The organism is Embleya sp. NPDC005575, assembly GCF_040605455.1.
Classification (GTDB): Bacteria; Actinomycetota; Actinomycetes; order Streptomycetales; family Streptomycetaceae; genus Embleya.
The window spans coordinates 55,204-112,331 of the sequence record NZ_JBEXCV010000006.1 but is presented as its reverse complement, the minus strand read 5'-3'; the positions used below and the strand labels follow the sequence as shown (position 1 = coordinate 112,331).

Below are 57,128 nucleotides of genomic sequence, written 5' to 3'. Positions count from 1 at the left end.
CCGCATCCACGACCTCGGGAGACACGCATGACCAGGATCATCAAGGCGAGCGCCTTCATGATCGACGTGGAGGTGGAAACCAAACGCACCGACGCGGTACAGGCATTCGTGAAGCAGGAGACCGTTTTCGTCGAGTTGACCACCGACGACGGGAACACCGGGACCGGCTACTCGTACACGATCGGCACCGGCGGAACGTCCGTACTCGCGATGCTGCGCGATCACCTCCTGCCCCTGCTCGCCGGCCGCGACGCCCGAGAGATCGAACGGGTGTGGCACGACCTGTTCGCGGCGACCCGGGCGACCACCGTCGGCGCGATCACCTCGCTCGCGCTGGCAGCGGTGGACACCGCGCTGTGGGACCTGCGCTGCCTGCGGGCCGACGAGCCGCTGTGGCGGGTGGCCGGCGGCTTTCGACCCGAGGTGCCGCTGTACGACACCGAGGGCGGTTGGCTGCACCTGAGCACCGACGAACTCGTCGCCGGGGCGCTGGCCTCACAGGCCGCCGGCTGGCAGGGAGTCAAGCTCAAGGTGGGCAAACCCAGGATCGAGCAGGACGTCGAACGCCTGGGCGCGGTACGGGCGGCCGTCGGGGACGGCCTCGACATCATGGTCGACGCCAACCAGTCGATGACCGCGGCCGAGGCCCGCCGCCGCGCCGCCGCGCTCGAGGGGCTGGGCATCGCCTGGTTCGAGGAGCCGCTGCCGGCCGACGACGTCGAGGGCCACGTCGCGCTCGCCCGCTCGACGTCGATTCCGATCGCCGTGGGCGAATCCCTGTACTCCCCGGGCCAGTTCCGCGACTTTCTCGCCCGCGGCGCGGCATCGATCGTGCAGGTCGACGTCGCCCGGGTCGGCGGGATCACCCCGTGGCTCAAGGTCGCCCACCTCGCCGAGACGTTCAACGTCGAGGTGTGCCCGCACTTCCTGATGGAACTGCACGTCAGCCTGACGGCCGCCGTACCCAACGGACGCTACGTCGAACACATCCCACAGCTGCGCGCGATCACCCACGACGAGATGCGGGTCCGCGACGGGCACGCCGTCGCGCCCGATACCGCGGGCCTGGGCATCGCGTGGAACCTCGACGCGATCGACGACAGGAGGACGACATGACCGGGCACACCCCCGCACCCGACGACGCGGACGTCGGGCGTCCGCGCACGGCGCCCGATTTTGCGCCGCGGGCCCGATGGGCCGATCGCTGGTCGGTCGGCACGGCCCAACGCATGGGTCTGGTCATCGTCGGCGCGGCCCTGGTGGTGCTCTTCGGCTCCGCCCGCGCGTCCTTCTACGACCAACAGCTGACCGTCTTCCCCCTGCTGCGCGACATCGCCGTCTTCACCGTGGTGGGACTGTCCCAACTGGCCACGATGTCGATCGGCCACATGAATCTGGCCGTCGGCCGGATGGCCGCGTTCTCCGCGATGTTCATGGGAATCGCGTACCAGCAATGGCACATGCCGCTGTACGCCGGACTGTTGGTCGGGCTCCTCGCCGGTGCCGCCATCGGAGCGCTCACCGGCTGGATCATCAGCTCCACCGGCGTCAACTCGTTCGTGGTCACGCTCGCGATGGACTTCGCCCTGCTCGGTCTGGTGTCGCTGACGTACTCGCAACTGACCACCGTGGCCGCCTTCACCGCCAAGCCCGCCGGCATGGACGAACTACGCGGCTACTCGATGGCCGACGTGTGCCTGGGCAATGTCTGCGGCTCGCCCGCGATCCCGCAGATCCTGCTGTTCACAATCGTGGCGATGCTGCTCGTCGGCTACCTGTACTCGCGCACCCGGACCGGTCGCGAACTGCTCCTGGTCGGCTCGAACAGCACCGCGGCCCGGCTCTCCGGCATCCCCGTCGCGCGTCGAGTGATCGGCGCCCACGCCCTGTCGGGGATGCTCGCGGGTCTCGCGGGCTTCATGCTCGCGGTCACCAGCGGCTCGTTCACCGCGGGCATCGGCTCGGAGTTCATGATCCCCTCCTTCCTGGGCCCGGTCCTGGGCGGCACCCTGCTCACCGGCGGCGCCGTGTCGGTCGTGGGCACCCTGCTCGGCACGTCGCTCGTGCAGGTGATCCGACAGGGCCTGACCACCTTGGGCACGGGTCTGGAGAACCTCAACATCTATCTCGGCGTGATCCTGCTCCTCGCGCTGTCCACCGACCGGATCAGGTCGGTCGTCTCGGCCCGACGGGCGGTGGCCCACCCGTGAGCGCCCCCGACACTGTCCGCACCGGCTACCGCGCGGCACTGGGACGATTCACCAGCTCCACCGAGATGACCCTGTTCGCGGTCGGCACCATCGGATTCACGATCCTGGTGGCGAGTTCGCACGGCAGCCTGCTCCGCAGCGACGCCATCCACGGCATCCTGATCTACCTCACCGTCCCGATCCTGATCGGCCTGGCCCAACTCGTGGTGCTCGCGGTCGGACAGATGAACCTGTCCGTCGGCACGCTCGGCGGTTTCCTGGCCGTCCTGACTGCGGTACTGATGGCCGATCACGGTGTGTCAGCCCCGATCGCGATTGCGATCGTCCTGGTCGCGGGGCCGGCGATCGGCGCGGTCAACGGCTTGCTCGTAGTGGCCACGCGGATCAACGGGTTCATCGTCACGCTCGCCACCATGACGATCCTGGGCGGCCTCCAATACCGGCTCGCCGGCACCCGCACGATCGATCCGGGCTCGTCGAGCCTGGCCCGGCTCGGCGACCGGTCCGTGTTCAACATTCCGGTGATCTTCCTGATCGCGCTGGTCCTCGCCGCCGCGTTGGCGTTCTTCCTGCGACGCGCGACCGCCGGCCGTCGGCTCCTGGCCGCCGGCGGCAACCCTCTGGCCGCGCGATTGTCGGGCATCTCCAACGATCGCAGCGTGATCGTGGCGCACGCGCTGTCGGGGCTGATCGTCGCGGTCGCGGCGATCCTCACCGTCGCCTCCGCACCCGGGGTCAACAAGAGCATCGGCGGGGACTGGCTCCTGCCCAGCTTCGCCGCGCCCATCATCGGCGGGGCCGCCCTCGCGGGAGGGTCGGTGTCCGTACTCGGCGCCGTGCTCGCGGCGTTCATCGTGCGACTGGTGGACGTGGCCCGCGCCCAGTATTCGCTGGACCCCAGCTGGGTCAACTTCACCGTGGGCGCCGTGGTGCTGGGCACCGTGCTCGTGGGGCGAATCCGGTCGAGCCGGCAGGACCGTACCGGGCGGGCGCCCGATCGGGATCCGACCCCGCAGCCGGAACCCCGGCCCGACGACCAGGCGAAACCGCTGCCGACCGCCGGCGCGAGGAGCACATCATGACCCACTCCGCTACACACACCGAACCCGCCGAACCGATCCTGTCGGCCGACCGTCTGGCCAAGTACTTCCCAGGCGTCCGAGCCCTCGACGGCGCGACGCTGCGCCTGCGCGCCGGGTCCGTGCACGCCCTGTTGGGCGAGAACGGCGCCGGCAAGTCCACCCTGATCAAGATCGTCACTGGCCTGTACCAGCCCGACCGCGGCCGGCTCGCGCTCGACGGCACCCCGATCGACTTCCACTCTCCCCACGACGCGGTGCGCGCGGGAATCTCGGTGGTCCACCAGGAACGCAACGTCATCCCCGAGTTCTCCGTCGCCGAGAACATCACCCTGCGGCGGATTCCCTCCCGTCGCGGACTGGTCGACCGGGACCGGATGCGCGCACAGGCCCGACGCTGCCTGGACTTGCTCGACCTCGATCTGGATCTCGACGCGCGGGTCGGCTCGCTGTCGACGGCGCAGGTCCAACTGGTCGAGATCGCCAAGGCGTTGTCCACCGACAGCAAGGTGCTGCTGTTGGACGAGCCGACCTCCGCGCTCACGCTGCGCGAGACGGACCGGCTTCTGGACATCGTGCGTCGGTTGCGCGACCAGGGCACCGCCGTCCTGCTCGTCAGCCACAAACTCGAAGAGGTGTTCGCGGTCTGTGACACGGTCACCGTGCTGCGCGACGGCGTCTCGGTCCTGGAAAGCGAGCCGATCGCCGCGTACAGCCGGAACGACATCGTCGGCGTCATGGTCGGACGCGCTCACACCGCCCGCGAGTTCGCGCCCCGCACGGTGGATCCACACGGTCCGCCCATGCTCGAACTCGACGCGCTGTCGACGGCCTCGGGGCATCGTGACATCTCGCTCGACGTGCGGCGCGGGGAGATCGTCGGCTTGTACGGCCTCGTCGGCGCGGGCCGCACCGAACTCGCCAAGGCGCTGATGGGCCTGGACCGGGTCGTCGGCGGCACCATCCGCGTCCGAGGCGAGGACGTCCGCATCCGCAACGTCGGCCAAGCGTTGAACACGCACCGCATCGGCTACGTCCCGGAGAACCGCAAGGAGGAGGGCCTCTTCCTCGACCAACCGCTCACGATGAACATCGCGGTGACCGTGTGGTCGCGGATCCGACGCGCCCTCGGGTACATCCCCGCCCACCGCGAACGCGAACTCGCCGCCGAGTACACCGAGCGGCTCGGCATCCGGGTGTCGGGCCCGAGCCAACTCGTCGGCCAACTCTCCGGCGGCAACCAACAAAAGGTCAGCCTCGCGAAGTGGCTCGCCGCACAAACCGAGATCCTGATCATCGACGAACCCACGGTCGGCATCGACGTCCGCACCAAGGCCGCCTTCCATCAACTCATCTGGCACCTGGCCGCCGACGGCCTCGCCATCCTGCTGATCACGAGCGACCTGCCCGAGATGGTCACCCTCGCCGACCGCGTGCTGGTCATGCGCGACCACCGGATCGCCGGCGAGGTGCCCAACACGCACGACTACGCCTCGGTGAGCCAGGCGGTGATCCGCCTCATCCACGGCACCGGGACTCAGAGCCTCCCGACCGCACCAGAGCCTTCGAACCCGGACCCGGCCTGCGGTTTCGAGCCCTCGAACAGCCCCTGATCGGGCACTCCGCCTGGCGGGCAGGTATCCCACGAGGCGCCCCTTCCAGGTGGCACGAACTCGCCCGCCCCGGCACACCACGCCCGACGACCGGCGACGCCGGGGCCGCCCACTGCGTGTGCCCGCAGCTTGATTTCGGGCCGAGGAGGGGCGTCCTGCGGATGCCCCTCCTCGGGCTGTGCCGGCCTGCCGCCGTCGAAGTGGGACAGGGCCGGGAACACGGACACGCGGGGCGCGGCGCTCTAGAGGCCGGGTGCCCCCCATACCGGGAACCACCGGGACAGGTCCTTTTCCACGCGCAGGTCGTCCCGTACGGCTGCCGACACTTCGAGTTCCAAGGCGCTGTCGCGTTTGTCGTGCGTGCCGGGGACCGGTGCGAAGGGATAGAAGGTGCCACGCTTGTACAGGTAGACCAACGCCAGGCTGCGGCCGTCGTCGTGGTGGAACGCCACCAGGGAGCACAACAGCTGCGGACCGAAGCCGGAGCCCTCCAAGGCAGAGTTGACCGCGTGCAGGTCGGTGACCAGTGAGCCGATGTCGTCGGGGGCGCCGCAGCCGACCAGCCACGTGTACCCGTACGCGTCGCGGGTCTGCGTGAGGTCGCCCAACAATTGCTTCACGTCGTCGCGTACCGCGTCGAACGCGCCACCCTCGACCGACGCGAAGCACACCGAGCCGCTGCCGGTGGGGGTGAACCCGGCCGCGGCTTGGAGGGTGATCGCCGCCGACGGCAGCCCGAAGAGTTGGTCCAAGTCGGGCCGGACGGGCTTGTCGCGGCCGAGGAGGATGTCGAGGAAGCCCATCAGGCCGCCCGACCCAGTTCACCGGAGATGCGGGCGAGCTGCTCCAGGCGCCGTTCCAGGGTGGGGTGCGTGGCGAAAACGTTCGCCAGGCTCTCCTTGCTCGCGATCGCCGGCGCGAAGAAGAACGCGTTGAACGGCTCGGCTTTGCGTAGATCGCGTGTGGGGATCTTTGCCATCTGACCGCTGACCTTGGTCAACGCCGAGGCGAGCGCGGAGGGCCGGCCGGTGAGGAACGCGGCCGAGCGGTCCGCCGACAGTTCCCGGTAGCGGGACAGGGTGCGGATCAACACGAAGCTGAGTGTGTACACGACCACGCTCGCCGCCGTGACCATGAGCATCAGCACCGCCGTGTTCTGGTCGTTGCCGCGCCGGCTGAAGCCGCCGAACAGGCCGAACTGGATGCCGAACCGGGTCAACAGGCCGGCCAGTACGCCCAGGAACGACGCGATCGTCATCACCACGACGTCCCTGTGCGCGACGTGCGACAACTCGTGGGCCACGACGCCTTCGAGCTCTGCGGGCTCCAGGCGCCGCATCAGGCCGGTGGTCGCGCACACCACGACGTTCTTGCTGTTGCGGCCGGTCGCGAACGCGTTGGGTACGTCGCTGTCCGCAATCGCCACCTTGGGCTTGGGCATGTCTGCCAGCGCGCACAGGCGATCGATGGCGCCGTGCAGTTCGGGAGCCTGTTCGGGGGTGACCTCACGGGCACCCATCGCGAACACGGCGATGCGGTCGCTGAACCAGAACTGGGCGATGAACACGCTGCCGACCAGGATCACCGCGAGCGGCCACATGCGGCCGAGGGCCACCACGAGCACACCGACGAACACGACGTACAACAGGCCGAGCACGAACATCGTCACGAGCATGCGGGCGACCAGGCCGCGATCGGCCACGAACCGGGTGCGGCCGTCGGTGACGGTACCTGTTCTGCGCATCGAAACCTCCTCGCGAGTGCCCGGACACGTTCGGCGCTCGCTCGGACGCAAGTGAAACCTCGAAGCGGGTGAAGGGCGCTCTTCTTCGATTCTGCCTCGCGGAACACGGAAACAACGGCGCAACGGCGTGCGATCCGGAATCCGAGGCGGGAAGCGGGATGTCATCTCGATGTAGTGGCCACGCTTAGTGGAAGCCCCATGCTCGCCGTCACCAACCGTCCCCGAGAGCACGTCCACGCCGGCGCCTGGTGCAGCCCGCGCGGACCGGTCGGACGCGGACGCACGCTTGATCGAACGGACCCGGGTCGACCTCCGGCGCGTCAGGCGTTGCGGAAGGGCGGTCCGTCGCGCATGACGGCGCAGGAGGCAAAACGGGGGAGGAGCGAGGCCGGGCGTGGGGTTCCCGGCCGCCACCGCCGGCGACCGAGTCGCCACGGCAGTTCCGAGCGCCTGGCCGGCTTCGGCCGCCGCTGCGGCTCGACACCCTCGTCAGGAGGTGAGGAGCCGCAGCAGGCTCGCTCGGTTCGGCCCGGCCGTCCCCGCCGTGTCCGCGGGTTCGGGTCGCGCGGTGTCGATCCTTGCCCGGATGTCCGGGCGCGCGAGCACGTCCCGGGGGAGTGCCAGGCAGGTTGCGCTTTCCAGAAGGGCGCGGAAGACCTCGGCGTCGCGGAAAGCCGCCGCGCCGAAGGGGCTTGGGGCGGGGGCGGCGGTTCGGTCGGGGGACATCGCTGCGGCGCGTGCGCGGTCGGCGTGGATCTGGTCGTGATGGAAGGGCGTGACGACCCGTTCGGTGGCCTCGTCCCACACGAGCGGGAAACCGGCCGGGTCGTCCGCGCATCGGCGCACCACGTCGCGCAGCAGTTGGGCCTGGACCAAGCCGACGCTCAGCCCTCGGGCGGCGGTGGGGTTGGTGCATGCCCACGCGTCGCCGACGGCCGCGAAGCCGGTGGCTACCGGGTGGCCGTTCACCACGAATCGTCGTCGGCGGTCGAGGATGCCGGCCATCACCACGATGTCGGTGACCGGTACGCCGTCCAGCCAGTGAGCCTGAGCCGGGCAGGCTCGGACCACCCGGGTGAAACAATCGGGCTCGCGCAGTGCCTTGAGCGGTGCGTCACCGGTGGTGGCGACGACGGTGACCGACCACGTGTCGTTGTCGCCGGGAATGGTCAGCAGCGCGAACGTGTCGTACGGCGTGTAGGGCGCGCTCCGTCGGACGGGCTGCCGCGGACCGGTGAAGTAGCGCGTGTAGTAGGCGAATCCGCCGTCCTGGGACTCGACGAGCGGAGCCGGCGCCCCGATGTCGGTCAGCCAGCGCGCCGAGGCGGTCCGGCGGCCGGTCGCGTCGATCACCAGGTCGGCGTGGAACTCGGTGCCGTCGGTGGTGCGTACGCCGATCACGTGGGCGATATCCGGGAGGATCGGTGCGCCGGTGAGCAGGCCGGTGATCGTGGTGCCCCGATGGACGCGTATCCCGGCGGCGACGGCGGCCGACGCGAACACCGCCTCGACGACGGGGCGTCGGCCGGTCAGGAAGCGGAAGCGGTCGTCGTCGGGCCGGGGGACGTAGTCGGCGACGCTCGGGGGCAGCGGGTGCAGCGCGTTGCCCTCGAAGCAGCCGGCTGCCACGAGCAGGTCGATCACCTCGGGCAGTTCCTCGGCGAGCACTCCGCGAAACCGGGGCAGCAGGTTGTGCGGCTGGCGAAACTGGGCCACGCCTCGCCGCTGCCACGCCGTCCACGCCTGCGCGGGATCATCCGGCGGAACGGACGGGTCGCCTTCGTACACGGTCACCTCGTGCCCGTCGCGTGCCAGCATCAGGGCCGTGGCCAGACCCACCACGCCGGCGCCACAGATGACGATCGATGCCATCGGACCCCCACCTCCGTCGATCCGACACGGTGACACGCGGATCGGCGGCGACGCGACCCATTTTGCCCGTCCCGGTCACGGCCCCGGCGGGGGCCGGGCTCGACCACCGTCGCCCTTCGGGGCAGTGCGCCCGGCATCGTTCGGGACGCTGACCCCGGGACTCGTCGGCCTCGCGCCAAGGCGTGCGCGCCGAACCGACCGATGGGTTTCCCCGGTATCCACGTGTCGAGCAGATTCACCTGAACCGCACCCGAGCCGCCGTGCCGTGCACGGCCCGCGAGCACCCGGTGAACGGGACCTGACCGGGTTGCCGCCACGGGCTGACGCGAGAGAGGACGGGATCGGTGTGAAACTGGGCACGGAAGGGGTGATCCCCGTGTCGGACACATCGCACGCGTCCTCCGGTCCCGACACCGCCGTCGACGAGAATCGGCTGGAAGAGCTGATCATCGAGGCGCAGACTGCCCTGCCGGTCGAACTGCCCGCCTTGGCGAACCGGGGCGCCTGTGCCCTTGGCCTGGACAACGCGTTGATCTACCTCGTCGACCTGCAACAACAGCTGCTCATCCCACTCGACGAGGCCTTGGAGTCGCTGCCGGTGGATCGCTCGTCGGCCGGCTGGGCGTATCGCACGGTCTCCCCGCAGGTGGCCGAGGCCGACGACGGCTTGATCCTCTGGATGCCTCTGGTCGATGGTTCGGAGCGGCTGGGCGTGCTGGCGGTGCGGACCGCCTCGCTCGACGGGGTGCGGATGCGCCGCAGCCGGATGCTGGCCCATTTGTTCGCCATGCTGATCACCTCCAAGCGCGCCTACAGCGACTGGCTCGCCGCCCGCACCCGCACTGCGACCATGCGGATGCCCGCCGAGATGCTGCGGGCCTTCCTGCCACCCCGCACCATCGGCAGCAGCAGGTGCGTATCGACCGCGGTCCTGGAACCGGCGTACGACGTCGCGGGCGACGCCTTCGACCACTCGGTGGTCAAGAACATCCTGCACACCATGATCCTCGACGCCATGGGTCACGACGTGAACGCCGGCCTGACCACGTCGGTCGCCATGGCGGCGGCGCGCAACGCCCGCCGGGGCGGTGCCGACCTGGCCGACATCGTCGGCTCTGTCGACCAGGCGCTCGCCCAGTGGCTGCCCGACTACTTCTGCACCGGCGTGCTGTGTCTGCTCGACGCCGAGACCGGGGTGCTGCGCTGGGTCAATTGCGGTCACCCCCCACCGTTGCTGATCCGTGCCGAGCGGGTGCTCGCCCGGGCGCTGGACAGCCCCCCACAGCCGCCGATCGGCCTGGCCGGTCCACTCGCCCCGGCAGCCCGGCAAGTCCACGAGGCGACCCTGGAACCGGGCGATTGCGTCCTGCTCTACACCGACGGTGTCGTGGAGGCTCGCGACGCGGACGGTGCGGAGTTCGGCCTCGACCGGTTCACCGATTTCATCATCCGCTCATACTCCGCCGGACAGCGCCCGGCCGAGGTGCTGCGGCTGCTCATCCACGCCATCCTCGATTACCAGCGCAACCAACTGCGGGACGACGTGACCATCCTGCTCTTCGAATGGAATCCGGAGCATTGGTGATCGGGACGGGCACGGCGGGGCGTCGACCGAGGTCGAGAGATCGCACGGATGCCATGGTCGCCTGTGCGGCGGGCGTCGGCCGGGTGGGCCCGGACGGATCCGAGTCCCACCCGACCCCCGGCCCCCGGGGTCAGTTCTTGAGGAACTCGATGAGGTCCTTGTTGAACTTCTCCTTGTCGCCCGGGACGAGGGCGATGCCGTGGGAGCCGCCCGGGTAGACCTTCAGGGTCGCGTCCGGGATGATCTTCGCGCTCTTGCGGCCGGTGGCGTCGATGGGCACGACCTGGTCGTCGTCGCCGTGGACGACGAGCGTGGGCACGTCGAACTTCTTCAGGTCCTCGTGGAAGTCCGTGTGGGCGAAGGCGTCGACGCACGCGACGCCGCCCTGGATGGTCTCGGCCATGGCCATGTACCAGAACGCGTCCTTGTTGCCCTGGGTTGCCTTGTTGCCGTCGCGGTTCGCGGAAAAGAACCCGACCGCGGTGTCCTTCCAGAACTGCGAACGCTCCGCGATGATCCCCTTCTTGATGTCGTCGAAGACGGACTGCGGCACACCCTCCGGGTTGTCCGGGCCCTGGAGCATGAGCGGCGTGATCGCGGAGAGCAACACGGCCGACTTGACCCGGCTCGTGCCGTGGCGCCCGATGTACCGGGCGAGTTCGCCACCGCCCATCGAGTGCGCGACGAGAGTGACGTCGCGCAGATCCAATCGGGTGATGAGATCGTTGAGGTCGTCGGCGAAGGTGTCGAAGTCGTAGCCCTCGAACACCGGAGTCGAGCGGCCGTGACCGCGTCGATCGTGGGCGATGCCGCGGAATCCGGCGTCGGCGACGGCCTTCAGTTGGTCCTGCCAGGCGTCGCCGTTGAGCGGCCAGCCGTGGATGAACACCACAGGGCGGCCGCTGCCCCAGTCTTTGTAGAAGATCTCGACACTGTCACGCGTGGTTACCGTGGGCATGCTGGAATCCTTCCGGTGGTAGCCGGCGGAGCGGGCGACGGCCCGCTCCGGCGGGCGCGTATCACGCGACGAGGGCGGACAAACATCGCGGGGACACCCACCGGGCGCACCGGTGTGCGGACGACGGGCTCGGATTCCGGCAACCCCCGACGATCCATCCCTGTTCGGTAGCGGTCCACGTCCCGTTGCCGGCCGGGCACGCGTCGGGGCCGTCACCGATGACGACGGTGACGGCCCCGAGCGATCGCAGGCGTGAGTCAGTCCTCAAGGGCGTCCTTGACGTGTTCGCCGGCCTGCTTGAGGTCGCCCTTTGCTTGGTCGGCGTGGCCTTCGGCTTCGAGGCGCTCGTTGCCGACCGCGTGTCCGGCGGTCTCCTTGACCTTGCCCTTGACCTTGTCGGCGGTGTTGCCGGCCTTCTTCGCGGCGCTCATGAGTACTCCTGCGGGATCGACGGTGACGACCCACACCTGCCCCCGCATGCCCGGACCACACGCGCTCGCGGGAGCCGGGCACGTCGGGGGCGGATCGCTCAAAGGAGTCGGCCCGAGGTCGCGGTCGACCGGACTTCCGCGACGGCACCCGGTAGGCGTTGACGTGCCGCAGCGCGGCCACGGCGGCCGCGGGCCACCCGCATCAGGGTCCTGACCTCCGGGCGCGGGTGGGGGCGTGGGAGCGCGGTGGCCGGGTCCGATCGCGCGAGTTCCGTTTGCGATCGGAGCCGGCGAAGTCCGGCTTTCCTAGCCTGGGGTCGCCTCACCGGATCGACCACAGGAGCCACTCGTGAACCCCGTGAACTCGACGCCCGTCGTCACCGACTCCCCGGCCGCCCCCGCCGCGTTCGACCGCACCGGCGAATCCCCGCTGGCCATGGCGCTGCGTCGGGTCGCCGCCGAGTCCGAGGCGGGCGGTCCGCGCATCGGCTACAACAGCTTCGTCGGCGGCGAGTAGCAGTCACCCTCGATCGACCGGCGCATGACGCCGGGCGGTCGACGGAACGGCTGATGCCCCGGCGGACCTCGGATGCCCCCGAGGTCCGCCGGACCCGGCCGGGTACCCCCCACCCGCACGGATCGCGCCGGTGCAATCCTCGGAACCACCCGGAGCAGACACTGTGGTCAACCTCGAAGCTCCCGTACGCAGACCGGCGGAATGGCCGGCCGACCTGCTGGATCCCGACAGCCCGGGCACGACGTGGCAGCCGGTGCCCTTCACCCACTTCGTGGTGAAGATGCACAGCCGCTGCAACCTCGCGTGCGACTACTGCTACCTGTACGAGATGGGCGACGAATCCTGGCGGTCGAGCGCCAAGACGATGTCGACGGCGGTGGTGGACCGTACCGCCGCCCGTATCGGCGAACACGTGCGCGCCCACGGGCAGGAGCGCGTGCAGCTGATCGTGCACGGCGGCGAGCCGCTGCTCGCGGGACCGGCACTGATCACGCGGATGGCCGAGGCCGTGCGCCGAGAGGTGCCGGCGGGCACGCACGTCTCCTTCGGCGTGCAGACCAACGGTCTGCTCCTGAACGACCGCATGCTCGACGCCCTGCACGCACTGGACTTCCGGGTCGGCGTGAGTGTCGACGGCGGCGAACTCGCCAACGACCGCCATCGGCGCTTCGCCGACGGGCGCGGGAGCCACGCGGCGGTGACCGAGGCGGTCGCCAGGCTGCGTGATCCGTCGCGGCCGGGACTGTTCGGCGGGCTGCTGTGCGTCATCGACGTGGCGAACGATCCGGTCGAGGTGTACGAGTCGCTGCTGACGCACGAGCCGCCGATGCTCGACTTCGTGCTACCGCACGGGAACTGGACGTCTCCGCCGCCACTGCGCGAGGAGGGGTCGAGCCGCACACCCTACGGCGACTGGATCGTGCGGGCCTTCGATCGCTGGTACGACGCACCGCGCCAGGAGACCCGGGTCAAGCTGTTCGAGGATCTGCTGAGTCTGGTGCTCGGCGGCCACACCCGGTCCGAACAGGTGGGGATCGGGCCCGCGACCACCGTGACGATCGACACCGACGGTGGGATCGAGCAGGTGGACACGATCAAGTCGGCGTTCGACGGCGCGGCGGCCACGGGATTGTCGGTGCTCACCGACCCGCTGGACGCGGCGCTGCGGCACCCGGCGGTGGTGGCTCGCCAGATCGGGATCGAGGGCCTGTCGCCGACGTGTCGCTCATGTTCGATCCGCGATGTCTGCGGCGGCGGATTCTTCATCCACCGCTATCGCGCGGGCAGCGGGTTCCTGAATCCCACGGTGTACTGCCCGGACATGATGCGGATCATCGCGCACGTGCGGACCAGGATCGCGAAGGATCTGGCGAGCGCGCCGGCAGGCGGGTGAGGACACGCCGTGACTCATCGGGGTGGCGCGGGACGGTCCGGATCCGTCGCGCGCCCGCCGATGGTCTGTGAGGGAGGCCGGTGATAGGCGGCCCGGTAGTGGGCGGCGAAGTGTCGGCGCTCCGGGAAGCCCCACGCGGCGGCGATCCCGGTGACGGTTCCACTCGCCCGGCCCTGAGCCACGGCCACGAGGTCGGCGTGCGCGCCGGCCAGGCGGATCCGGCGCAGATGACCCATCGGGGTGGTGTCCAAGTGGACGCGGAACTGTTCCTGAAGGGTGCGCACACTCACCCGGGCGGCCGCGGCGATGTCCGCGACCGAGATCGGCTTCCCGGCGTGTGCCTCGCAGTACGTGAGGGCACGTTGCAGCGGGCCGGTGCCCCGGACCGGCGCCGAGCGCCGGATCGCTTCGGAGAGGCGATGCGGTTGGACGGCCAACAGGCCGTGCACGAGCGCCAGTTCGAAGTGTGCTACGGCCAAGGGGGATTCGGCGAAGAACCCGCTGTCGGCCTCCTCGACGAACCGTCGGGCGACCCGCATCCAGGTGCGTGCCTCGGGGACGCGCAGGTCGAACCCGGCCCGAAAGCCGAGCGGTTCGTCGGCAGTCTCGCCGATCTGGTCGCGCACCGCCCGGGCCACCACCTGCCGGGGGACGCAGAGCATTCGGGTGTCGGTGTCGGCGTCCCAGTGGGCGACCACGACCTGTCCGGGGTTGACCACGCTCGGGGAGAACGGCTGCATGCCGCCCTCGACGTTGAGCGAGGCTCGCCCGTGGTGTTCGAGGCGAATGATGTAGAGATCGGGTGGCTCGGCGGGACAGATCATCACGTCGGTGCCGTAGCTGAGGTCGTACGCCTTCACCGCTCCCTGGTGCAGGACCCGAAAGCGAGCGTCCAGCTGTCTGCGGCCCACCACCTCCATTGCGTGTCGGGTGAAGTGGGCGTTGAGCAAAGGGTGCAGCAGCGACTGGTCACCGCCCCGGTAGAGCTCGTGTCCCCGCGCGGGAGCGGGTGCGACCGCCTCGGTTCTCGAATCGAGGTGCGCGGCATCGGGATGGGCCATCTTGCTCTCCTCCGCGGCTCGCGTGCAGTCACGCGGGATGGGGGACCCCGCGCGACACTCGGTTCGATTCTCGGGCGCGACACGGGCCTGAGGCGAGGCCGAGGACCGCGCCTGATCAGCCAATTCGCGCGGTCCGCGGAGCCGAACCGGCCCACGGCACGAACGGCGCGCCACGCCGAGCCAACTTCCCGGAGAGGAAGCAGTGTTCGAGACATCGACCTCCGACGCGTCTTGGTCCACCGACTCGACATCGAACCGCGCCGAGCCGGCCCGGGTCGCCGAACTCGCCCGAGACCTGGCCGAGTCGGGCCTGCGACCCGGCGACACGGTGATGGTGCACAGTTCCCTGCGCGCCGTGCGCGGTCGAGGCCGACCCGGGGCCTGGTCGCGGGATCTCCGGTCGGCGTTCCGGGTCGTGCTCGGCGGCGACGGAACCCTGGTGGTGCCCGCGTACACGCCGGAGAACTCGATCACCTCCCAGGCGTTCACGGACGCGACGGCCGGCCGGACGGTCGAGGAGTTGGCCGGCTATCTGCACCGGCCGTTCGACGCGAACGCGTCGGTGTCGGCAGCGGTGGGCGCGTTCGCCGAGTCGATTCGTGCCGACCGGGGGGCACTGCGCAGCGACCATCCGCTGGCCTCGGTCGTGGCACTGGGTGGCCGAGCCGAAGAGGTCACCCGAGGTCACGGGAGGACGCATTTCGGCCCGGATTCGCCGATGGGTCGGTTGTACGACACGCAGGCCAGGGTGCTCGCGATCGGCGTCGGGTGGGGCGTCGTTTCCGTGGCACACCTGGCGGAATACCGACACCGTCATCGGTCGCAGCGCCGCTACATCTGCAAGATCGCCGCCTCGCACGGGAGTTCGTGGTGCTCCTTCTCCGACGTGGCACTGAGCGACCACGACTTTCCGGAGCTGGGGCGGGACTTCGAGAAGCGGCATCCCGGGGCGATCACTCGCGGCCGGGTGGGCGCGGCGCACGCCTTCCTGGTACCGGTCCGGCCGTACGTGGATTTCGCGACCGCCTGGATGGACATCCATCGAGCACCGCCGGCGGGCGCCGGCGGGTAGCGGACCGGAGTTCGCCTCGCGCCGCCGTCACGGGCCGTGTTGGGCGATCGAGGCTCGGATCGCGTCGGCGTGCGGACCCTCCCACCACGGTACGGAGCGCACCAGCAGCGGTCTGCCGCCGCTGATCTGCACCAGCATGCGATCACGCGGCAGCGCGGCCACGTCTGCCACGTCGAGTACGACCTCGGGCCGGCTTGCCCTGGTCACCGTCGAGCCCCACCAGGCCGAGGACGCGTGCGTGACGGCGGTGGTACCCGCCTCGAACCGGCCGGAGAAGGCCGATTGGGCCCGGAGCATCGCGTCCTCCGAGCCGCCGGCCCCATAGACCCGCACCGAGCAGGCGTTCCAGATCTTCGCCATGCCGGCCTCGCCCCATACGTGCACGCCCTGTGCCCAGGACTGGAGCATCATCATCACCACCACGCCCCGGGACCCGTAGTGGGAGAGCCGATCGGGCAGGATCGGCAGCGGCGCGGTGTTGGCGGCCTCGTCCATCACCACCAGGAAGGGGACGGGCAGTCGGCCGCCCGAGCACGCCGCCGCACGATATTCGGCGGCGACCAGCATGGCCCCGGTGAGCAGCGTGGCGGCGGGATTCGCACGTTCGTCGTCCACCCTGGAAAGAATGTAGAGCGTGTCGGTGCCGAGGGCGAACTCCACGAAATCGAACTCCTCGCGCCCCTCGCCCGGAGTGATCCAGGGCAGCACCTCGGGAGCCGCCAGCCAGGACACGAGTTGCACGGCAGTTCCGTAGACGCCCGCCCGCTGGTTCGCGGGGAGACTTCGGTTCGCCGCACACGCCTCGGCGGCCAGAAGGTTGCCCGCGCCGCGCAAAATGCTCTCCGGCTCGTCGTCGTCGGGGCGCAGCAACCAACGTCGCACCGCGGTGATCGGTTGTTTGTCCAAGCTGGCGGCGAGCAGGAACATCGCCAGCAGGTTCTGCGCCGCCGGCTGGAAGTACCCGTCCGAGCGCATCTGTTGGTCGTGTTGGGTGAACGCGATCAGACCCGCGACGCCGACCGCGTCCTTCATGTTGCCGGCCACCATGCCCAGTGGATCCCAGAACCAGCTGGGAGGCTCGTGTGCGACGTCGTGTGGATCGAAGACCCACACCCGACCGCTTCGTCGACGCACCTCGCGGGTGGCGTCGACCACGTCCCGCTTGCACGATGTGACCACCAGCGCGCCCGGGGCGGAGACGACGTTGGGGATGACCCGGCAGGTGGTCTTGCCGGTGCGCGGCCCGCAGATGTCCACCTGGACGTCCTCCCACGAGCCCCACACGTCGCGCCCGCCGCGCACGCTGCGGCCGACGTACACCCCGGGCGTCGACAGGGGGTACGCGATCCGCGCCGCCGAGGCGCGCACGCTTTCGGTGCCGACCCGCCGGACGTCGGCACGACGTGTCCACAGCCGAGCGGTGGAGTCCACGTGCCGGCGCCGATCGCGGTCGCGGAGGTAGCCGAGCAAGGGCACGTCGATCGCGGCGAGCAGCAGCAGCAGGCCGATCGAGAGCACGATCACGTCCGGCGGTGGGAAGCGGGAGGTGTCCGGATCGCCGTAGGCGCGGAGCAGTTCGGCTCCGGTCGGTTGCCGGCCGGTACGGGCGGCCAGGAGTTCGGCGGCCAGGGGCGGGAGTAGGAGCACCGTGACCAGATTGCCGATGAGGAGGAGCTTGGCCAACCACATGCCGGTGATGTCGGGGCCGCGGCGGCGGATGGTGCCGGTCATCTGTCTTCCTTGTCCGGACGTGGCGAAGCCAGGTCCAGGGGGTCCGGCCGGGGCGGGCCGGAGCGGTCTCGACGACGGGCCTCGCCCCGCCACGAACCGCTTCGCGTTGCGAGCCGACGAACCCGATGCGAGGGAGGTGCGTGGGTGGACGCGTGGACGCACAGCGCAGCACGACGGTCCCGCGGAGAGCCGTGTCGACGAGGCGTTTCGCGCGAACCGGTACTTCACCGCGCTGTCCTACCCCCTTGGTCGGGGGTAGTGCACCTGCGCGCCACGCCGTCGCGAGCACGCACGGCCGTCCTCCGCCATGAACGTGGCGCTCCGAGCGTCGGTTGCCCCGCCACCCCCTGCGCGGGTCGCCTCAGTTCGTCGTCGGTGTCTGCGGTTGGTCGCCGAGGGAGATCAGCAGGGTGCGGAGGAGCCGCTCGAATTGTTTGCGCTCGGTGGGGGCCAGGCCGCGGAGGAGGCGTTCCTCGTTCGCCAAGTGGTGTTCTACGAGGTCGTCGGTGGCGCGGATGCCCGCGTCCGTCAGGGAGATGAGGACGCGGCGCCGGTGGGTGGGGTCGACCTCGCGGTCGACGAGGCCCTTGTCGACGAGCCGGTCGACGCGGTTGGTGAGCGCCGCCGAGCTGACCATCGCGGCCGCGCTGAGCTCTCCCGCGCTGACGGTGTACGGCGGGCCCGAGCGGTAGAGCGTCGCGAGGACGTCGAACTCCCACGGCTCGACGCCGTACTGCGCGAAGTGCTCTTTGAGGGCCCGTTCGAGCAGGCGGGACGCACGCGACAGGCGGCCGATCACGGCCATCGGCGAGCAGTCGAGGTCGGGCCGCACCTGCCGCCACTGCCGGATGATCGCGTCCACGCCGTCGCCCGTTGGGGTTGCCGCCATGCGTCCTCCCTTGTGGGGTCCTGCCTTGTCCGACCGGCCGTCGAACCGACTTCGCCACGAGGCTAACACTTTGACATCGAAATTTTTGACATCACGGCAGCTCGGTGTCTAATATTTCGACATCGAAATTTTCGATCCAGTGCTCGACCACAGCGCTCGGCTTCCGCGAAAGGGTGATCCCCGTGAAGGTCCTTCTCATCGGCGCCTCCGGCTACATCGGCTCCGCCGTCTCCGCGCACCTGGCTGACGCCGGTCACCAGGTGGTCGCGCTGATACGTGCCGCCGACCGCCCGGACGCCGGACACGAGCAGCGCGTCGGAGACCTGGCCGACCCCGCCTCACTCACCCGCGCGGTCACCTCCGACATCGACGCCGTCGTCAACCTCGCGCCCCCGACCGGCGACGCCGCAGTGGACGCCGCGGCGGTCACCGCGCTCACCGATCCGCTGCGTGGCAGCGGGCGCGCATTCGTGTACGCGAGCGGCGTATGGGTCCTCGGCGCCACCGGCCCGGACGCCGCCGACGAGAACGCCCCCGTCAACCCACTGCCGATCGTTGGATACCGCCCGGCAATCGAGCGCCAGGTGCTCGACACCGCCGACGCCGGCGTGCGGGCAACGGTGATCCGCCCCGGCATCGTGCACGGAAACGGCGGCGGCATACCCGCGCTGCTCGTCGAACTCGCTCGCAAGCACGGGACTCCGACGTACGTCGGCGACAAGGCCGTGCACTGGCCGATGGTGCACGTCGACGACCTGGCCGACCTGTTCGTCACCACCGTCGAGAAGGCGCCCCCCGGCAGCCTGTGGCACGGTGTCGCCGAATCCGCGGTCCCGGTACGCGACCTCGCGGCGGCGGCCGGAGCGGCCGCCGGGGTCGACGGCGAGCCGCGGTCGTGGCCCCTGGAGGACGCCCGCGCGGAACTCGGCGCACCGTTCGCCGACGCGCTCGCCCTCGACCAGACCGTGAGCGGGGATGCGGCGCGCGAAAGCCTCGGCTGGCTGCCGCGGCGCGCGGGAGCGGTCGCCGACGTACGCGAACTCTCGTACCCGCAGGTGGACACGAACGGCATCGAGGTGTTCGGTGCGGCGGACGGGCAGCAGGCCGACGTCGAGGCCATCGTGCGCTTCGTGGCGGGCGTCCAGTACGCGCAGCAGAACGAGCTCGTCGACGCGTTCATGAGCAACTTCCGCAAGCAGTACCCGGTGTGGACGACCGCGCACGGCAAGCGGCTGTCGGGCTGGGACGAGATCGACGCCTTCACGCGCCAGGTGTTGCCCGGCGCGATGAAGCAGTCGACAGCCACCTACGAGGTCGTGCGCATCCTGTTCGTCCGCCCGGATGTCGCCGCTGTCAACGTCCGCCAGCGGCCGGTCGCCCTCGACGGGCAACCCATCGCGGATCGGCCGGAAGGCCGCCCGATGTACGTCCTCGCCAAGGACAACGGCCGCTGGCGGATCGCGGCCGCGCAGAACACCCAGGTCTTCTCCGGCTGACCCGCCGGACGCCTACCCGTCACGGCCCGACTCCGATGGCGTCCCCTCGGAGTCGGGCCGGCCCATCGGGTCCGCAATGCTCGCCCACCGGTCCGGGGTCGCTCCACGCCGGGGACTCGACCTCACCATCGGCCGACACCTGCGACTGAACCTTCGGTGCTCACCGCCGACCTCGGCGACCCGGCCGAACTGCTCGCACTGCCCGAGGTACGCGCCCGGATCGACCTGTCGCAGCCGGTCGGCCTGATCCTGCTCAACGTGACGCACCACATCGTCGACGACGCGGCGGTCGCCAAGGTCGTGGACGGGTACAAGGGCGCCGTCGCCCCGGGTTCGGGGTTGCTGCTCGCCCAGTTCTGACAAGTCGGTCGAGCCGGAGTCGGCCGCGCTCGAAGAGGTCGCCCTCAAGGCGCTCGGCAGCGGCAAGTTCCGCACGATGGCCGAGATCGAGGCGTTCTTCGACGGATGGGAGATCGCCGAGCCGGGCGTCGACTACATGGCGAAGTGGCGCCCGGAGACGCCGCTCACCGGCATGTGGGCGGGCCGGTTGCCGACAAACCGGCTTCGGGAAGTGCGCGGGAATGTCTACGGGACGCGCACCCTCGACGTGCATCTGGTCCACGCCGATCTGCGGCGGCTGAAGGGGGAAGCGTCCAACTAGTCGATCGGGAATCGATAGACCGTCGACTCCCGAACCTGGAAGCCGAGACGCTCATACAGCCGGTTCGCTGCGACACGATCCGGCCGGGAAGTGAGATCCACCGTCCGGGCGCCCGCATCCCGAGCGATCCGCACGGCCTCCTGGGTGAGGAGTGCCGCGACTCCCCGGCCCCGCGCCGCACTGTCGACAACCACGTCTTCGACGCGGGCCCGCAATCCGGACGGCAGGGGCAACAGCACCAGAGTCAGGGTGCCGACGATCGCCTCGGATGTCCGGGCGACAAGCACAGTGTTGGCGTCCCACGTCACCATCCGGTCGATGGCTTCGTGGTCCAGGGGCTTGGCCGTCGCGGACAGCTGCGGCAGCAGCCGGCTGAAGGCATCGACGAGTTCCTGACCGACTTCCCGGATGAGCTCTACGCGCACGTCCATGCCGGAAGCGTAACCGTCGATCGGGGCCGTATCCGGCATACCGGCCGGGCACGGGTGCATCGACGCGTCGATCGCCAAGTGCCGCCACGCCGCAGCGCCTGATTCAACGGGCCTGGAACCGGCCGGTTGCGAGGAACTGCCGATACATGTCTACCGGGCCACCGACTCGTCTTGCGGCCGTCCCCTGTCGACGGCCGCCCTGCCGGACCCATGGGCCTGCGGGGCGGCCGTCGCACCATGACCGTCAGCTGTCCGAGCGGAACGCCCCGTGGACGCGCAGGTCGCCGTTGATCGCTACCTTGTCGTCGTTGGTGTGCACGATCCAGGCGTCTCCGGTGCGGACCGACAGGTGCCCGTTGGCGTTCACCTTCCCGATGAACAGCGACTCCCCGCTGACGCGCAGGTCGCCGTTGATCGAAACCTTGCCGTCGTTGGTGTGCACGATCCAGGCGCTTCCGTCGCGGATCGACAGGTGCCCGTTGGCGTTCACCTTCCCCTCGAACTGCGACTCCCCGTGGACGACGAGCTTGAACTGTGGGTGGTCGGTCGTCAGTTTGCCCCTGACCGTCAGGTCGCTCGCGTCGACCGCACCTCCGACTTCGAGGTTCCGCAGGGGCCGGACATCACCGTGGACGGTGAGGTCGCCGTTGGCGGTGAGGTCGCCGCCGACGGCGACATTCCGGTTGGCATTGACCTCGCCCTCGGCGTCCAGCCGGCCGTGGACGATCAGCCGCGGGGGGCCGTCCTGTGTCTCCAGCACGTTGTTCACGGTCAACCCGCCCTGGAGGGTGAGGCGTTCCTTGACCAAGGCCCGGTGGGTGACCAGGTCGTTCAGGTCCGCCTTGTCGGCTGCGACGGTTCCCCACTGACGGTTTCCGGCGCCCTGGTACACGTTCAGTCCGGCGGGCGGGAACGAGATCCATCCGTCGTCGGACGTGCGTCCCTGCACCCACTCGGTGTTGATGCCGTTCAGGTCGGCCTTGTCGGCGGCGACGGTTCCCCACGCCTGCGTTCCGTCCTTGCGTACGTTCACGCCGGATTGCGGAAACTCGATCCATCCCTTGCCGGCGTCGCGGTCGCCCACCCACCCGGTGTTCACACTGTTCGCGCCGACCTTGTCGGCCGTGACAGTCCCCAGGTCGCCTCCTCCGCCATGGCCGACCCTGATCCCGTCGTGTGGGAACTCGATCCACCCGGCATCGCCGTCGCGGCCCCGCACCCGTGTGGCGGTCACGGTCTCGACGTCCGCGGTGGCGGCCGAGACGGTGCCGGGCGTGTCGGACTGGTCGCGGATCTGCGCTCCTTGCGGGGTGAAGGTGATCCGTCCCTTGTCGGTGGTGCCCTGGACCCACGGAGTGTGTACCCCGGCGGTGGCGGTCACGCTCTCGAACTCGGGGCTGCGCAGGTGGACGGTGGTGGTGAGGAAGTACCCCGGCTGCTGCCGGGTCCCGGAAGTGGCCACCAGGGTGTAGGTGGCGTCCCGCTTCGGCTCCTGGCCCGCCTTCGGAGACCACTGCCAGCCGGCCGCCCCCGTCCTCTGCGGGACGTTCTCCGCGAGGCCGTCCGGACCCACGATCTTGTACGCGAGGGTGTCGGGCCCCGCCCACTGCAGGACGACATCCTTGCCCGCGGCCACCAGGGAATCCTTCGGGCGGAAGTTGCGCGGTACCTTGGGCGCGCGCTTGAGCAGGCTCAGGGTCACAGGGTTGCGCTGCACCACCGCGCCGCTCGCCGCCCTCTCCGTCACCTGCAACCGGACCAGCCCCGGGAGGTCGGAGACGGGGAAGCCGTCCAGTGCCAGGATCATGGAGCCGCCCTCCTTGAACAGCGCGTAGGGCCGAACGGACACGGTGAACACACCCGCACCCGCGTCCCAGACGGTTGTCGGCTCGTCCGCCTTGTCCGTCGCGGTGTTCTGTTCGACCCGTGCCTGGATCGCCTTCGGATCGGGCGTCAGATCACCGTCCTTGGGCCCGAAGGGCACCCGCACCTCGATGGAGCACCAGATCACGTCGCCCCTGTTCGGATTGGAGACGACGATGTAGACCGCCCCCCGGGACTCCTCGCCCGCCTCCGACACCTGGAGCGGAGCCGGATCGGTGAGGATTTCGTAACTCAATGAAGCCACCGTTGCAACCCCCTGCTTCGGTTTTGCGGGTGCACGCCCCCCACGGGCGCACACCTCGTCTTCCACAGCGATATCCCACCGGACGAGCCGAGACCCCCCGATTCGCCATGGCCGGCGCGAACGACATCCGTACTGGCCGAAACAGGGAACACACACGGTCCCGGGTGCGAGGTCGTCAGGGTGGGGCCCGGCGCGAACATCCGGCCGTCAGCCCGGCGGACCGCGGGGCGGTTCGCCGGGCCGCGGCATCAACCTCGGAGGCTCCCGATGGCGTGATACACCTCGCGGACCTGCTGCTCCGCGTCGAGCTGCTCCTCGACGCGGGCGATGTCGGTGTTGCGGGCGAGCCTGTGACCAGGGGTGATGCAAGGGAGGGGTGAGACGGATCTTCGGCGGAGTCTCAGTTGGTGGTGTCTCTCAGTGGCACCTTCACAGGCTTGTCTCACTTGATGTTGTCGGTCGGTCGTCTTCGACCGCTGTGCGTCGGCGGCAGGCTGCCTGGCGGCAGCGTCCCGCGTTGTCCGATAGAGCCCGGCGGTCAGTGCTGGGTGGAAAACTGTCCGGCATGATCGAACCAAATCCGAAAGCGGACATTCTTCGTTATCTGCAAGACGGTCGGGACGCCTTGGTGTGGAAGCTCGATGGGCTCTCGGAATACGACATCCGCCGCCCATTGACCCCCACGGGCACGAATCTGCTGGGGTTGGTCAAACATGTCGCCGGCGTGGAGCTGGGGTACTTCGGTGACACGTTCGGGCGGCCGTTCTTCGGGGAGGAGCCGCCACCCTGGTGGTACACGGAGGACGCAGAACCCAACGCGGACATGTGGGCCACCGCGGACGAGTCGCGTGAAGACATCCTTGGGCTGTATCACCGGGCGTGGGAGCACTCCAACAGCACGATCGCGACGCTGACCCTCGACGCGATCGGTCACGTCCCGTGGTGGCCGGAGGAGCGACGAGAAGTGACGCTGCATCACCTCCTGGTGCGCGTGATCTCCGACACTCAGCGGCACGCCGGCCAAGCCGACATCGTGCGAGAACTCATCGACGGATCCGTCGGGTACTTGCAAGGCAAGGACAACATGCCACCAGGAGATCAGACATGGTGGGAGGACCACCGCCGTCGACTGGAGCGCGTGGCGCGGGAAGTCGGCAACGGCTGATCTCGCCCCGCCACCGCCGACCCCACCGGTCCCGGGTCGACCATGCGGGCGCCACTCGGATGGCTTGGGACTGCTCAGCCTCAGCTTTGCTGTGCGCGAGGCGGTACGACGCTCGCGTCCCTCGCCGCAGGAGCGGCAATCCAACTTCGACGCGAGGCGTGGGCGACGACGCCGAACGGCCCTGCGTCCATGGCATCTCCCGGGCGGCGGACGACGGCGAGAGCACCCCCCGCGTGCCGATCCCACTGCTGCTCGCGATCAGCGCCGCCGCCCTGCTCGCGGTCGCCCCGGTCACCCGACGATTGCTGCGCATCGCACCGATCGACACGGTCGGAGCCAAGGAATAGCCGGCGACGATCGTATCTGCCCCGACCCCTCCTTGGGCCGTCAGAGGGAATCTCCCGCGCCACGTGGCTCGGTATGCGGGTCCTTCCGCGGGGTGCGTGGTGGAGTGGCGGAGGCCCGCATAGTGGCGGGCCGTTGCAGCCGCCCGCACGGCGGCCGAGGGGAAGGGCGGCCGATGGGAATCATCGTCAGCAGGGTCTCGGCGGCGGTCGCCGTCGTGCTGGTGGCCGCATCGTCGAGCGGTTGCTCGGACAGCGGCGGTGGCTCGTCGACCTCGAAGTCCCCCAGCGCAGGCGGGGGAACGGTGTCCTCGGGTGCCGCGGCGGTGCAGACCCGATCCGGAGCGCTCGGGAAGATCCTGGTCGACCCCACGGGGCGAACCCTCTACCTGTTCGATGCCGACAGCTCGGGCACCTCGACCTGCTCCGGTGGCTGCGCGGCGGCGTGGCCTCCGCTGCTGACACCCGGACAGCCGAGTGCGGGCGGGGACGCCAAGGCCGACCTGATCGGCACGACGACCCGCAGCGACGGCGGCCAGGAAGTGACGTACAACGGTCACCCCCTGTACCTGTACCAAGGGGATCAGCAGCCCGGCGACACCCATGGCCAAGGGCTCGATCAGTTCGGCGCCAAGTGGTACGTCGTGGATACCAACGGCAACAAGGTGACCACGCCCCCGAGTGGCAGCACCGGTGGCGGCTACTGACGCAACCGAAGCCCACCACGCGCCAACCGAGCCCGGCGACGTCTTCGGACCTCGACCGGCTCCAGGCCATGCGCGCGGAGTGGTTGGACGCACCATCCCAAGACCGCACCGCCCGCCCGCCGACCCGGTGACGTGACCCGGGCGGTGGGGCGCGGATCGTCGCACCTGGAGATAGGCGAAAACCGCGCCCAGGAGCGTGGCCACCCCAGGAGCCCTGCCCAGATCTTGCGGGCCGGTGTCCACCAGGAGGGTTCGTGGGTCGGTGACGCGTCGACGGCCACTGTGTTGCCGTGCTGAGCGCAGGTGTGCGGAGCGGTGACGTCGATCGGGGAGTGGTTTCCGGCCGTGATGTGCACCGCGTGCAGGGCCTGTGCAACCCGGGCGGGAGTCGGTTCCTGTTGTGGCTCGGTGACAAGGCAACCTTGTCGGTGAACCCGAAGCGGCCCGGCCGGTTGTCCGGGCCGGACCGTGCGTTCGGCTACCTCGGGTTGTTCAAGGCTTCGGTCCGGGCGATCTCGCGTGCCCGCTCGGTCGCCTGCTCGATGCTCTCGTCGGGCCTGGGGTACACCGTGACGGTGCGGATCACCCCGTCATCCGGGCCTGGCCAGTCGACCTCGATCGGCTCGACGTCGTGCGCGTCGGTCATCGGTTCCTCCGTTTGGGGTGCGGTGATGCATATTCTCTGCCCCCAGATCCGGGGCCGGCGGCGGTCCCGGATTGCCCGCGCCCGATTCCGGTGGCGTCGCGAAGTCGGCGGCCCGACGAGACGGGCCAGGTCCTTCGCGGTGAGCCGCCGGTGGGGACCGTGGGCCGGCTCCGCGCCGCCCTTGCGGACCTGCCCGACGACGCACCGATCGCGGTCGCCGTACCCGAGGGATCGCCCGGGACCGAGCGGTACGAAACGACCTGCGGCACGGACCGGGTGATCTCCCACGCCGGATTCGGCCGGGCGATCCGGCGCAAAGAACGCGGCACCGTCCCGGACACGCACATCACGAGCAATTTCGGGTGGGCGTCCCGGCGAACATCCCTACCGCTCGGCGGGTTTCGGGGCGTTTGGTGTGTCGCCTTCGCGGTCGCGTCGCGATCCTTGTCGTGTCGGTTCGTCGGCGGGAGCGACACGCATGCCAAGGCCCGGGCCCCGCATGGTCCGGGTGCCGGTTGCGGTGGTGAATGCCTATACGCGAGGGTCAAGGAATGCCCTCGGATACCCGCCTGTACGACATCGTCTTGTTCGGCGCGACCGGGTTCACCGGAAGGCTGGTCGCTGCCTACCTGGCCCGCCACGCACCGCCGACCACCCGCTGGGCCATGGCCGGTCGCGACCTCGGCCGGCTCCGCGACCTGCGCGACGGAATACTGCGCGACGAAACGCCGCATCACGAAACACCGGGCAGCAACGAAACACCGGGCAGCAACGGAACACTGGGCAACGAAACGCCAGGCAACGAAACGCCACGTGACGCAACGCCGCGCAACGAAATGCCGCGCAACGAACCCGTCCCGGACCCCCCGCAGCCCGCTCTCCTGCGCGTGGACGCCGACGACCCCGCCGCACTCGCCGAGATCGCCGCCGCCACCCGCGTCGTGGCCACCACCGTCGGCCCCTACCTCCGCCACGGCGCCGCCCTCGTTGCGGCCTGCGCCGCCTCCGGCACGGACTACGTCGACCTGTGCGGCGAGCCCGAGTTCGTCGACCGGGTCTACCTCGACCACCACGCCCGCGCGGTCGCGACCGGCGCCCGCCTCGTACACGCCTGCGGCTTCGACTCGATTCCGTACGACCTGGGCGTGCTGTACACGATCGGTCTGCTCCCACGCGACGTCCCGATCCTGGTGGACGGCTTCGTCCGAGCGAGCGGTACCTTCTCCGGCGGCACGTTCCACTCCGCTCTGAACGTCTTCGCCCGCCTTCCCGAAGCCGACCGTGCCCACCGGGCCCGCCGCGCCGTGGAACCGGCCCCGATCGGCCGCCGGGTCCGGATCGGCACCGGCCCGCCGCGCCTCGACCGAACCACCGGCATGTGGGCGATCCCGCTGCCCACCATCGACCCCCAGATCGTGGTCCGCTCCGCCGCGGCCCTCCCCGACTACGGCCCGGACTTCACCTACCGCCACTACGCGGCCGTCAAGCACCTCCCGATCGCCGCGGCCGGCGCCCTGGGTTTGGGCACCCTGGTCGCGCTGGCCCAAATCGCCCCGATCCGCGAACGCCTGCTCGCCCGCCGCGCCCCCGGCACCGGACCCGCCACCGCCGCCCGCGAAAAGTCCTGGTTCCACGTCCTGTTCGTCGCCGAAGCAGGCGACCGCCGAGTGATCACCCGGGTCTCCGGAGGCGACCCGGGCTACACCGAATCGGCCAAGATGCTCGCCGAATCCGCCCTGTCCCTGGCCCACGACGACCTCCCCACCACCGCCGGCCAAACCACCCCCGCCGCCGCCCTCGGCGACCCGTTGATCGCCCGCCTCCAGGCGGCCGGCATCACCTTCCAGGTCCTCCGCGACCAAAGACGCCGCTGACCTCACCCCACGCCATCAACGGCTCCCCGTCCACCGCCACCCATCGTGCCGGGCCAGGCCGGTGACCACCTACCCGGCTGCCTGTCCATCCACCGATCGGTGGATGGAGTCCGTTCTCGGTGGAGAGGCGGGTCCACCAGGCGACCGCGCGGGTAGAGCCTGTTGGCGGATTCGGCGCGGGTGGGGCGGATCGCTGACCCGGGTCACCCGCACCGAACTGCGCCTGCTCCTGCGCGAACCGGTCGGCCTGCTGTGAGGTCTCGGCTTCCCCGTCCTGATGCTGGTGGTGCTCGGTTCGATCCCCGGCACCCACGAGCGCACCGACAAGCTCGGCGGACAGAGCGCGGTCGAGACGTACGTCCCGATCCTGGCCGCATTCACCTTCGCGATGCTCGCGCTCAACGCGATGCCACCGACACTGGCCGGCTACTGGGAGAAGGGCGTACTGCGGCGGCTGTCCACGACGCCGCTGCCGCCGAGTCGGGTACTGGCCGCGCAGGTCCTGATCCACGGCGCGGTCGCCGCCGTGGCCACCGTGCTGCTCGAACTGATCGGCCGCTTCGCGTTCGACGTACACCTCCCGCGAGCACCGCTTGCGGCTCCGGGCAATACCTCGGAGCGCTGGTACTGACCGTCGTGGCCGGCGCGTGGTCGTTCCGGATGGACGCCCTGCGCCCGATCCGGCAGGACCAACTGCGGCGCATCCACGTCTACTACTGGATCCGGTGGGCGCTCACCGGCGAGGGCTGCTCACCTGAAAGTCGGCACTCGGCAACAGCCGGCACTCGGCCGTCCGGGCGACGCCGGGTCCCGCCCGACCACGTTCACCGTGCCCGATCTGCCGGTCTCCCGGCCCATGCCCGGCCACCCCGGGCACGCTCCCGCCGGCCGCCGAGGACGACCGCTGGGCGTACGAGACCCAACTGGACGGTCGGTGCTGCGTCGGCTACATCCCGGGCGACGGCACGGTGGCGCTGCGGTCCCGCTTGGGAGCGAACGATCCGACCGCGCACCGCGGCCCACACGGCGGCGCCGCCGAAAGCGGCCCGCCGAAGCCGACGCCCCCGCCGTGGGCCGGACGTCTCGGCGACCGCGGGGGCCAACGCCCCCGGGCGCGACCCCGGTGGCGATTTACGCCCAGTACGCGCTGCCCCGGAGGCGTACGCGCCGATCTCCGACGCCGCCGCCCACCAGGGGGTTCGACGGCCCGAGGTTTGCGACAGGGTTGCAACACGCGGGTATGGACACGGTCGTCGAGTGCCGCCGAAAATCTCCCCATGTCGTCGCGTGAGTTCCAGCTGATCCGATTGTCGGAGGCCGAGCGTGAACGCGCGTTGGGAGTGCTGCGTGACGGCGCCGGATCGGGGCGGCTGTCACACGACACGTTCATGCACCGCATGCTGATCGTGCTCAAGGCCCGCAACCGCGTCGAAGTCGCGGAGGTGATCGCGGATTTGCCCGCGCACGACTCGTGGTTGCCGAGACTGCTGCGCCGCGCGGCGACGCGGCTGAACGCCTTCGTGTCCGGGGCGCCGCGCGTCTCCCGCACGGTGGAGACGCGCACGCCCGGACTGCGACTGCCGGACCCGGGGTCGGCCGCCATGCACATCGGACGCAGCCACCTCGCCGATCTGCGCCTCGCGCACGATTCCGTCTCGCGCAGGCACGCGCGATTGTGTGTTCGGGACGAGGGTTGGGTCCTGGAGGACCTGGGTTCGATGAACGGTACGCACGTCAACGGGCTGCGCATCATGGGCCCGGTGTCCGTGCGGCCGGGCGATCACGTGCAGTTCGGACTCGTCAGCTACCGTCTGTCGGCCGGATAGCGAACGAAGGGGCAGGCGATGCCGGCCGACAGCCGGCCGCTGGACGACGACACCCAGATCGGCGCGTGGGAAGAGCAGTACGACGTGATCGGCGCGGGCGAGGATGACCTGGCCCGGATGATCACGTTCGTGCAGTGGCAGGTACTGCGCGCCGCGATGCCGGTCCGACGGACCGCCCAACACCCGGAGACCGGGCCGATCCCGATCGCGGCCGCGCACGCCTTCGACGCCGTGCAGGTCCTGCTCGGCGTCGTCGTCGCGGCGAGCCGGGACGCGGCGGTCTCCGGCGACACGGACACCCTCGTCGCGCAGGCCGACCGACTCCGCGACGCGCGGGCCTCACTGGAGAACACGATCGGCAACACCGATGCCCTGCTGAACATGCTCGACTCGGTCGACCTGTAGCGGGTGCCGGCCACGACGACGGGCCCCAGCGCATGCTCGTGGTGGAACCCGTCGTCGTGCGGCGAGCCGCAACGACACCACCGGTCCCGGGTCGCGAGCCGGGCCGCCGCCCGTGACGGTGAGGAAAGCGGCCCGGGCACCCACGCGCAATACCACCCGGTCGCGCACCTTCCGCGCACTCTCGACGCAGTCCGCGAACCGACAGGCTGACCGACACCGAACCGGCCGAGGGATGGCGCAAGGTCGGGGTCCGGGAGGGCATGTCGGTGACCGTGCAGCGTCTTTGTCCAGGATCGGCCGCGTCGACGGCGGAGCCGCCACCGGGTCGCCGATCCCGACCACGGTCACGTCGGTATCCCAGACGCCGCGGTGATCGAACGGCGCGCGGCCGACCTGCGCCGAACCCTCGCCACCGGCGCCCCGATCGTCCGCGCCATCCCACTGCCCGCCGTGCGAGAGTGCCGCTCCGTCACCGTGACCTGCCCCTTACACCCGGTGGTGGACTCTCTCTTCGACCAGCTTGGCGGAGCGCTTCCCGTCGCGGAGGAGGATGCCTTCAACGCCTTCTCCGCACTGACCGGGACGCTCACCGCCCACTACGCCTACCTCGCCACGCTCACCTCGTGGGCCACCGGCCACGGCATCGCCCCGGCCGCCGCCGACCGGTATGTGCGCGGCCTCTTCCAGAATGTCGGCCGCTCCCTGGGCGACGAGACCCGCCCTCTGCACCAACTCGCCGCCGACCACGAGACACCCAAGGGGAACAACGAGCGCATCCGCACCACCTGGTTCGATCCGGCGAACGCCGCAGCCCTCAAAAAGGCCCTGGACGGCCTCCTCGCCGATCTGAAGTAAGAGCGTCCGGCTGGGACGTGCGTCCAGACCAGGAGCGGCGTGAGGGCAACCGCGGGAAACTCTCCGCCGCCGGCGGTAACCGGCGCTCCGCGGCAGGGCTCGTGGACCGTGTCCCGGCCGACGCGCAGTAGTCGGCCTCGCCGGGTCTGCCGAGAACCGACCGTCATTGATTTTCGGCCGTCGCGGCTGCGTTAAGCGACAACACAACTACTCTGTGTCAGATTGCTGCGCATGGAGACCACCGCTACCTTCTGCACGATCGTCCCACCGCACATCCTCGACAGGCTCGCCCAATCCGAGGACCCCGCCGTTCACGGGCCCGCCCGGCGCACCCTCGAACGCGACTCCCTGTTTCGCACCCAGCGCAGGATCAGTGCGGTTCGCGGCGCATCCGCTCCGGACGGAACCCCCTCCGGCAGGCCGCTGCGCACCATCTATGACGCCGCGCAGCAGGACTCGCTGCCCGGTACGAAGGTGCATGCCGAGAGCGACCAGCCTGCCGAGGACCAAGCGGTCAACCAGGTACGCGCCTGGCTCGGCGCGACCTTCGACTTCTACCTCAAGGCGTACGGTCGGCACTCGATCGACGACTGCGGGCTGTCGCTCAACGCCACCGTCCACTTCGGCGACGGTTACGGGAACGCGTTCTGGAACGGCGAACAGATGGTCCTCGGTGACGGCATGGGGGAGGTGTTCCTCGGCTTCACCCATGATCTGGACGTCGTCGCCCACGAACTCACCCACGGCGTCACGCAGTACACCGCCGATCTGGACTACCACGGGCAGTCCGGCGCGCTCAACGAGTCGGTCTCGGACGTCTTTGCCTCGCTCATCAAGCAGTACGCGCTCGGCCAGTCCGCCGACCGGGCCGACTGGCTCATCGGCGCCGGACTGTTCGGCCCGGCCATCCACGGCGAGGCGCTGCGTTCACTCAAAGCCCCGGGCACCGCCTACGACGACCCTCGGCTCGGCAAGGACCCCCAGCCGGCCACCATGGACGACTACGTGAGGACCAGTCGCGACAACGGCGGCGTGCACATCAACTCCGGCATCCCCAACCACGCCTTCTACCTGGCGGCCGGCGCCCTCGGCGGGAATGCCTGGGAGCGGGCCGGAAGGATCTGGTACGCCACCCTCACCGGCGGCGAGCTGGCCACCGACGCCGACTTCGCGGACTTCGCCCGGCTGACCGCGGCGACCGCTCGAAGCCTGTTCGGCGACGGCGACGAGATCCAGGCGGTCCTCAAGGCGTGGTCGATGGTCGGGGTGCCCACCGAGTAGACAGTAGGACAGGAAGGGTCGGGGGCGTCGCGGGCGGCGACCCTCGCATCCTCCGACCCTGCGAACAGGCCGGCATCAACCTTCGGCGAGATCGCTCAACCTCCGATGCGACAGGACAAACACATCGACGCCGCCCGCCGAACGCGCTCGGCTGCGCAAAGCCGGCCGCTTCATCCAGCAGCAGGTCGCCGACGCCCTGGGCGTCACCCGCGTGACGGTCGTGGGCTGGGAAGCCGGCCGCACCGAACCCCGACCACCCCAACGCCCCGCCTACGCCCGACACCCGAGATCGTTCTCGCGAACAGCACTGTGGACTGAGGACGGCTGGCATCGATCCTGTTCGGTGGGCTAGGTTATGCGGCTATGACTACCGGGACGGCATTGCGCCACACACGGATTGGTGACCCGGCGCTCCTCTGAGCGCCGTCCGGGCCGCTGCCGGCCCGCTGTCGGATCGAGGATCTGGCGCTGCTGCGCGAGCTCCGCCTCCTGTCGTGTTGATCACAGCTCGACTCGTCACCCACGACAGGAGAATTCATGCCCATCAAGACGCTGCGCATTCCCACCGCGGACGGCCAGGCCGACGCTTTCGCCGCCTTCCCCGACGATGGCGAGCGGCACCCAGGGGTGCTGATGTACGCGGACGGCTTCGGCATCCGGCCCGTGCTGCGGGAGTTGGCCCACGAACTGGCCGGGCACGGGTACTACGTGCTCGTCCCCAATCTGTTCTACCGGCACGGCCCGGCACCGGTGATCGCACTTCCCGAGTACATCGGCGAAGAGGTCCGGCCTGCGGTCTTCGCCCAGCTGATGCCCTTGATCGAGGCGCACACCACCGAACATGTCCTTAGCGACGCCGACGCCTATCTCAGGTTCCTCACCGATCAGCCCGAGGTAGGCACCGGTCCGGTCGCGGTGACCGGTTACTGCATAGGCGGCCTCTGGGCCATGCGCACCGCCGCGGCCCACCCCGGCCAGGTGGCCGCCGTCGCCGCATTCCACGGTCCCGTGGGCGTCGACGGTCCCGACCTCTTTTCCAAGCTCACCGCCCAGGTCCACCTCGGCCATGCCGAAGGCGACATGACACCTGAGGCACTTGGCGAGCTCAACCAGGCCCTGGACGCCGCAGGTGTCAGCTACAGCTCCGAGATCTACCCCGGCACCATCCACGGCTTCACCATGTCCGACACCGACGCTTTCAGCGCCTCCGGGCTGAAGCGCCACTGGGATCGCCTGCTCCCCCTCTTGGATCGCACCCTGGCACATAGCTGAGGCTCCGACTTGGATACCGACCTGAAGCACACAGCTCGGAAGTCCCAGGGGAATGATCACCCTTTCGGGTGATCGAAAGTGCGTGTGACCGTTCGTACTCCAGTGCCCGTGCAACTGTCCTGCGATCAAGGTCGGTTACATAGGCACTGGGGGCGGACGGTGGATGCGGAGGTGTGTGTTCGGCTTGCCGAGGACGAGGTGAATGAGGGCCTCGCCTGGGAGTCGGTCCCGCTGGAGATGCCGTACGCGGCCGAGCCGTGGCGGACGTTCCGGCAGGCCCGGATCACCGAGGCGGTCCGGCACACCCACAACCGGGCCGGCGCCCGCATGGTCCCCGTCGACGAGACCCCGCCGCCTCGACCCCCGCACCACCACCGGCGCCGAGACCACCGACCCGCGAGGCGCAACTCGTGGGACGGGCCTGCCTGGTCGACTGCGGGCGTTCCCGGCCCGGCTCGGGCAACGCGAACCGTCAGCTCTTGGCGCCGGCGTCGCCCGCGCCCCACGCCGGCGGCGGTGGGGTGTCCTGAGCCGCCGAACCGTCCCAGGTGTACTTGTCGGGGATGGTGGCGTTGTCGGCGAAGGCGGTGCCGGTCGGCCCGAACTCGCCGGGCCCTGGGCCGGGTCGGCCCGAGTAGACGATGTCGATCAGCAGGATCCGGTCGTTGCCCGCCGTGCCGTCCTTGTCCGTGGACGTGGTGAGCCAGATGTCTCCGTCGGGGTCGACCTCCACGGTGCGCAGCCGGTCGTACGTCCCCTCGAAGAACGACTTCTGCTCGACCAGATTGGAGCTGGAGTCGATGCGCAGCCGGTAGATTCGCTCACCGCGAGTCGTGGCCACGAACACGTGGTCGTTGATGATGGTCAGGCCGCTCGGCGAGGCGGACGACACCGGCCAGGTCTTCTTCGGCGCGATGTATCCGGAGCAACTACCTTCGGTGCCCTGACAGTTGGGCCAACCGTAGTTACCGCCTTTCTGGATCAGGTTGACCTCGTCCATGATGTTGTCGCCGAACTCTGCCTGCCAGAGGCGTCCCTTGGAGTCGAAGTCCAGGCCCTGCGGGTTGCGGTGCCCGATGGACCAGACGGCATTGCCGAACGGGTTGTCCGACGGGATCGAGCCGTCCGGGTTGATGCGCAGGATCTTGCCGTTGAGGGAGTTCTTGTCCTGCGCCCGGGAGTCGTTCTGGGCATCGCCCATGCCGGCGTACAGCTTGCCGTCAGGCCCGAAGCGAAGCCGCCCGCCGTTGTGGTAGCGGCTCTTGGCCATGCCATCGAGCAGCACCTTGTAGCCGCTGAGCGCGTTGTTCTCCAGCTTCATCCGGGCGATGCGGTTGCCGTCGGACGAGGTGTGCAGGAAGTACACGTAGTGGTCGGTGGCGAAGTTCGGGGAAACCTCCACGCCCATGAGACCGCCCTCGCCACCGGTGGTCTGGGAGTTGGGCACCTTGCCGAGCTGTGTCTTGTGGCCGGACTTGGTCAGCCGGTAGACGTTGAAGGTGTTCCGCTCGGTGTAGATCCCGGAGCCGTCCGGCAGGAACGCCACGCCCCAGGCGACATCCACACCGTCGGCCAGGGTCTTCACGGTGCCCGGATCGGGGGTGCCGCCCGGCTGGGAACCGGCGGTGGTGACGCTGATCTCCGGGCCGAACGCCGACTGGTTGCCCTTGGCGTCGAAGGCCCGCACCTTGAACCTGTACGCCGTGTCGGCCTTCAGGCCGGCGACGGTCGTGGACGCGGTTCCCGAGGTACCCGCGGCGGCGCCGTCACGGTAAATGTCATACCCCGTGACCTTCACGTTGTCGGTGGACGGCGTCCATGCCAGGTCGACGCTGGTCGCGGTCTTGCCGGTGGCGTGCAGCCCCTGCGGGGCACTCGGCGCCTCGCCGTCGGGTGGCGCGGGCAGCGTGGCGATGGTGACCGCGTTGCTGGCGTCGGAGACGTTCGGGGCTGCATCGCGCGCGAATACGGTCCAGTCGTAGCTGGTCTCGGGCGTCAGGCCGGTCACCGTGGTGGCGAGCGTGGAGCCGTCGACCTGCTTCATGAGCTGGCCGTGCTGGTAGACGTCGTACCCGGTGACCTTCACGTTGTCACTGGCCGCGTCCCAGGTGAGGGACACGGAGGTGGTGGTCGGCTCCTTGTCCCTGCGCAGGTTCTTCGGGGCCGTCGGCTTCTCGGTGTCGGCCGGGTCCTGCGGGGTGACGGTCAGGCTGTCGAGATTGGGGCCGTCCACACCCGAGGTGGTGGCGCGGATCCTGTTGGTGCCCGCAACCAGTGCCGTCGTGACGGAGGCCGTCTTCCAGGTCGTCCAGGCGCCGGTGCCAGGGAAGGAGAGGTCGCCGGCGGCCTGGGTGCCGTTGACCGTGATGTCCAACGGCCGGTCGGCGGAGGTGCCGTTGGCGTAACGGAAGTCGAGCTTCGTGGCTCCCGGCTGCTGCGCCTGGACGGTGAACTCGACGTACGCGTCGGAGACCACGTCGAAGTTCACGAAGCCGGTGCCGGTGTGGCCGGCGTGGTTGGACTCCACTTTGCCCTTGACGACATGGGCGGCCTCGGCCTCGTACGTGGCGGCGTGAGGGAGGGGAGCGGAGTGGGCAGCGGGCAGGGCCAGGCAGAGCGAGGCGGTGGTGGCCGCACCTACCAGGGCGCCGAACGCCCTGGACGGCCGGGATTTGATGCATCTCACGGTGTCCTCCAGCGAAGAGGGGCTGAGCACAGGACGGCTCAGCGACTCGTGGTGCTGCCCGGGCGGGTCCGCTGCGAGAGTCTTCGCGGCAAGCGATATCCGGCAACGGTCGTTCACGCGGGGGAAGTTGGCGCTGGACCTCGATAGTTAGGAAACTTTCCTATCTGGTGATGGAGCACGCTAGGCCTCGGTTGTGTACCTGTCAACGGGTCACGCGCCACTCGATGTGCGGGCCCACTCCCGACCGCGCCTCGGTCATGCCGCTGAATCGCCGCATGAGGCATTGAAGCGAGTACCGAGCCGCTCTGTGAACCCGCGGCGGCGCGCCCTCGGCGTGGGGGCCGAGGGAAAGGAATGCCCGGTGAGGCCGCCGGCGGCCCGGCAGCCGAATGGGCGCCCGGCTGCGGCGGCCAAATGAGGAACTGGGCCGCTCGCGCCCGGGTTTGGGGGTCCCCGGGTCGGCCGGGCACCGTGCCGCGCACCCGCGCGGCCGCGACGCGCCTGCGGACCTGCCAAAACCGCACGACGCCGCTGTCGGCGACGACAGGATCCGGTCGTCCCCGGAGGCGAATTCGCCACCGGTGATCTCGTCGGTCCCGGACGGGAGTTGGGCGAGAACCACGGGCGAGGTCGCCCATGAACGGCGGGACGTGACCGTCCCTACGGTTGGTCGTAGAAGCGTCTCCTCCGCGCGAGGCAATCGGAAACGCGTGTGTGAACGGCGGGTGGTGCGAACACGGTTTCACAACCCGGGGATGCCGCGCGCCCCGTTTCGGAGGCGCCGGTCGTGCCTCCTGCGCCCCTACGTACGCGAGGGTCGGTGGCCGAGCCCGCGGCCCGGTTTTCCGCGCTCTCAGTCCGACATGGGGCGGAAGATCAGCACTGCTGTGGCCAGGAGCAAGGACCCGCACGCGGCCTGCTCGCCGATCATCCACGCGGGCAGCGGCAGGAAGAACAGCACTCCGAGAAACGCGGCCAGCGGGAGCGCGACGACGATCCGCAGACGGAGCACGGCGCGGGCGTCTCCGCCGACGGCGCGCGTGGCGAAAACGAAGCTGAGGATCGATGTCGCCGCGACGATGACCCCGCGGATCCATGCCTGGGGAGTGACCTGCCCGGGCGCGACGTTCGACAGAACGACCAGGGCGAGCACGGTCGCAAGGCTCAGCGCCGGATAGACGCCTGCGGAGCTGGCCGCGCGCCACCGCGGGGCGTGGTCCAGCGCAGAACGAGTCGTCGAGCCGGAGGGCTTACCCGCCGCGTATTGGTTCGTCCGCGGAACCGACCCGGCCGCCTACGCGGAAGCGCAGGCTGCGGACCGGATCGCGCAAAGCATCCCACCAACCACTCCCGGTACTTCGCGCCCGTGCTCCCACCCTGACGACCGGTGTCGAGACACTGGTGGCCGCCGCCCTCACCTGGCTCGCCCCGTGGCGCGCAGCCGCGCCGGGCCACGGTCGCCACCCACGACGCCGCCCCTGTCCGGGCGTTCGGACAGGGGCGGCGCGCCTGGTGTGGGGTCACACCGCCAGTCGGTGCACGCTCCCGTACGTCGTCCCCGCGAACAGCCACCGGCCGTCGGCCGACACGGTCAGCGACGACACCGACGGCTCCGGCAGGTTCCTGGTGATCGAGCCCCAGGTCCGGCCGCCGTCGGTGCTGCGTAGCACCCCGAGCGCCGGGGTGTGGTATTCGTGCGATCCCGCGAACACCGTCGAGCCGTCCGGGGTGAACGCCAGCGAGCTCAGGTAGCCGGTCAGGTCGGCGGCCACCTTCGTCAGGTGCTTGCCGTCGTCGGTGGTCACATAGATCGCGTCCTTCGCGGCGATGACCGCGTGGCCCGGGGTGCGCGGGTTCAGCGCGATCGCGCTCACCCAGCCGTCGAGCACCTTGTTCAGGGTGACGCCGCCGTCGGTGGTGCGGAACAGCCCGTCCGGGCCGCCGAGCCAGGCGCTGTCGGGGTTGACCCGGTCGACGGCGACGCTGGTGAAGCCCTTCAGGTCGTCGTGCGCGTTCTGGACGAGGGACTCACCGCCGTCGTTGCTGGTGTACACGGCCGACGGCGAGTGGGTGGCGATGTACAGCCGCTTCGGGTCGGCGGGGCTGACCGTGATGCCGAGTGCCTTGCCCGGCACGGCGGTCTGGATGATGGTCCATCGCAGGCCCGCGTCGGTCGACTTCTCCAGGTAGAAGCACGGTTGATCGGAGTTGCAGGTGTTGCGTACCCGGTACACCGTCGAAGGGTTCGACGGATCGGTGGCCAGGCCGTCGATCCGGTTGCCGAAGGTGTGCGGCGCGGTGCCGGAGAAACCCCATTCCTGGTACCCGCGCGGCAGCCGGTCCTTCAGTGGCGCGGACGACTGGTAGCTGCCGGTCATGGTGCCCGCGACGATCGCCGGGCCCGACCTGCCCTGGGCGACGGTCAGCGACAACACTTCGGAGCCGGGCACCCCGATCCGGCGGAAGGACTGGTGGTCGTCGGTGGTGTAGATGCCCGCACCGGCCGAGATCACGTCCGTGCCGGGCCGTCCGGGGAAGGTGCCGGTGGTCTCGTACATGTCGATGCGGGCCAGGCCCGCCTCGGCGTGCCAGGTGCGGCCGTTGTCGCGGCTGCCCCATTGCTGCATCTCGCCGGTGGATTGGTTGACCTGGATGTGCAACCGGCCCGAACCGTCCACGATCGCGGCCAGGACCACCACGTCGGTGCCCCACGGCCCGCGCAGCGCCCGCCAGTGCGCGCCCCGGTCGGTGGAGACGTGCGCGACCCCCAGGTCACCCCTGGCGACCAGGGTGCCACCGGTACCGGTGAACTGATCGACACCCGCGCCGGTCGAGCCGGGGCGGGGCAGCTTCACCGGGGTCCGCGCGCCCTGGCGGAGCACCCAGACATCGGCGCCGGACGTGAAGTACAGGTCGGCGCCGGCGAACTTCGGGTTCCGGGCGTCGGCGGGGGAATCGGGCAGCAGCAGCCAGGTGTTGCCGTAATCGGTGGTGACGCGCACACCGTCGTCGCCTGTGGCATACAGCCGCGCGCCGGTCGGGTCGAACACGACGCCGCTGACCCGACCCGGGGTGTCCAGCACTTGGGTGAACGTCTTGCCGGCGTCGGTGCTGCGCAGCACGTACCCGCGCCAGGGGTCCCGCTCCAGGCCGCCGGCGAACACCACGTCGGGCCGGAGCGGGCTGGCCGCGACGCCGCCGGCGTCCGTGGCGTTCACGGGCAGTTCGTTGCTCTGCTGCCAGGTGGTGCCCCGGTCGTCGGATCGGAAGACGACGTTGCCGATCGGGGTCTGCACGTAGGCCCGTTCGGGCCGGGCGGGGGTGAATGCCAGTTTGCCGCCGTTGCCGTTCGGGCCGACCTGCCGCCACTCGTTGCCCCGGGTGGCGAGGGACGTCGGCGTGTCGGCGGGGGCCACTGGTTCCGCTCCGGCGGGCACCGCGCCGAACGCGCCGAACACGGTGCCGAAGGCCACCGCTGCGATCAGGAATAGTCGGTGCCGGGACAGCTTCGCTGAACCCGACCGTGAATGCTGTGCGTTGAACATTCCGTCTCCCATGGGGCCGGTGGTGTGCTCTTTGTAGTCGCGGCTCCCGACGGCCGGCCAGGTGTGGCCGGTGTCCGATTGCGGCCGGCGCCGGAATCGGCCATGCTCGCTCGCCATGGAAAATGACGAACTCGTGTTCGGTGCCGTCGGGGTCGCGCCCTTCGACGAGCGGGTCTACCGCACCGTTCTGGCCGGACCGCCGGTCACCGTGCGCGACTTGGCGGAGCGCACCGGCTCGGGCGCCGAGAGGCTGCATTCGGCCCTCGCCCGGCTGCGCGGCCACGGTCTGGTCAGCCGACTCTCGGGCCGCCCCACCCGGTGGGCGGCCGTCAGCCCCACCGCCGCCCTCGCCGCCCTGGTCCGCAACGCCCACGCCGATCTCGGCAGGGTCACCGAGACGGCCGCCGAACTCGAGGCCGTCTACCGCGCGCTCGGCGAGGTTGCCCGCCCCGGCGAGGGCGTCGAATTGCTGACCAGCGCCGACGAGCTCGGCCGGTGGTTCGCCCGGCTCCAGCAGGAGGCCACCGAGGAGCTCATGAGCCTGGACCGGCCGCCGTACGTCCTCGCCCACGGCAACCCGCTCCAACACACCCTCCTGGGCCGTGGGGTCCGGTACCGCACGATCTACGCCCCCGAGTCGTTCGAGATACCCGGCAACCTGGACGACGTGACCGGCCTGTCGCAGGCCGGCGAAGAGGCCCGGGTCCTCGCCGGCATCCCGCTGAAGATGTCCGTCGCCGATCGCCGGATCGCCCTGCTGCCCCTGCACCTCGACTCGCCCATCACCCGCAGCGTCGTCATCCGGGGCACCACCCTCGTCGACGCCCTGGTTACCCTGTTCGAACGGCTTTGGACACAAGCAGTCCCACTCACCGCCGCCGGCCCCGAGGAGTGCGACCCACTCGACGCGGAGGACCGGCGGATCCTGAACCTGCTGCTGTCCGGACTCAAGGACGAGACGATCGCCCGGCAGTTGGGCACCAGCACCCGGAGCCTGCGGCGGCGAATGCGGGTGCTCCTCGACGAGTTGGGCGCGGAGAACCGGTTCCAGGCCGGGGTGCAGGCGGCGCGGCGCGGCTGGGTGTAGGGATGGGTCGGACGGGCCAGGAGCGGAAGAGCACGGCGACGCAGTGGGCGCTGCGGTCTTCGCGGCGCGGTTCGTCCACGAGTCGGGTGATTCCTGCGGGTCCCGGTTCGACCGGTCTGCCGGAGGCTTGGAGGTAGGCGACGGTGACCGCGACGACGACCGTCATGTTCGAGTGCTCCAGCCAGTTCAGCCGGCCCAGGGTGTGCGCGAGGACGGAGGCGCGTGCGTGGATGCCGTCGTAGACGTCGCGATCGAACAGGACGGCCTTGTAGACCGGCTCGGCGCCGACCGGCCCGCGTTGCGCGTATCCGGAGATTGTCCCCGCCTCGTGCTCTGCGCGGGACGGGCAGTCCCTCGCCCGGTCCGGCGGCGTGAGCAGGCCGTGGACGACGAGCTCGTGGGGGAGGTCGAGGCCGAATGCGGTCACGCCCTGGTGGGGGGCGTCGTGCGTGACTGTTCAGGCACGCGGCCGTGGCGCGCTGGACCCGGCCTTGTCGCTATCGCCACCGGGGAGGTCAAGGGCGCCACGGTCACGACCGGGCAGGTGCGCGGAGCCACGGACATCGCCACCGGCCGGCACCGCGTCCCCTTGGCCCGGGCCCGCCCCTGGCCGGCTCCGGAACTTTCGAGAACGCGACTACCCACACCACCCCCCGGCGGCCCGCGCACCTCACAACGCCGTAACGCGCGGCGGCAATACTTCGAAGCGCGGCCTCGCCGCCGACCCACCGGGGGAGGGCGGGGTGGGCACGCAGACGTTCGACCCCTACACCGCCGTCGACCGGACCCGGGCGTCAGTCCCGGGCGGTTTGGCCGGCCCACCATGTGCGGTCGATGGTCGGGTGGTCCAGCTCCTCGCTGCGGCGCAGAACGTGCGCGACGAACTCGTGCGGAAGCCGGACGCCGTGCTCCTCGAGGTAGTGCGCGAGCCCGTTGGGCCAGACGAACACACCGTCCGTCTTCTCAGCGCCGCCGTTCGGGGCATCGCAGATGCGGCAGCGTGTAATGCCCATGAAACGACGGCCGATCTGGCCGCGATCCAGATAATCGACGACCAAGGCCCGCTCCGCGCCGTCCCACGTCGTGTCGACCAGGTTCGCGGGGTCCGGGAGCCGCGGACTGTCGCTCGACCGCCAATAGCCGAGTGCCTTGAGATCCATGGCCGGGAGGGTAGCCGAGAGCGGAAGGCAGACCACCTCACCGCCGCCGCAGGCGCGCCAACGTCAGGCGGCCCGGCCGCAGGAGTTCTCGTCGTCGGGTCCGGCGAGCTGGCCCATGCCGAACAGATCCAAGCCCGGCCCATGCCGAACAGATCCAAGCCCGGCCCATGCCGAACAGGTCCTGGCCGGAGAGAAGAACTTCGTGGGCCGGCGGTCGGTACCCGGTCCCCGGGCGGTAGGCGGCGAGTGCGACCGGGCCCGCGGCTGTCAGGGCACGGTGATGACAATCTTGCCGCGTGCGTGGCCGGTGGCGCTGACGTCGTGAGCCGTGGCGGCCTCTTTCAGTGGGAACACGGCGTGCAACGGGACGGTGAGGCGGCCGTGGTCGGCGAGATCGGCCGCCAGTGGCAGTCCTTCCCAGCCCGGCGACTCCCCTGCTTCGGAGCGGGAGAACCGCACTCCGTGTCGGTCGGCGTCGAAGTCCGCGATGGTCACCACGCGGTGCGGATCGCCGGCGATGGCCACCAGTTCGACAAGAGAGCCCTTACCGGCCGCGTCCAGAACCACGTCGACGCCGCGCGGAGCCAGTGGGGCAAGGCGATCGGCCAGCCCCGCCCCGTAGGTGACCGGTACGACGCCGAGCTGGTCGAGGAAGCCGTGGTTGCCTTGGCTCGCGGTGCCGATCACGGTGAGGCCGCGGGCCTGGGCGAGTTGCGCGGTGATGGTGCCGACGCCTCCGGCGGCACCCTCGATCAGCAGGGTCATGCCCTCGGCGGCTTCCAGGGCCTCCAGTACACGCGTGGCGGTGTCGATGTTGCCTGCGGCGCCGCCCGCTTCCTCGAAAGACCACGACCGGGGCTTGGGTGCCCATGCCTCCAGCACGGCGTACTGGGCTGCGGCGCCTCCCTTGTCCACGAAGGGGACGAGGCCGAAGACCTCGTCTCCCACGGTGGTGCCGGTCACTCCCTCTCCCACCTCGTCGACTATCCCAGCGGCATCCATGCCGGGGATGTGGGGGAAGTCCAGGGTGGCGATGTCTCGCAGCATCCCTGAACGCAGGTACCAGTCAACCGGGGTGACGCCGGTGGCACGCACCTCGACGCGGACCTGACCGGGCCCGGCGTGCGGCTCTTCGACCTCCTCCATGCAGAGGACTTCGGAACCGCCGTAGCGGTGGTATTGCACGGCAAACACGGGCAACCTCCGTATACATGAGCAAGTCGTGCGGCAGGAGAGCTTGCTGCTGCTCACCTCTGCGGCATTGTCGGATTCCCGCTTGGGGTGGGGTTGTGGGCGACTTCGGTGGAGTCATGTCGCTTGGCGGTCCTCCGGGATGAGGCCGCGGAGCTCGTCCATCGGACCGGCAGCCTCGAGCGCGAGCTGACCGTTGGGTCGTGGATGTCGAGCATCCCGCCCTGCGAACGCGCCGTCGGGAATTCATTCGCCTCGTAGACCGTGACAGGGATCGCCGTCGAGGTGCAGGACGAGGCCGCCGAGTCCGACGCCGATGATCTTGACGGGAGTGTGCATGGGAATCTTGCGTGTCGCACACCTGCCGGGTGGGCCCCGGCAGGATCGGCAGGAAGGAAGGCAGCTTGCCGGGCAGTGCAACCGCGCAGGAACGGCTCAGACGACGATGACGCGGCGCCCCCGCGTGTGACCGGCTCGGCTGTCGATGTGCGCCGCCGCGGCCTCGGCGAGCGTGTACGACTTCTCGATCGGGATGTGGAGCTTTCCTCGCGAGATGAGGTCGACGGCCTCGCCGAGCGCGTCCGGCACGCTGCCGGCCACGCCGGAGAATCGCACACCGAACTCAGGCGCATCGAGATCGGCGATGGAGATCACCTTCTGCGGATCCCCGGTCAGCTCGACGAGCTCGCGGATCACGCCCGAGCCGGCCAGATCGAGAGCCGCGTCGACACGGCCGAGCCGGCGCACCCGCTCGACCCAGCCCTCGCCGTACGTCGTGGCGAGGGCACCCAGGCTGCGTAGATAGTCCTGGTTCGCGGCCCCGGCCGTGCCGATCACCGTGATGCCCCGGTCGCGGGCGATCTGCAGCACCGCCGATCCGACTCCCCCGGACGCGCCGCCGGCCAGCAACGTCTGCCCGGGCTGCACGCCGACCTCGCGGATGATGCGCAGAGCGGTCTCCACCACGGAGGGGTACCCGGCGGCCTCTTCGAACGTGAGGCCCTCGGGCATCCGCGCCCAGGCCGACAGTACGGCGAACTCGGCATAGGTGCTCGAACCTTCGCCGAACACGTGGTCGCCGACCTCGACCCCTTCGACGCCCTCGCCGACCTCGTCCACCACCCCGGAGGCGTCCAGCCCGACGCCGGAGGGCAACTCGGTCGGATGGGCACCGAGGATCTGCCCTTCACGGATCCGCCAGTCGACGGGGTTCACGCCCGCCGCCCGTACGGCGATGCGTATGTGGCCGGGGCCCGCGTGAGGTTCCTCGGCGTCGATGAGTTGCAGTACGTCCGGATCGCCGAACTCGGCGAAGCTCACTTTCTTCATGCGGTCGACCGTAACACTAACGGTTGTTGTTTAGAAACCGTTACGCCGTTGGATTTGGTAGTGTCAGCTGCATGACCGTGCCGACCGTGCCGACCGGGCGCCGCGAACGCAAGAAGGCCGCCACCCGCCAGAAGATCGCCGATGCCGCCCTGCGGCTCTTCCTGGAACGCGGATACGACGCGGTGGGCATCCGCGACGTGGCCGCCGAGGCCGACGTGGCCGTCACCACGCTCTTCTCCCACTTCGCCTCCAAAGAGGCCCTGGTGTTCGAGCAGGACGACAACTTCGAACAACGCCTCACGCAGGCGGTCACCAACCGCGCACCGCACGAACCGCTCATCCCCGCGCTGCGCCGCGAGATCCAGGCCATGCTCCGGCACTGCACAGCGGACGGCACCGCCCCGATCTACCGCATGATCGACGAGTCACGCGCCCTGCGGGAGTACGAGGAGTCGATGCGGCTGCGCCATGCGGACTCGCTGGCCACGGCCCTCGCCGCCGATCCCGACCTGTCACGGACCACGACGGCTTGTCGGACGATCGCGAGGTTCGTGATCGACGCCTATTCGCTGGCCCGCGAGGCGGCCGACCCGCAGGCCGCAGTGGACGAGATCTTCCAGATGATCGAGGCGGCCTGGGAAGTCACCTGACCTTCTGCGAGCAGTCCCAGGGTCGTGGTTGGCCGCAGTCGAGGGCAGGCGGCCGCTCGGCAGAGTCGGCGTGGCATGGGCGCGCACCGGTCACCAAGATCAGCGCGGGGGCGCACGCGCGAAAGGGGCGCCGGGTCTCCGGCGTACTCCGCGAAGACCCCGACGCCGCCCAGCCCGGACGGCGTCGGGGCCTTCGCGGCGTACGGGCGGTCCTACCAGGCCACCAAGAGGGCGTCCGCGTCCGCCAACTGCCACAGATACCGGCCGCCCCAGTGGCCGACGGCCTTAGCAGCAGATCGGTGGCCGGCCGCTGGAGCCGCACCACGTCCTCCACCGCGCCTGCCACGTCCAGCAGTTCCGGATGGGCGGCGCCCACCTCCAGTTGGGTGCGAAGCGAGGCCACCGGGGAGCGCAGTTCATGGGAGGCGTCCACGACGAACGTCCGCTGCCGCTCGACCGACGCCTCCAGCGCCGCGAGCCTCTCGTTGGTCGTCCGGGCCAGCGCCGCCACTTCGTCGTGCGAGGTGGGCTCCGGCACCCGACGGGACAGATCCCTGCTCGCGGTGATGGCGGCCATCTCCCGGCGGATCCCCTCCACCGGCCGCAGCGCGCGCCGGGTCACCAGCCAGGTCACCTCGGCCACGACCACCAGGAGCAGCGGCAGTCCGATCAGCATCGCCTGTCGCACGGTGGCGACCGCGCGCCGCGCGGTCGCCAGGGAGGTGCCCGCGTAGACGGTCACGTCCTCGCGGCGGGCGGCGGTGGCGTGTGCGGTGGCCCACTGGTAGTCCTCGGTGTTGCCGTCGATCCGCGCCGAACCGCCGCTGTCCTCCGCCCCGCTGGTGACCTTCGACGCGACCGCCCGGGCGGCGGCCCCGGCATCGATCTCGGCCCGGTCAGCCAGATTGCCCCGCAGCACCGCGCGAGCACCGCGATACCCACGGCCGCCAGCGCCACGGCCACCACCACGGTCGCGCCCAGCGCCGCCCGCGCCCGAACGGAGCCGAAGACCCTGCCCACGAAACCGAACACCCCACCCACGAGACCGAACACCCCACCCGCGAAACCGAAGACCTCACCCACGGAGCCGGCACCCCGCTCCCCGTACCGTCTCGATCAGGTCGGCGCCCAGCTTGCGGCGCAGAGCGCTGATGTACACCTCGACCATGTTGGGGTCGCCGCCATAGGCGAAGTCCCAGACGTGCTCCAGGATCTCGGCCTTGGAGATGACGTCCCCCGGCCGGAGTGCCAGATGCTCCAGCACGGAGAACTCCATGGCGGTCAGCGCGATTTCGCCGCCGTCCCGCTCCACCCGCCGGGCGCCACGGTGCAGCGACAGCCGGCCGATCCGCAGAACCGGTGAGGCGGTGGGCCCGCCGCGGCGCAGCAGCGCCCGCACTCGCGCCACCAGCACCACATACGAGAACGGCTTGGTCAGATAGTCATCGGCGCCGGTGTCGAGCCCCTCGGCCTCGTCGTACTCGCCGTCTTTTGCGGTGAGCATCAGGATCGGCACATCGTTCCCGGCCGCCCGGAGCGCGTCGCACACGTGGTAGCCGTTCATCCCCGGCAGTGATCAGGTCGTACGCACCCTCCTGGGCGTGCCAAGCTGGCTGACGGCCCGGCTCGACGCCGGGGCGCGGTAGGGGTTCGACGACGCGGACCAGGCGTCCGGTGCGGACGTGGGGTCCGGCGTCGCGCAGGGCGTGCTCGACGGCGCTTTGCGTCCAGGTGGTCGCGCGCAGGTTTTGTGCCCGGTGGAGTTCGGCGCGGTAGGGCATCCACCGGCCTGCCTCGCAGTCGCTTCTCAGCGCGGCGACCTCGCGTTCGACGATCGCCCAGGTCCGGTCGTCGGCGACGAGTTCGCCGCTTGCCCGGCCGGGCCGGATCTTTCGGCAGCGCGCGCACAGCCGTACCGGCCGGGACGCACCGTGGGCCGGCCGCAGGATTGCGGCCGGCCCGTTGTTGCCCGGGGTCGGCTCCTCACACAGGTGGCAGACGGCAACGGCGACGGTGACGAGGGGGCGGGGCGAGAAGGTGTCACGCGGATTCAACGACGTCACCGGACCCCGGTCGCGCACCGGACCCGGCCGCCGGACGTCCCCGCGCGTTACCACTCGGCCGTGCCGTGCACGTTCCACGCACCCACCACGCACCCTTCACGCACCTTTGATGCGCCTTCGGCGCGGGGCCGCACTTCAGGAGCATGTTCGGGGAGAAGGCCTTGCGGTGGCGGGGACGGGGACCGGTGGTGCTCACTGGAAGTCGTCCGCGTTCGGGGTGCGTTGGGCGTGGGCGGTCCTCGGTGTTCCACACCATTCCCTGTGCTTCGAGCATCTTGATCCGGCGCAGGCCGATCGCGCCGACCGTCCACGCCCGATGCTGTTCGCAGGGCCCGCCAAGAAGCCATCAAGCCCATGGCCGTCCTTGGAGGGTAACGGGCCGGATGTCGGCCCCGGCGTAGTGCACGGCTCCCGCCCTCGGGGAAGCGCGGACCCGGCGTGCCGAAGCGGGCCTTTCACAGTCAAGATGCGCGAACGGGCACATTTGATTCTTCTGGTCGTCGATTCCCTGGGAGCGCATATTTGCAGGAAAGCCCTAAATGAGATGCTTTATTTACATTAGGCTACTGCTATGACGCGAACCGAATGTAGGTGCCGCCGGCGTAGCAGAGCTCGGTCGGGAGTAGGCCGGACGGCAACCTTGGTGGCTGTCGTGCTGTTCCTGTCCGGGTGCACCGGTGAATCAAAGCCCGCCAAGTCTCCGTGGACGGCACTGGGATGGCCCCTTTCCACACTTCCTCGGAGTTCACAGCCATCGGTTCAGGAGATCCAGGCCCTGAATGCGTTACCGAGTCGTCCGACAGCATCCGTCCTTGCGGTTGTACACGCAGGCGATCACCGCGTGGCTCTCGGAGTGAGGGGGGATTCCTGCGAAGTCTCCGCTTTTGCAGTGAACCCACCCTCGGAACCGGGACCCCGACCCACATCACTGAGCGTGCAACGACCGAAAATCGACGACGCCCAAACCACCACCAAATATTTTCTCGACCCTCCGCAGCTCGAGCCGTACACGGTGACGGCGGGATCCCTCTCAGGGTCGCCGTCCCACATCAGGATGGGTTGCGGAAACCGCTCGATGACGGTCGAATTCGAATCCGATGTGGATGTGGTCGGGATCGACGGGCCCCTGCGGATATCGAGAACCCCCTCCGCAGTGTCCGTGCAACTCTCCGTCGACAGTCCCGGAGGATCCTGACGTCCGCCGTCCCACGGCCGTCCTGGGACGCGGCCCATCGCATTCAGCCCCTTGTCGCCTCCGCGTCGCCAACTCCCTTCGAAGGGCAGCTCACGTACCCGAGAAATCGATGACCGGATCCGCACGGGGTTTCGAGGACCCCGAGAGTTCGCGAACGCATTCGAAGGCACCGCGGCAGAGCCGGCGGGCGGGCGTGAGGCGGCCGGTCGGGGCTGTCGCGGTCACGCCTGCCCCGTCCCGGCGAGTCCGCCGAGCACACCGAAGATCGCACTCGACGAACCCGAGCGCCATCGTCGCTCCCAGCAGGGCTTCGAGGTCAAAGATCCGCTCACGGGCGGACGTCGGCCAAAGACGCACGCCCTCGGCCGGTGGCGATGTCCAGGACGTCGGCGGGCGTGATATCGAGGCCGGCCATGTGGGTCGTGGCCGGAGTGGCGCCGATTTGACCCACCGGGTTGCCACACCGAAGCCGAAGGCTCGATCAGGATGTTGTCGGAGTGGATGGCGTAGTCGATCACCTCAGCCCGGACGTGCAACGCTCCGCCGGCCGGGAGAGTCCGGGCCGGGGTTCCACCTCGGCCGACCCGTACGGGTCCACCTCGCCCAGCGTGTGCTCGATTGCATTTGGACGACGACGGCACGCGCAGCCGGGCGCGCACCGCCGATGGAGCCCCGATCCTCCACGGGAGTCGGTAGACCTCGCGCTTCGCCGGCGACCGGCCGCCCCTGCGATGTCGCACCGTCTCGGTCGAGGTCGGCGACGACTCGACCCGGTCGCGATGCCCGTGTGGAGGTCAGCCGCGCGGGCGGCTTGAGCGGGCGAGCAGGGTGGCCGCGGCCGGGTGGCGGGTGTGGGCCGAACGGGGGCGCGCATGGTCGCGATCGCGGTGTCGAGTTGTCCGCAGCGCAGGTCGGCGGCGTCGTCGAGGACCTGTTCCCAGGCGGCGCAGGCGTTTTCGAGGTGGCCGAGGTCGAGGCGGGTCTCGGCGAGGATGCCGGCGGCGACCGCGCGGTGGCGGCGTTCGTCGCCGGGGCGCAGGCGCATGCTGCGGGTCATGGCCGCTTCGGCGTCGCGGGTGTCGCCGAGGGCCCGGTGGGTGAGGGCCGCGGTGTATTCCGGGGATGCCCCGTGGAAGCGGCAGAACGGCATTGGATCTAGAACACCTCGCGCAGGGTCTCCAGGAGGCGGGCGATGTTCGCCTCGTCGCGGCGGTAGTAGGTCCACTTGCCCCGCCGGGTGGCGACCACCAGCCCTGCTTGCCGCAGTATCGCGAGGTACTGCGAGGTGGTTGACTGCCCCAGACCTGTACGCTGCTGGATGTCGGTCACGCAGACACCGATCTCAACGTCGTCGGGCTCCTGGCCGGGGAAACTCATCGGCTCCTTGAGCCACACCAGCATCTGACGGCGAGTCGGGTTGGACAGCGCCCGGAACACAGCCAGCAACTCCGCCTCCGAGAACATGCGGTGATCGTATCGCACATACATATTGACGATTCGCGATATCTCGATCTAAGATCATCGCATGTCGACTTCGATGCGTGTGGTGGAACTCGTCCGTTTCGGTGACGCGGACACCGCGTTCGCCACCCGAGAACTGCCAATACCCACCCCCGGACCCGGCCAGGTGTTGGTGCGCGTGCTGGCCACGTCCGTGAACCCTCTCGACCTGCAGACTCGGCGCGGCGACTACCGCGACCAGGTAGCGCTGCCCGCGGTGATCGGCAACGACGTGTCCGGCGTGGTGGTCGAGACCGGCCCTGGGGCAGGCGACTTCCAGCCGGGCGACGAGGTCTGGTACCTGGCGCCGATGTTCGCCGGGCAGGGAACCTACGCCGAGTTCCACGTGGTCGACCAGGCCTTGGTCGCCCGCAAGCCCGCACGGTTGTCGCACGTCGAGGCCGCCGGTCTCGCGCTCGTGGGCGTGACGGCGTGGGAGGCGCTGGTCGAACGCGCCGGGGTGCGGGTCGGGGAACGGGTCTTGGTGCACGGGGGAGCGGGCGGGGTCGGCTCGGTCGCCGTCCAGGTCGCCGGCGCGCTGGGAGCCGAGGTGGTAACCACCGCGCGGGCAAGGGATCACGAATTCGTCACCGGACTGGGAGCCGACATTGCGATCGACTTCTCGGCCGGTGACTACGTGCCGCAGGTCCGCGCGCTGGGTGGGGTGGACGTCGTGCTGGACACGGTGGGTGGGGACACCCTCGCCCGCAGCCCGGAGGTCCTCGCCGACCGAGGCCGCGTGGTGTCCATCGTGGACATCCCCGAACCTCAGAACCTGCTCGCTGCGTGGGGCGTGAACGCGACCTACCACTTCCTCTTCGTCAGCCCCGGCCGGGCGAAGCTCGCGGCCCTCGGCCGGCTGGTCGATCAGGGCAAACTCCGGCCGGTGATCGGCGCCGTGCTACCGCTGGCCGACATCGCACAGGCGCACACACTGATGGAAGGTGGCTCTGTCGGCGAGGGCCGCGGACGTCCACGCGGCAAGATCGCCGTCGCTGTGCACCTGTGAGTGTGTCGGGTGGTGTCAGCGGGCTGCTTTCCTCGATTCCTTACAGGACAACCCTATCGGGCCCCTGTCCGGAACCTTCGTGGCACCTCATCGACATGACGCCCCGGTCCGACCGGACCCGCGTCGACCGCTGACCGACCTGCCGCGCACCCGCCCCTGTGGGGGTTGGAGTACGGGAGAGTGCTTCAACCGCACGCGCATGGTCGGTGCCCCCGTCCCCGTTCGGTTCGGCGGCGGGCTCGCGCGTGTGGTACTCCGTGGTGCTTTTCGGCGGCCGCGGGTTCGACAGCGATCCTGTCGTCGATGTTCGGTGTGAGTGCTTCGTGTCGGGAAGGGACCGAGCGGACGTCGGTGGTTCGTTCGGGTGGTGTCGGCGCGCCGTGGTAGTCCAGACGCCCTATCCCTCGCTCTGCCACACGACCACCACGCTATGCGGTCAAAGCAGCGCAAGCCCGGAACCGCTGCGGGAGTCGCGTCCGGAACCACGGTCAGCACACGCCACGACGGCGCCCCCGGCGCCCGAAGCAGCCTCCAGGCGTGAGCGGAGACCAGGGGGGTGACCCTCTTCGCCAATCAGCGCGGGGTCACTGCCCTGCCGGTAGCCGCGCAGTCACGCGGTACGCAGGAGATCCTCGCGACCGTACGGGCAGGCCGTGACGCTCCGGCCGTAGCGGGCGGCCCCGTGGGCGGTCTGCACGGTGTCCTCGCGGAAGCCCATTGGGTTCCCCTCGCCTTGTGGCGAAAGACGAGAAAGAGGGTGCTACGACCCGCCACTGGCACAGACGGGGATCCGTCCGGAGGTCACTGCCGACGATGCGAGGGTCCGACGGACTCGTGCGGTAGTCGAGCGCCAGAGCGACGTCATCACCAGGGATGCGACTGACGGCAATCAGCACTGCCTGTCAACGTCAAGCCACGGCAGTTCGAGCGGAGCGGTTGCCCCGCTTCCACGTGCCTCGCGAAGAAGGCGCTGGGCGGATCGTCGGCGAACATGTCCATCGATCTGGATCCCCGCTCCATCCCGTCTGGGCTCGACAGGAAGTCGAGGGGGACTCGAACCACGGGATGACCCGGCCTCGAACGCTGTCGTCCGGGCGGGGCCGAGCGGCCCGGTGTACGGCAGCCGTGACCGTACTGTCGACAAGGGCGTACGGGTGGGAGTCGGCGGTGGGTGATCGCGAGCGCGGCCGACGGGCGGGAGTCGGGACGTCGCGAGGTCGTGCGCACGGGGGTTCGACGGCACCCCGGGCCTGGCCGGCCCAAACGTGACGATCGACGCGGCGTCGAACCCCCTGCTGTCGATCCCCCGCCGCGCCGAGGGCGGGGCTGGTGGATCAGTAGGTCAAAGCCGGGCTGAACGCACTCTTGCCGACACACCAGATGTCGACGTTGTTGGGATTGTGGTGCAGCTTGACCGACCAGTTCGTGGCGCTGGGCGGACTGGCCGACTGGATCACGGTCATGGCCTGACCGGCGGAGATCGTGCCCGCCGTCTTGTTCAGCGGACCCAGGTTGACCGGACCGAAGGGCCCGGACGTGCCGGCGGTGCCGCTGAAGGTGACCGTGCCGCTCGGACCCCCGAGGTTGGCGGTGATCGTGAGGTCGCCGTTGTTGATGGTGATCAGCGGCGCGAGCGCGATGGTGGCCGAGAGCTGGTGCGACGCGTTGGTGGTGAACGTCGCGGTTTTGCCGGTGTAGCTGATCCCGATCGAGGTCAGACAGTCGTACTTCGCGGTGGACGGGCCGCCGGCCGTGGCCGTGCCGCTGAGTGCGACGGTCGCGGCCATGGTGCCGGCGAAGACGGCGGCGCCGGCCGCGAGGGCTTTGGATCGTGACATGGACGTGCCCCTTTCGACAGATACTGCGGAAAAGTTCCTGTCGGCGCATTTGGAGTGAATCCGAAGTTTCGGATTTCGTCAAGCAGGATCGGAACGCAATTTTCCGACAGTGAAATCCAAGATCGACAATTCATGATCGCAATTCGCGATCAGTCATACCGGCAAAGAATATTCGGTTTCCCGGGTATATCTCGATCATGGTGACACGTGTCGAATGAATCGGGTCGCATTTCGCTCTTGACTTCGGATGATCCAAATGTGCGAATAGTTCGCTACGCCTTTCGTTTCCGACGGGCTCCGAACAGGTCGTCCGCACCGGCCGTCCACACAAAGGAGCAACGTGTCAAAACGGCTATCCCGAAGATTGACCCGCCATCGCTGGGCCGCCTCGGTGGCGGCGGGCGCCCTGGCCCTCGGCGGCGGCCTGGTCGCCCTCGCGCCGTCGGCGGGCGCGAGCACCGTGACCCCGGTCATGCGGTGTACGACCCCGGTCGGCGCCCCCGAGGGGCAGCAGCAGTTCGAGGTGACCCTGGACCCGACGCACGGCGACGGTGCCACCTCGATGCACGTCGTGGCGGGTGGAAGTCCGGCGACCAGCCCGATCCCGATTCCGCTCGCGACGATCAAGTCCGTCTACACGTTCGCCATGTCCGGCGGCACGACCGGGGATCTCTCGGTGGCGCCACCGTCGTTCGAGACGCCGATCGAGGTGAACACGCCCATCGTGCCGCCCCCGTTCACCGTGCCTACGACGATCGTCGGCGCGGCGGCCGGGTCCACGGTGGACCTCACCCTGAAGTCGATCGTGGTGCAGACCATCGTCGGCGGAAACCTGCTCGCGACGGCGACGTGCGTGCCGATCTCCGGTAACGGCGTGGTCGCGTCGTACACGGTCGAGCAGGGCAGTCAGGCGCCCACGCTGACCGCGACGCCGAGCACCGTCGACTCGAACTCCCGGGTCACGCTGTCCGGCGCGCACTGGCCGGCCGGTCCGGTGGGGTTGACCATGTGCTTCCCCGAGTTCGGCGGATTCTGCGACAACGGCTACTCGACCATCGCCGCGAGCGACGTCAAGGTCGTCGACGGTGTGCTGTCGGGGTGGGTGCACGTCGCCGGCGCGGTTCCCAGTACGGCGGCGCTCCTGAAGGTCACGTCGGGATCGGTGGCCCTGGAGGCGCCGCTGACCGTCGTGTCCGTACCGGTCGGCGGGCGGGGGCTCGTACTGAGCCCGAACACCGGTCCGGTCGGCACCCGGGTGACCGTCACCGGTACCGCGTTCTCGCCGAACGCCCAGATCACCGTCCAACCCCAGGACGAGCCCGGGGCGCCGACGGAGGACGCCGTGACCACCACCGCGGACGCGAACGGCTCGTTCACCGCGACGTTCACGGTGACCGCCGCGGCCACCGCCGCAGTCGCGGCGTACGAGTTCGGGAACCCCGCGATCGGCATGCGGACGCCGTACACAGTGGGCGAGGGCCCGGCTCAGCTGACCCAGTCGGTCAGTGGGCAGATCAAGCCCGGCGGCCTGACGATGTCCCAGGCCGGCGGCCGGATCGACTTCGGCAGCGCGACGATCGACGGCAAACCGCTGCGCCTGAACGCCGCGCTCAACCGGGTCACCGTGGTCGATGCCCGAGGGACCGACCTCGGGTGGTCGCTCACCGGCACGATGTCGGAGCTGACAGCCGAGAACGGCACTGACAAGCTCCCGACCGGGAGCGTGGCCTGGACCCCCGCGTGCGCGGCGGCCGACGGCGCGCCCGGTACGGTCACCCCCGGCACTCCGGGGCCGCTCGGGGCGACCCAGGCCCAGTTGTGCACGCAGACGCCGGTCGAGGGTCGAGCCGCGGGCGGCAGCGTTTCGGCAGACGCCGCCCTGACGTTGACGACCCCGGCGTTCGTACGCCCGGGGACCTACTCGGGGTCGCTCACGCTGAGTCTGAGTTAGCCGAGCGTGAGTTGACCGAGCTTGAGTCAACCGAGCTTGAGATGGTCGACACCGAGTCGACGCGTCGGGATGTGCGGGTGTCGACGCTTCGAGACGGTGCCGCTTTACTCGCCCGGTGGTGTGGGACGACTCGGCCGCTACCGGCCGGCGCCCCCGCCACCGGGCGATTTCGTGCGCGGCAAAGGATCGTGATCGGCCGCCCGGAGCGACGGCGTGGGCCGTCGCGCCCTGTTCGCGACCGCCCGGGGGACGGCGGGGAATGCGTCGACATTCTCCGGGGCGAGGAATTCGGCGCGCGGGCTTTACCGGCACGACATTACGCCGCTTTCCCGGCGCCTGCCGCCCCGAGTGCGGAACCGGGATGTGGAACGGGGATGCGGAACGGGGATGCGGAACCGGGATGCGGAACCGGGGTGCGGATTTCGGCGGTCAGCGCGTCGGCATGACCAACAGCTCGTCGGTGCCCGGGCGTTGCATGACATCCACGCGGTGGCCGTACAGCTCGGACAGCAGCGGGGCCGTGCAGACCTCCGCAGGGGCGCCGCAGGCGACCAGGCGGCCCCGCGCCATCCCTCGCCGGCGAGGTGTCCCACGCGTTCGAAGTACGCCGCTCGGCCTCCTGCTTGACCGACGCCGGCGACCCCGCAACAGCCGCTTCCCGGCGCGGCGACCACCCGGCCCCACGACGCGCCCGCCGCCCACAAGTCGGTGCTCAGCTCGCCCTCTTACGCCGGCCGGGTGTGCCTTGGCTGCGGCTCGGTCACTCGACGACCGTGGGCACCGGGCCTCGGACCAGACGGAAGCCGACCCGATCCGGCCGGGTGAACCGGACCGTCTCCGTCGTCGTCGCGGTCAGCCGGCCGCCCGGCACCGGGGTCGCGTGCGCCGCGAGCACCATGTCCGTGCCGCGCTCCGGCACGCGCACCTTCTCCCGCATCGCGCGGGTTGCCCGGCCAGGTTCGGTTGCGCCACGACGTCGAACACGACGTCCGCCGGGGCGTCGATGTCGACCGTCTGCCGTCCCAGTGGCCGGGTCCGCCGCCCCACGCCGACGTCCAACGGCAGCGCCCCGGTCACCACGCCGACATATCCGGCCGCCACCGCACCGCTCGCCGCCGCAACGGCCGCCAACCCACGCACCCACGCCATCCCAGCCCCTGCCCTTCGGTGCACGCTTCGCCTGCCGATCCCATGTCCTCCAGCGACGCTACGGCTTCGTAGAGCCGAGAACGGTGGCCGCTCACCGAACACCGACTCCCACTCGGCGGCATCCACGCGTATACCCATCGGGTGCCCGGCCCGGAAGGCGGTCGACACCGTTTCCGTCGCCCGACCGACCGACAGCCGCGCCGCGAGCGACGGCTCCTCGCGAACCTGCACGAGGACCGGCACGCTCCCGTGCGTCGGCGCCCGGAGCGGCGGGTGGGTGACCTGGTGCGCGGGCTGCCGCGCATCGGGCGCAGCTCATCGGGCGGTACCCGGCATGCCGGTCAGGCTCCGGAAGGGCACACCATCCGCGGCACGATCCGCCGAAGTCCCGGACGTCGCAAGGCCGTTGCCCGCACTGACCCAAGGCGCCTAGGTGTTCTAATGCGTGCCCTGGCCGTGCGCGCCGCCCGGATGACGGCCTCCCAGGCGGTCCTCGGGATCGCCTCGGGGCCGGAAGCACCGCCGGCGGATGGCTCGTGTGGTGGATCCTCCATCACTGAACCCACCCGCACCGGCGCACATCGCGGGGGAGGGCGCCGCCACCGGCCCGGACCCACTCCGGGTCTACCGGAACGGCTCCGACCAACGCGCGGTCGGAGCCGTTCCCCGTCTCCGTCGTGGGGCACAGCCCGCACGACACGCCGTGAGGCGAATATGTGGAACCCGCGCCGGCATGGCCAGCCGCAACCCCGGCAACCTGGCGGGCCGAGTTGCATGACCCACTGGCCTGGCAGGACTTCACGTGGGTGGTGTGGCGAATCAACGCCGACGACCCCGATCGGTTGGTCGAGGAGGACGCGGACCCGGCCGAGCGCACGCGTCAGCCGATGACGGAACTGGCCGCCGGCGGCGGCGTTCCCGGCTCCGTGTGCCGGCCCGGTGCGCATCGTGGAACGGGAGAGGCCGATCCGGGAGGAGGCCGTCGTGGACGAGACCCCCACCGCCGGCGACCGCGAGCCCGCCGTGGCGCTGACCGTCGACCGGGCCCGCGCGCTCACCGACGACGTCCGCCGCGCGCTCGACGACGTCACCACCGCCGTGGCCCGCCTTGCCGCTCGCGTCCTCCTTGCGGCCGATCACGATGAACCGCAGGGCGGTCCCTCTTGTGCTGTCGGCTCCGCCCGACCCCCTGTAGTGGGGCGGTTACGGCGATCCTACGGCGGACCCCGTGAGGGTGTTCGTGGAGGTCGGGGGGCCGGCCAGGCGGGCAACCAGGAGGGCGATGTCGTCGTCGGCGGAGGCCGGGACCAGGTGGGTGAGGAGTCTGTCGCACAGCGCGTCGAGGGTGGGGACGGGCTGGGCGAGGAGCCGGGTGAGCTCGGCGAGGCGGTCGTCGATGTCGGTGCCGCGGGCCTCGATGAGGCCGTCGGTGTACAGGACGATCACGCTGCCCGGGGCGAGGGTGGTGTGGATGGTGGTGAAGTGGGTGGGGGCGACGCCGAGCGGGAGTCCGGGCGGTACGTCGATCA

At 70.0% G+C, this 57,128-nt stretch carries 48 protein-coding genes and 6 pseudogenes (1 of these 54 running past the window's edge); 29 read left to right on the top strand and 25 right to left on the bottom strand.

Annotation, left to right across the window (positions count from 1 at the left end; genetic code table 11):
* Window positions 1–27 precede the first annotated feature (27 nt).
* The 4 genes from ABZS54_RS03685 to ABZS54_RS03670 are packed head-to-tail and all read left to right on the top strand — an operon-like array spanning window position 28 to window position 4,902.
* Window positions 28–1,116, top strand: a complete 1,089-nt coding sequence (locus ABZS54_RS03685; RefSeq protein WP_355530609.1) for a mandelate racemase/muconate lactonizing enzyme family protein — start codon at window positions 28–30, stop codon at window positions 1,114–1,116.
* Window positions 1,113–2,210, top strand: a complete 1,098-nt coding sequence (locus tag ABZS54_RS03680) for an ABC transporter permease (protein WP_355530606.1) — start codon at window positions 1,113–1,115, stop codon at window positions 2,208–2,210. Before ABZS54_RS03685 ends, ABZS54_RS03680 begins: the two co-directional genes overlap by 4 nt.
* Entirely contained in the window at window positions 2,207–3,292 is a 1,086-nt protein-coding gene (locus tag ABZS54_RS03675; protein WP_355530603.1) for an ABC transporter permease, read from the top strand. The genes ABZS54_RS03680 and ABZS54_RS03675 overlap by 4 nt, the downstream gene beginning before the upstream one ends.
* Window positions 3,289–4,902 carry a sugar ABC transporter ATP-binding protein gene (locus ABZS54_RS03670; protein ID WP_355530600.1) on the top strand — a complete coding sequence of 538 codons (1,614 nt, stop codon included), beginning with the start codon at window positions 3,289–3,291 and terminating at the stop codon, window positions 4,900–4,902. The genes ABZS54_RS03675 and ABZS54_RS03670 overlap by 4 nt, the downstream gene beginning before the upstream one ends.
* 242 nt (window positions 4,903–5,144) lie before the next feature.
* Here ABZS54_RS03670 and ABZS54_RS03665 read toward each other — a convergent pair whose 3' ends face one another.
* The 3 genes from ABZS54_RS03665 to ABZS54_RS03655 all read right to left on the bottom strand — a co-directional run bounded on the left by ABZS54_RS03665 (window position 5,145) and on the right by ABZS54_RS03655 (window position 8,518).
* Window positions 5,145–5,705 (bottom strand): hypothetical protein, encoded by a 561-nt coding sequence (locus tag ABZS54_RS03665; protein ID WP_355530597.1) that lies wholly within the window; start codon window positions 5,703–5,705, stop codon window positions 5,145–5,147.
* Complete coding sequence (htpX, locus tag ABZS54_RS03660; RefSeq protein WP_355530594.1) at window positions 5,705–6,646, bottom strand: zinc metalloprotease HtpX; 942 nt, start codon at window positions 6,644–6,646, stop codon at window positions 5,705–5,707. Before htpX ends, ABZS54_RS03665 begins: the two co-directional genes overlap by 1 nt.
* Window positions 6,647–7,135: 489 nt before the next feature.
* Window positions 7,136–8,518 (bottom strand): FAD-dependent oxidoreductase, encoded by a 1,383-nt coding sequence (locus ABZS54_RS03655; RefSeq protein WP_355530591.1) that lies wholly within the window; start codon window positions 8,516–8,518, stop codon window positions 7,136–7,138.
* Between the two features lie 376 nt (window positions 8,519–8,894).
* Between ABZS54_RS03655 and ABZS54_RS03650 the strand changes: the two genes are divergently transcribed.
* Window positions 8,895–10,103, top strand: a complete 1,209-nt coding sequence (locus ABZS54_RS03650) for a PP2C family protein-serine/threonine phosphatase (protein ID WP_355530589.1) — start codon at window positions 8,895–8,897, stop codon at window positions 10,101–10,103.
* Window positions 10,104–10,233: 130 nt separating this feature from the next.
* Here the strand turns inward: ABZS54_RS03650 and ABZS54_RS03645 are convergent, their stop codons facing one another.
* Window positions 10,234–11,061 carry an alpha/beta hydrolase gene (locus ABZS54_RS03645; protein WP_355530586.1) on the bottom strand — a complete coding sequence of 276 codons (828 nt, stop codon included), beginning with the start codon at window positions 11,059–11,061 and terminating at the stop codon, window positions 10,234–10,236.
* A gap of 257 nt (window positions 11,062–11,318) precedes the next feature.
* Entirely contained in the window at window positions 11,319–11,492 is a 174-nt protein-coding gene (locus ABZS54_RS03640) for a CsbD family protein (protein ID WP_355530583.1), read from the bottom strand.
* A 349-nt stretch (window positions 11,493–11,841) separates the two neighbouring features.
* On the opposite strand from ABZS54_RS03640, the gene ABZS54_RS03635 reads away from it, so the two are divergent.
* Window positions 11,842–12,009 carry a hypothetical protein gene (locus ABZS54_RS03635; RefSeq protein ID WP_355530580.1) on the top strand — a complete coding sequence of 56 codons (168 nt, stop codon included), beginning with the start codon at window positions 11,842–11,844 and terminating at the stop codon, window positions 12,007–12,009.
* A 163-nt stretch (window positions 12,010–12,172) separates the two neighbouring features.
* On the top strand, window positions 12,173–13,402 hold the full coding sequence (locus ABZS54_RS03630) for an FxsB family cyclophane-forming radical SAM/SPASM peptide maturase (protein ID WP_355530577.1): 1,230 nt from the start codon (window positions 12,173–12,175) through the stop codon (window positions 13,400–13,402).
* A gap of 14 nt (window positions 13,403–13,416) precedes the next feature.
* Here the strand turns inward: ABZS54_RS03630 and ABZS54_RS03625 are convergent, their stop codons facing one another.
* Window positions 13,417–14,463: an AraC family transcriptional regulator gene (locus tag ABZS54_RS03625; protein ID WP_355530574.1), complete on the bottom strand. Its 1,047-nt coding sequence runs from the start codon at window positions 14,461–14,463 to the stop codon at window positions 13,417–13,419.
* 202 nt (window positions 14,464–14,665) lie between these two features.
* On the opposite strand from ABZS54_RS03625, the gene ABZS54_RS03620 reads away from it, so the two are divergent.
* Complete coding sequence (locus tag ABZS54_RS03620; protein ID WP_355530571.1) at window positions 14,666–15,535, top strand: AAC(3) family N-acetyltransferase; 870 nt, start codon at window positions 14,666–14,668, stop codon at window positions 15,533–15,535.
* Window positions 15,536–15,562: 27 nt separating this feature from the next.
* On the opposite strand, the gene ABZS54_RS03615 is transcribed toward ABZS54_RS03620, so the two are convergent.
* Together ABZS54_RS03615 and ABZS54_RS03610 are read right to left on the bottom strand one after the other, a co-directional pair.
* The gene (locus ABZS54_RS03615) at window positions 15,563–17,266 is read right to left on the bottom strand and encodes a TraM recognition domain-containing protein (RefSeq protein WP_355530568.1); all 1,704 of its coding nucleotides are present in this window, start codon (window positions 17,264–17,266) and stop codon (window positions 15,563–15,565) included.
* Window positions 17,267–17,627: 361 nt separating this feature from the next.
* On the bottom strand, window positions 17,628–18,155 hold the full coding sequence (locus ABZS54_RS03610) for a MarR family winged helix-turn-helix transcriptional regulator (RefSeq protein WP_355530565.1): 528 nt from the start codon (window positions 18,153–18,155) through the stop codon (window positions 17,628–17,630).
* 182 nt (window positions 18,156–18,337) lie between these two features.
* On the opposite strand from ABZS54_RS03610, the gene ABZS54_RS03605 reads away from it, so the two are divergent.
* The 3 genes and pseudogenes from ABZS54_RS03605 to ABZS54_RS03595 form a co-directional block, all read left to right on the top strand.
* Entirely contained in the window at window positions 18,338–19,651 is a 1,314-nt protein-coding gene (locus ABZS54_RS03605) for an SgcJ/EcaC family oxidoreductase (RefSeq protein ID WP_355530562.1), read from the top strand.
* Window positions 19,652–19,807: 156 nt separating this feature from the next.
* Window positions 19,808–20,011 carry an SAM-dependent methyltransferase gene (locus ABZS54_RS03600; protein WP_355530559.1) on the top strand — a complete coding sequence of 68 codons (204 nt, stop codon included), beginning with the start codon at window positions 19,808–19,810 and terminating at the stop codon, window positions 20,009–20,011.
* 73 nt (window positions 20,012–20,084) lie between these two features.
* Window positions 20,085–20,312, top strand: a pseudogene (locus ABZS54_RS03595) (hypothetical protein); the annotation flags it as partial.
* Here the strand turns inward: ABZS54_RS03595 and ABZS54_RS03590 are convergent.
* The gene (locus ABZS54_RS03590) at window positions 20,309–20,743 is read right to left on the bottom strand and encodes a GNAT family N-acetyltransferase (protein WP_355530667.1); all 435 of its coding nucleotides are present in this window, start codon (window positions 20,741–20,743) and stop codon (window positions 20,309–20,311) included. The pseudogene ABZS54_RS03595 and the gene ABZS54_RS03590 sit on opposite strands and share 4 nt — an antisense overlap.
* A 244-nt stretch (window positions 20,744–20,987) precedes the next feature.
* Window positions 20,988–22,862, bottom strand: a complete 1,875-nt coding sequence (locus ABZS54_RS03585) for a hypothetical protein (RefSeq protein ID WP_355530556.1) — start codon at window positions 22,860–22,862, stop codon at window positions 20,988–20,990.
* A 574-nt stretch (window positions 22,863–23,436) separates the two neighbouring features.
* Here ABZS54_RS03585 and ABZS54_RS03580 point away from each other — a divergent pair.
* The 3 genes from ABZS54_RS03580 to ABZS54_RS03570 all read left to right on the top strand — a co-directional run bounded on the left by ABZS54_RS03580 (window position 23,437) and on the right by ABZS54_RS03570 (window position 25,087).
* Window positions 23,437–24,036 carry a DinB family protein gene (locus ABZS54_RS03580; RefSeq protein ID WP_355530553.1) on the top strand — a complete coding sequence of 200 codons (600 nt, stop codon included), beginning with the start codon at window positions 23,437–23,439 and terminating at the stop codon, window positions 24,034–24,036.
* Window positions 24,037–24,194: 158 nt separating this feature from the next.
* Window positions 24,195–24,383 carry a hypothetical protein gene (locus tag ABZS54_RS03575; RefSeq protein ID WP_355530550.1) on the top strand — a complete coding sequence of 63 codons (189 nt, stop codon included), beginning with the start codon at window positions 24,195–24,197 and terminating at the stop codon, window positions 24,381–24,383.
* A gap of 173 nt (window positions 24,384–24,556) precedes the next feature.
* On the top strand, window positions 24,557–25,087 hold the full coding sequence (locus ABZS54_RS03570) for a hypothetical protein (RefSeq protein WP_355530548.1): 531 nt from the start codon (window positions 24,557–24,559) through the stop codon (window positions 25,085–25,087).
* 478 nt (window positions 25,088–25,565) lie between these two features.
* Here ABZS54_RS03570 and ABZS54_RS03565 read toward each other — a convergent pair whose 3' ends face one another.
* Window positions 25,566–25,733, bottom strand: coding sequence for a hypothetical protein (locus ABZS54_RS03565; protein WP_355530545.1), 168 nt, complete (start codon window positions 25,731–25,733; stop codon window positions 25,566–25,568).
* Here ABZS54_RS03565 and ABZS54_RS03560 point away from each other — a divergent pair.
* The 10 genes and pseudogenes from ABZS54_RS03560 to ABZS54_RS03515 all read left to right on the top strand — a co-directional run.
* A pseudogene (locus ABZS54_RS03560) lies at window positions 25,719–25,976 on the top strand (DUF6225 family protein); the annotation flags it as partial. The gene ABZS54_RS03565 and the pseudogene ABZS54_RS03560 sit on opposite strands and share 15 nt — an antisense overlap.
* Window positions 25,977–26,284: 308 nt before the next feature.
* Complete coding sequence (locus ABZS54_RS03555; protein WP_355530542.1) at window positions 26,285–27,607, top strand: saccharopine dehydrogenase; 1,323 nt, start codon at window positions 26,285–26,287, stop codon at window positions 27,605–27,607.
* Between the two features lie 103 nt (window positions 27,608–27,710).
* Entirely contained in the window at window positions 27,711–27,863 is a 153-nt protein-coding gene (locus ABZS54_RS03550; RefSeq protein WP_355530539.1) for a hypothetical protein, read from the top strand.
* Between the two features lie 21 nt (window positions 27,864–27,884).
* A complete protein-coding gene (locus tag ABZS54_RS03545) occupies window positions 27,885–28,238 on the top strand; it encodes an ABC transporter permease (RefSeq protein WP_355530536.1) in 354 nt (117 codons plus the stop codon).
* A gap of 646 nt (window positions 28,239–28,884) precedes the next feature.
* Window positions 28,885–29,433 (top strand): DUF1707 and FHA domain-containing protein, encoded by a 549-nt coding sequence (locus ABZS54_RS03540; RefSeq protein WP_355530533.1) that lies wholly within the window; start codon window positions 28,885–28,887, stop codon window positions 29,431–29,433.
* Between the two features lie 18 nt (window positions 29,434–29,451).
* Window positions 29,452–29,838 carry a DUF6245 family protein gene (locus ABZS54_RS03535; protein ID WP_355530530.1) on the top strand — a complete coding sequence of 129 codons (387 nt, stop codon included), beginning with the start codon at window positions 29,452–29,454 and terminating at the stop codon, window positions 29,836–29,838.
* 369 nt (window positions 29,839–30,207) lie between these two features.
* A complete protein-coding gene (locus ABZS54_RS03530; RefSeq protein ID WP_355530527.1) occupies window positions 30,208–30,693 on the top strand; it encodes a hypothetical protein in 486 nt (161 codons plus the stop codon).
* 231 nt (window positions 30,694–30,924) lie between these two features.
* Window positions 30,925–31,974: a M4 family metallopeptidase gene (locus ABZS54_RS03525; protein ID WP_355530525.1), complete on the top strand. Its 1,050-nt coding sequence runs from the start codon at window positions 30,925–30,927 to the stop codon at window positions 31,972–31,974.
* A 130-nt stretch (window positions 31,975–32,104) separates the two neighbouring features.
* Window positions 32,105–32,254 (top strand): annotated as a pseudogene (locus ABZS54_RS03520) (helix-turn-helix transcriptional regulator); the annotation flags it as partial.
* Between the two features lie 257 nt (window positions 32,255–32,511).
* Window positions 32,512–33,246 (top strand): dienelactone hydrolase family protein, encoded by a 735-nt coding sequence (locus ABZS54_RS03515; protein ID WP_355530522.1) that lies wholly within the window; start codon window positions 32,512–32,514, stop codon window positions 33,244–33,246.
* 472 nt (window positions 33,247–33,718) lie between these two features.
* Here ABZS54_RS03515 and ABZS54_RS03510 read toward each other — a convergent pair whose 3' ends face one another.
* The 3 genes from ABZS54_RS03510 to ABZS54_RS03500 all read right to left on the bottom strand — a co-directional run bounded on the left by ABZS54_RS03510 (window position 33,719) and on the right by ABZS54_RS03500 (window position 39,405).
* On the bottom strand, window positions 33,719–35,773 hold the full coding sequence (locus tag ABZS54_RS03510; protein WP_355530664.1) for a PQQ-dependent sugar dehydrogenase: 2,055 nt from the start codon (window positions 35,771–35,773) through the stop codon (window positions 33,719–33,721).
* 1,012 nt (window positions 35,774–36,785) lie between these two features.
* The gene (locus ABZS54_RS03505; protein WP_355530519.1) at window positions 36,786–37,085 is read right to left on the bottom strand and encodes a hypothetical protein; all 300 of its coding nucleotides are present in this window, start codon (window positions 37,083–37,085) and stop codon (window positions 36,786–36,788) included.
* Window positions 37,086–37,452: 367 nt separating this feature from the next.
* Entirely contained in the window at window positions 37,453–39,405 is a 1,953-nt protein-coding gene (locus ABZS54_RS03500; RefSeq protein ID WP_355530516.1) for a hypothetical protein, read from the bottom strand.
* Window positions 39,406–39,592: 187 nt separating this feature from the next.
* Here ABZS54_RS03500 and ABZS54_RS03495 point away from each other — a divergent pair, with 187 nt between their 5' ends.
* Window positions 39,593–40,564 (top strand): helix-turn-helix domain-containing protein, encoded by a 972-nt coding sequence (locus tag ABZS54_RS03495; protein ID WP_355530513.1) that lies wholly within the window; start codon window positions 39,593–39,595, stop codon window positions 40,562–40,564.
* A 794-nt stretch (window positions 40,565–41,358) separates the two neighbouring features.
* On the opposite strand, the gene ABZS54_RS03490 is transcribed toward ABZS54_RS03495, so the two are convergent.
* The 4 genes and pseudogenes from ABZS54_RS03490 to ABZS54_RS03475 all read right to left on the bottom strand — a co-directional run bounded on the left by ABZS54_RS03490 (window position 41,359) and on the right by ABZS54_RS03475 (window position 44,244).
* A complete protein-coding gene (locus ABZS54_RS03490; protein ID WP_355530510.1) occupies window positions 41,359–41,724 on the bottom strand; it encodes a hypothetical protein in 366 nt (121 codons plus the stop codon).
* A 267-nt stretch (window positions 41,725–41,991) separates the two neighbouring features.
* Window positions 41,992–42,918, bottom strand: a complete 927-nt coding sequence (locus ABZS54_RS03485; RefSeq protein ID WP_355530661.1) for an NADP-dependent oxidoreductase — start codon at window positions 42,916–42,918, stop codon at window positions 41,992–41,994.
* A gap of 120 nt (window positions 42,919–43,038) precedes the next feature.
* Window positions 43,039–43,254, bottom strand: a pseudogene (locus ABZS54_RS03480) (FAD-dependent monooxygenase); the annotation flags it as partial.
* Between the two features lie 96 nt (window positions 43,255–43,350).
* On the bottom strand, window positions 43,351–44,244 hold the full coding sequence (locus tag ABZS54_RS03475) for an NADP-dependent oxidoreductase (RefSeq protein ID WP_355530507.1): 894 nt from the start codon (window positions 44,242–44,244) through the stop codon (window positions 43,351–43,353).
* Window positions 44,245–44,315: 71 nt separating this feature from the next.
* Here ABZS54_RS03475 and ABZS54_RS03470 point away from each other — a divergent pair, with 71 nt between their 5' ends.
* The gene (locus tag ABZS54_RS03470) at window positions 44,316–44,894 is read left to right on the top strand and encodes a helix-turn-helix domain-containing protein (protein ID WP_355530504.1); all 579 of its coding nucleotides are present in this window, start codon (window positions 44,316–44,318) and stop codon (window positions 44,892–44,894) included.
* A 286-nt stretch (window positions 44,895–45,180) separates the two neighbouring features.
* On the opposite strand, the pseudogene ABZS54_RS03465 reads toward ABZS54_RS03470, so the two are convergent.
* Window positions 45,181–45,914: pseudogene (locus ABZS54_RS03465) on the bottom strand (HAMP domain-containing protein); the annotation flags it as partial.
* A 55-nt stretch (window positions 45,915–45,969) separates the two neighbouring features.
* A pseudogene (locus ABZS54_RS03460) lies at window positions 45,970–46,495 on the bottom strand (response regulator transcription factor); the annotation flags it as partial.
* Between the two features lie 2,552 nt (window positions 46,496–49,047).
* Between ABZS54_RS03460 and ABZS54_RS03455 the strand changes: the two are divergent.
* Window positions 49,048–49,311, top strand: a complete 264-nt coding sequence (locus tag ABZS54_RS03455) for a hypothetical protein (protein ID WP_355530501.1) — start codon at window positions 49,048–49,050, stop codon at window positions 49,309–49,311.
* Here the strand turns inward: ABZS54_RS03455 and ABZS54_RS03450 are convergent.
* Window positions 49,308–49,616 (bottom strand): metalloregulator ArsR/SmtB family transcription factor, encoded by a 309-nt coding sequence (locus ABZS54_RS03450; protein ID WP_355530498.1) that lies wholly within the window; start codon window positions 49,614–49,616, stop codon window positions 49,308–49,310. The two genes, ABZS54_RS03455 and ABZS54_RS03450, sit on opposite strands and share 4 nt — an antisense overlap.
* Before the next feature lie 61 nt (window positions 49,617–49,677).
* Here ABZS54_RS03450 and ABZS54_RS03445 point away from each other — a divergent pair, with 61 nt between their 5' ends.
* Window positions 49,678–50,661 carry a zinc-binding dehydrogenase gene (locus ABZS54_RS03445; RefSeq protein WP_355530495.1) on the top strand — a complete coding sequence of 328 codons (984 nt, stop codon included), beginning with the start codon at window positions 49,678–49,680 and terminating at the stop codon, window positions 50,659–50,661.
* A 1,334-nt stretch (window positions 50,662–51,995) separates the two neighbouring features.
* Here ABZS54_RS03445 and ABZS54_RS03440 read toward each other — a convergent pair.
* The gene (locus tag ABZS54_RS03440) at window positions 51,996–52,499 is read right to left on the bottom strand and encodes a hypothetical protein (RefSeq protein WP_355530493.1); all 504 of its coding nucleotides are present in this window, start codon (window positions 52,497–52,499) and stop codon (window positions 51,996–51,998) included.
* A 340-nt stretch (window positions 52,500–52,839) separates the two neighbouring features.
* On the opposite strand from ABZS54_RS03440, the gene ABZS54_RS03435 reads away from it, so the two are divergent.
* The gene (locus ABZS54_RS03435; RefSeq protein ID WP_355530490.1) at window positions 52,840–54,450 is read left to right on the top strand and encodes a hypothetical protein; all 1,611 of its coding nucleotides are present in this window, start codon (window positions 52,840–52,842) and stop codon (window positions 54,448–54,450) included.
* A 429-nt stretch (window positions 54,451–54,879) separates the two neighbouring features.
* On the opposite strand, the gene ABZS54_RS03430 is transcribed toward ABZS54_RS03435, so the two are convergent.
* The 3 genes from ABZS54_RS03430 to ABZS54_RS03420 form a co-directional block, all read right to left on the bottom strand.
* Complete coding sequence (locus ABZS54_RS03430) at window positions 54,880–55,020, bottom strand: hypothetical protein (protein WP_355530488.1); 141 nt, start codon at window positions 55,018–55,020, stop codon at window positions 54,880–54,882.
* A 190-nt stretch (window positions 55,021–55,210) separates the two neighbouring features.
* On the bottom strand, window positions 55,211–55,387 hold the full coding sequence (locus ABZS54_RS03425) for a hypothetical protein (RefSeq protein WP_355530485.1): 177 nt from the start codon (window positions 55,385–55,387) through the stop codon (window positions 55,211–55,213).
* Between the two features lie 1,415 nt (window positions 55,388–56,802).
* Window positions 56,803–57,128 carry the final stretch of a SpoIIE family protein phosphatase gene (locus ABZS54_RS03420; RefSeq protein ID WP_355530482.1) on the bottom strand. Its footprint extends 1,219 nt past the window's final position, so 326 of the gene's 1,545 nt are visible here — the last part of the coding sequence; the start codon falls outside the window, past its right edge; its stop codon occupies window positions 56,803–56,805.

Bases quoted from the DNA above. Each gene is read 5' to 3' on its own strand.
- ABZS54_RS03685 (WP_355530609.1), top strand. From the start codon at position 28: ATGACCAGGATCATCAAGGCGAGCGCCTTCATGATCGACGTGGAGGTG.
- ABZS54_RS03680 (WP_355530606.1), top strand. From the start codon at position 1,113: ATGACCGGGCACACCCCCGCACCCGACGACGCGGACGTCGGGCGTCCG.
- ABZS54_RS03670 (WP_355530600.1), top strand. From the start codon at position 3,289: ATGACCCACTCCGCTACACACACCGAACCCGCCGAACCGATCCTGTCG.
- ABZS54_RS03665 (WP_355530597.1), bottom strand. From the start codon at position 5,705: ATGGGCTTCCTCGACATCCTCCTCGGCCGCGACAAGCCCGTCCGGCCC.
- htpX (WP_355530594.1), bottom strand. From the start codon at position 6,646: ATGCGCAGAACAGGTACCGTCACCGACGGCCGCACCCGGTTCGTGGCC.
- ABZS54_RS03655 (WP_355530591.1), bottom strand. From the start codon at position 8,518: ATGGCATCGATCGTCATCTGTGGCGCCGGCGTGGTGGGTCTGGCCACG.
- ABZS54_RS03645 (WP_355530586.1), bottom strand. From the start codon at position 11,061: ATGCCCACGGTAACCACGCGTGACAGTGTCGAGATCTTCTACAAAGAC.
- ABZS54_RS03640 (WP_355530583.1), bottom strand. From the start codon at position 11,492: ATGAGCGCCGCGAAGAAGGCCGGCAACACCGCCGACAAGGTCAAGGGC.
- ABZS54_RS03625 (WP_355530574.1), bottom strand. From the start codon at position 14,463: ATGGCCCATCCCGATGCCGCGCACCTCGATTCGAGAACCGAGGCGGTC.
- ABZS54_RS03615 (WP_355530568.1), bottom strand. From the start codon at position 17,266: ATGACCGGCACCATCCGCCGCCGCGGCCCCGACATCACCGGCATGTGG.
- ABZS54_RS03610 (WP_355530565.1), bottom strand. From the start codon at position 18,155: ATGGCGGCAACCCCAACGGGCGACGGCGTGGACGCGATCATCCGGCAG.
- ABZS54_RS03590 (WP_355530667.1), bottom strand. From the start codon at position 20,743: ATGGACGTGCGCGTAGAGCTCATCCGGGAAGTCGGTCAGGAACTCGTC.
- ABZS54_RS03580 (WP_355530553.1), top strand. From the start codon at position 23,437: ATGATCGAACCAAATCCGAAAGCGGACATTCTTCGTTATCTGCAAGAC.
- ABZS54_RS03570 (WP_355530548.1), top strand. From the start codon at position 24,557: ATGGGAATCATCGTCAGCAGGGTCTCGGCGGCGGTCGCCGTCGTGCTG.
- ABZS54_RS03565 (WP_355530545.1), bottom strand. From the start codon at position 25,733: ATGACCGACGCGCACGACGTCGAGCCGATCGAGGTCGACTGGCCAGGC.
- ABZS54_RS03555 (WP_355530542.1), top strand. From the start codon at position 26,285: ATGCCCTCGGATACCCGCCTGTACGACATCGTCTTGTTCGGCGCGACC.
- ABZS54_RS03550 (WP_355530539.1), top strand. From the start codon at position 27,711: ATGGAGTCCGTTCTCGGTGGAGAGGCGGGTCCACCAGGCGACCGCGCG.
- ABZS54_RS03545 (WP_355530536.1), top strand. From the start codon at position 27,885: ATGCTGGTGGTGCTCGGTTCGATCCCCGGCACCCACGAGCGCACCGAC.
- ABZS54_RS03540 (WP_355530533.1), top strand. From the start codon at position 28,885: ATGTCGTCGCGTGAGTTCCAGCTGATCCGATTGTCGGAGGCCGAGCGT.
- ABZS54_RS03535 (WP_355530530.1), top strand. From the start codon at position 29,452: ATGCCGGCCGACAGCCGGCCGCTGGACGACGACACCCAGATCGGCGCG.
- ABZS54_RS03525 (WP_355530525.1), top strand. From the start codon at position 30,925: ATGGAGACCACCGCTACCTTCTGCACGATCGTCCCACCGCACATCCTC.
- ABZS54_RS03515 (WP_355530522.1), top strand. From the start codon at position 32,512: ATGCCCATCAAGACGCTGCGCATTCCCACCGCGGACGGCCAGGCCGAC.
- ABZS54_RS03495 (WP_355530513.1), top strand. From the start codon at position 39,593: ATGGAAAATGACGAACTCGTGTTCGGTGCCGTCGGGGTCGCGCCCTTC.
- ABZS54_RS03490 (WP_355530510.1), bottom strand. From the start codon at position 41,724: ATGGATCTCAAGGCACTCGGCTATTGGCGGTCGAGCGACAGTCCGCGG.
- ABZS54_RS03475 (WP_355530507.1), bottom strand. From the start codon at position 44,244: ATGAAGAAAGTGAGCTTCGCCGAGTTCGGCGATCCGGACGTACTGCAA.
- ABZS54_RS03470 (WP_355530504.1), top strand. From the start codon at position 44,316: ATGACCGTGCCGACCGTGCCGACCGGGCGCCGCGAACGCAAGAAGGCC.
- ABZS54_RS03450 (WP_355530498.1), bottom strand. From the start codon at position 49,616: ATGTTCTCGGAGGCGGAGTTGCTGGCTGTGTTCCGGGCGCTGTCCAAC.
- ABZS54_RS03445 (WP_355530495.1), top strand. From the start codon at position 49,678: ATGTCGACTTCGATGCGTGTGGTGGAACTCGTCCGTTTCGGTGACGCG.
- ABZS54_RS03440 (WP_355530493.1), bottom strand. From the start codon at position 52,499: ATGTCACGATCCAAAGCCCTCGCGGCCGGCGCCGCCGTCTTCGCCGGC.
- ABZS54_RS03430 (WP_355530488.1), bottom strand. From the start codon at position 55,020: ATGGCGCGGGGCCGCCTGGTCGCCTGCGGCGCCCCTGCGGAGGTCTGC.
- ABZS54_RS03425 (WP_355530485.1), bottom strand. From the start codon at position 55,387: ATGCGGGAGAAGGTGCGCGTGCCGGAGCGCGGCACGGACATGGTGCTC.